This is a genomic window from Bacillus sp. BK450, assembly GCF_004364885.1.
Lineage (GTDB): Bacteria > Bacillota > Bacilli > Bacillales > Bacillaceae > Bacillus > Bacillus safensis.
Window position 1 is genome coordinate 57,672 of record NZ_SOBQ01000005.1, and the last position, 57,671, is coordinate 115,342.

The 57,671-nt window shown below is 43.0% G+C and carries 31 protein-coding genes (2 of these 31 cut by a window edge); 27 read left to right on the forward strand and 4 right to left on the reverse strand.

The window, feature by feature from the left end:
- Nucleotides 1-507 carry the 3' portion of a putative beta-lysine N-acetyltransferase gene (gene ablB, locus EV579_RS15955; protein WP_133744816.1) on the forward strand. Its footprint begins 339 nt before the window's first position, so 507 of the gene's 846 nt are visible here — the last part of the coding sequence; the start codon falls outside the window, past its left edge; the stop codon is at nt 505-507.
- Here ablB and EV579_RS15960 read toward each other — a convergent pair.
- Nucleotides 502-2,160, reverse strand: coding sequence for a PucR family transcriptional regulator (locus EV579_RS15960; RefSeq protein WP_133744817.1), 1,659 nt, complete (start codon nt 2,158-2,160; stop codon nt 502-504). The genes ablB and EV579_RS15960 overlap by 6 nt on opposite strands.
- Nucleotides 2,161-2,351: 191 nt before the next feature.
- Between EV579_RS15960 and EV579_RS15965 the strand changes: the two genes are divergently transcribed.
- Genes EV579_RS15965 through EV579_RS15980 form a run of 4 tightly spaced genes read left to right on the forward strand, consistent with a single transcriptional unit; the run spans nt 2,352 to nt 6,336 of the window.
- Nucleotides 2,352-3,716 (forward strand): aspartate aminotransferase family protein, encoded by a 1,365-nt coding sequence (locus EV579_RS15965; RefSeq protein WP_044335239.1) that lies wholly within the window; start codon nt 2,352-2,354, stop codon nt 3,714-3,716.
- Nucleotides 3,717-3,728: 12 nt separating this feature from the next.
- Nucleotides 3,729-4,415: a CoA transferase subunit A gene (locus EV579_RS15970; RefSeq protein ID WP_034282829.1), complete on the forward strand. Its 687-nt coding sequence runs from the start codon at nt 3,729-3,731 to the stop codon at nt 4,413-4,415.
- A complete protein-coding gene (locus EV579_RS15975) occupies nt 4,391-5,056 on the forward strand; it encodes a 3-oxoacid CoA-transferase subunit B (RefSeq protein ID WP_133744818.1) in 666 nt (221 codons plus the stop codon). Before EV579_RS15970 ends, EV579_RS15975 begins: the two co-directional genes overlap by 25 nt.
- A gap of 14 nt (nt 5,057-5,070) precedes the next feature.
- The gene (locus EV579_RS15980; protein ID WP_133744819.1) at nt 5,071-6,336 is read left to right on the forward strand and encodes a peptidase; all 1,266 of its coding nucleotides are present in this window, start codon (nt 5,071-5,073) and stop codon (nt 6,334-6,336) included.
- A 32-nt stretch (nt 6,337-6,368) separates the two neighbouring features.
- Here EV579_RS15980 and EV579_RS15985 read toward each other — a convergent pair whose 3' ends face one another.
- Complete coding sequence (locus tag EV579_RS15985; RefSeq protein WP_133744820.1) at nt 6,369-6,590, reverse strand: YgaP family membrane protein; 222 nt, start codon at nt 6,588-6,590, stop codon at nt 6,369-6,371.
- A gap of 125 nt (nt 6,591-6,715) precedes the next feature.
- Here EV579_RS15985 and EV579_RS15990 point away from each other — a divergent pair, with 125 nt between their 5' ends.
- Entirely contained in the window at nt 6,716-8,458 is a 1,743-nt protein-coding gene (locus EV579_RS15990) for an adenine deaminase C-terminal domain-containing protein (RefSeq protein WP_025092632.1), read from the forward strand.
- 561 nt (nt 8,459-9,019) lie between these two features.
- Nucleotides 9,020-9,334: a YerC/YecD family TrpR-related protein gene (locus EV579_RS15995; protein WP_024424524.1), complete on the forward strand. Its 315-nt coding sequence runs from the start codon at nt 9,020-9,022 to the stop codon at nt 9,332-9,334.
- 240 nt (nt 9,335-9,574) lie between these two features.
- Here EV579_RS15995 and EV579_RS16000 read toward each other — a convergent pair whose 3' ends face one another.
- On the reverse strand, nt 9,575-11,155 hold the full coding sequence (locus EV579_RS16000) for an FMN-binding glutamate synthase family protein (RefSeq protein WP_133744821.1): 1,581 nt from the start codon (nt 11,153-11,155) through the stop codon (nt 9,575-9,577).
- 139 nt (nt 11,156-11,294) lie between these two features.
- On the opposite strand from EV579_RS16000, the gene EV579_RS16005 reads away from it, so the two are divergent.
- Nucleotides 11,295-11,525 (forward strand): hypothetical protein, encoded by a 231-nt coding sequence (locus EV579_RS16005; protein WP_003214314.1) that lies wholly within the window; start codon nt 11,295-11,297, stop codon nt 11,523-11,525.
- Between the two features lie 82 nt (nt 11,526-11,607).
- Here EV579_RS16005 and EV579_RS16010 read toward each other — a convergent pair whose 3' ends face one another.
- Nucleotides 11,608-11,913, reverse strand: a complete 306-nt coding sequence (locus EV579_RS16010) for a DUF2283 domain-containing protein (protein ID WP_243837436.1) — start codon at nt 11,911-11,913, stop codon at nt 11,608-11,610.
- Nucleotides 11,914-12,476: 563 nt separating this feature from the next.
- On the opposite strand from EV579_RS16010, the gene EV579_RS16020 reads away from it, so the two are divergent.
- The 19 genes from EV579_RS16020 to EV579_RS16110 all read left to right on the forward strand — a co-directional run.
- Complete coding sequence (locus EV579_RS16020) at nt 12,477-12,992, forward strand: hypothetical protein (protein ID WP_133744822.1); 516 nt, start codon at nt 12,477-12,479, stop codon at nt 12,990-12,992.
- Nucleotides 12,993-13,178: 186 nt separating this feature from the next.
- Nucleotides 13,179-13,871, forward strand: a complete 693-nt coding sequence (pcrB, locus tag EV579_RS16025) for a heptaprenylglyceryl phosphate synthase (RefSeq protein ID WP_056767551.1) — start codon at nt 13,179-13,181, stop codon at nt 13,869-13,871.
- 57 nt (nt 13,872-13,928) lie between these two features.
- On the forward strand, nt 13,929-16,151 hold the full coding sequence (gene pcrA / locus EV579_RS16030; RefSeq protein WP_024426683.1) for a DNA helicase PcrA: 2,223 nt from the start codon (nt 13,929-13,931) through the stop codon (nt 16,149-16,151).
- A gap of 40 nt (nt 16,152-16,191) precedes the next feature.
- Nucleotides 16,192-18,198 (forward strand): NAD-dependent DNA ligase LigA, encoded by a 2,007-nt coding sequence (gene ligA, locus EV579_RS16035; protein ID WP_025092635.1) that lies wholly within the window; start codon nt 16,192-16,194, stop codon nt 18,196-18,198.
- Between the two features lie 15 nt (nt 18,199-18,213).
- Nucleotides 18,214-19,410 carry a CamS family sex pheromone protein gene (locus tag EV579_RS16040; protein WP_024426681.1) on the forward strand — a complete coding sequence of 399 codons (1,197 nt, stop codon included), beginning with the start codon at nt 18,214-18,216 and terminating at the stop codon, nt 19,408-19,410.
- A gap of 133 nt (nt 19,411-19,543) precedes the next feature.
- Nucleotides 19,544-20,743 (forward strand): MFS transporter, encoded by a 1,200-nt coding sequence (locus EV579_RS16045; RefSeq protein WP_166644708.1) that lies wholly within the window; start codon nt 19,544-19,546, stop codon nt 20,741-20,743.
- 91 nt (nt 20,744-20,834) lie between these two features.
- Nucleotides 20,835-25,304, forward strand: coding sequence for a non-ribosomal peptide synthetase (locus tag EV579_RS16050; RefSeq protein ID WP_133744824.1), 4,470 nt, complete (start codon nt 20,835-20,837; stop codon nt 25,302-25,304).
- 86 nt (nt 25,305-25,390) lie between these two features.
- On the forward strand, nt 25,391-26,842 hold the full coding sequence (locus EV579_RS16055) for a serine hydrolase domain-containing protein (protein WP_243837437.1): 1,452 nt from the start codon (nt 25,391-25,393) through the stop codon (nt 26,840-26,842).
- On the forward strand, nt 26,805-27,785 hold the full coding sequence (locus tag EV579_RS16060; RefSeq protein ID WP_133744826.1) for a C39 family peptidase: 981 nt from the start codon (nt 26,805-26,807) through the stop codon (nt 27,783-27,785). The genes EV579_RS16055 and EV579_RS16060 overlap by 38 nt, the downstream gene beginning before the upstream one ends.
- Nucleotides 27,782-28,492 (forward strand): thioesterase II family protein, encoded by a 711-nt coding sequence (locus EV579_RS16065; protein WP_133744827.1) that lies wholly within the window; start codon nt 27,782-27,784, stop codon nt 28,490-28,492. Before EV579_RS16060 ends, EV579_RS16065 begins: the two co-directional genes overlap by 4 nt.
- Nucleotides 28,489-29,346, forward strand: a complete 858-nt coding sequence (locus tag EV579_RS16070) for a 3-hydroxyacyl-CoA dehydrogenase family protein (RefSeq protein ID WP_024424537.1) — start codon at nt 28,489-28,491, stop codon at nt 29,344-29,346. Before EV579_RS16065 ends, EV579_RS16070 begins: the two co-directional genes overlap by 4 nt.
- Before the next feature lie 14 nt (nt 29,347-29,360).
- Nucleotides 29,361-30,413: an HAD-IIIC family phosphatase gene (locus tag EV579_RS16075; protein ID WP_133744828.1), complete on the forward strand. Its 1,053-nt coding sequence runs from the start codon at nt 29,361-29,363 to the stop codon at nt 30,411-30,413.
- A 27-nt stretch (nt 30,414-30,440) separates the two neighbouring features.
- Nucleotides 30,441-30,710 (forward strand): acyl carrier protein, encoded by a 270-nt coding sequence (locus EV579_RS16080; protein ID WP_024424539.1) that lies wholly within the window; start codon nt 30,441-30,443, stop codon nt 30,708-30,710.
- Nucleotides 30,697-31,839, forward strand: coding sequence for an acyl-CoA dehydrogenase family protein (locus tag EV579_RS16085; protein WP_103132282.1), 1,143 nt, complete (start codon nt 30,697-30,699; stop codon nt 31,837-31,839). The genes EV579_RS16080 and EV579_RS16085 overlap by 14 nt, the downstream gene beginning before the upstream one ends.
- Before the next feature lie 17 nt (nt 31,840-31,856).
- Nucleotides 31,857-40,946: a non-ribosomal peptide synthetase/type I polyketide synthase gene (locus EV579_RS16090; RefSeq protein WP_133744829.1), complete on the forward strand. Its 9,090-nt coding sequence runs from the start codon at nt 31,857-31,859 to the stop codon at nt 40,944-40,946.
- A gap of 20 nt (nt 40,947-40,966) precedes the next feature.
- The gene (locus EV579_RS16095; protein WP_133744830.1) at nt 40,967-43,636 is read left to right on the forward strand and encodes a non-ribosomal peptide synthetase; all 2,670 of its coding nucleotides are present in this window, start codon (nt 40,967-40,969) and stop codon (nt 43,634-43,636) included.
- Nucleotides 43,629-48,140, forward strand: a complete 4,512-nt coding sequence (locus EV579_RS16100) for a type I polyketide synthase (RefSeq protein ID WP_133744831.1) — start codon at nt 43,629-43,631, stop codon at nt 48,138-48,140. The genes EV579_RS16095 and EV579_RS16100 overlap by 8 nt, the downstream gene beginning before the upstream one ends.
- Before the next feature lie 18 nt (nt 48,141-48,158).
- A complete protein-coding gene (locus EV579_RS16105; protein WP_166644709.1) occupies nt 48,159-55,391 on the forward strand; it encodes a type I polyketide synthase in 7,233 nt (2,410 codons plus the stop codon).
- Nucleotides 55,384-57,671, forward strand: the start of a protein-coding gene (locus EV579_RS16110; RefSeq protein ID WP_133744833.1) for a type I polyketide synthase. 4,123 nt of this gene lie beyond the right edge of the window; only the first 2,288 of its 6,411 coding nucleotides appear in the window; it begins with the start codon at nt 55,384-55,386; the stop codon falls past the right edge of the window. Before EV579_RS16105 ends, EV579_RS16110 begins: the two co-directional genes overlap by 8 nt.

Sequence of the window (57,671 nt, forward strand, 5' to 3'; positions counted from 1 at the left end):
GAAAAGCCTCTCAAAAAAGACCAAGGCACGTGGCAGGATGAGTATGTGATGAGGAAAGCGGATACGCAGGATATTCACAAGCTGGCAAAGCTCTATGATACCGTTTTTGAAACGTATCCTACGCCAATGAATGAGCCAGATTACATCCAAAAGGTGATGGAGGAAGGGACCGTCTTTTATGCCGTTGAACATGACGGTCACATTGTGAGTGCAGCATCCGCTGAAATCAATCTACCGTATGGTCATGCGGAATTAACAGATTGTGCGACCCTTCCATCATACAGAAAACTAGGATTCATGCATCATTTGATTCTAGCACTCGAAAAGGAACTTCAATCCATGCACATTTATGTCTTTTATTCTCTTGCACGTGCACTGTCCTATGGAATGAACCAAGTGTTTTATCAGCTCGGCTATACGTATACCGGGCGTTTCCAAAACAACTGCTATATTTTTGACAAAATTGAAGATATGAATCTATGGGTGAAAACGCCAAATGAATCATGAAATGGTTCTCATCTGATCAAGCAGACCAGATAGGCGGTACGCCATGATACTGAGCTGCAGCTTCATCCGATCATCTGTGGATTTGAGGCTGCAGCCTGTTCTCGTTTCAATTTGTTTCAGCCGGTAGCTTAATGTATGCCTGTGAATAAACAATTCTCCCGCAGATTTTTGAATATTTTCATTGTGTGCCAAATACACTTCGAGTGTATGGATCAGGTCAGCCCCCTGTTTTTTCGTATAAAGCAAGGGACTCAACAGCTCCACGTAAAAGTCATGCAAATTCATACCCGCTTCATTCATTTCAAGCAGCATCCCGTATAAGCCGAGCTTTTGATAATGAATGATGCATTCTTCTGTCTTTAAAAGCGGAAGAAGCCTTGCTGCATACTGCGCTTCCTTCGCGCTTTTTGAAAAGAGACCGATCTGGTCATAGGCTCTCCCAATGCCAATCACAATCGGATGGACGGGAAAAAAATAAGACCAAGTGCTCCGGCACTCTTCTGCTGCACGATACCACTCTGCTTCTTGAAACGCTTTTTTTTCTGCTGGTGTAAGAACAAAAATAGAATCGAGCCTTGTCTTTAGTAAATAAGGAATATGTCTGCGTTCAAATATCGACGTGAGCAATTGAGATAGACGCTGCATCATTTGGTGATCGAGCTGTGTGTGCTGATGCTGAAATTGAAAGTAGATGACCACCTGCTCATCGCTCATATCGTATTGCAGCTTTGTTGCCTGTTCGACCACATAGCTTTCTTCTGTGTATTGCTGCTGCAAAATATCATCTAACAAATGACCTTGCATTTGGTTTTCTGTATCTTGAATGGCTTTTTGCTTCAGCCATTCAATCGCATACACCGCCCCGGCATGCTCGATGGCAATCGCATCGAGATGATGCCATGCTTCCTTTTTCTTCAAAGACACAATAAACCCGAAAATATCACCCATCGCAATCACCGGACATGCAGCAAGGACAAACGCACCGCACGTGTCATAAACGAGCCTTCCTTTCTCCTCAGCCTGCTTGAGAAGAGGCATCGTTTCGATTGGTTCATGATCTGTCAAAAAGCCAACAGCAGGAGAGTACGTCACTTCATCTTTTATGAGATGAGCTGCGGTTTGATGTAAAAAAACATCTAGCACAACGATGTTCGCCGAAGTGAGGTGTGCCAGCTCATCTGTAATTTGTGTGACATTTTTATTGCTGACATTTAAATGGGTCAGTCTTTGATGAATGGCTGAAGAATATTTAAGCTGATGGAGCTGGCTGCTGACGATTTGCTCTAGGACGGCTTTTGTAATGTCTGAGAAGTTGACATGTGAAGGAATCTCGATGAGTGGAATGCCGCTGCTTTTGGCAGCTTCGATCAGTGATGCCGGAATTTCCGTTAAGTATACGCCTTTATAAATCGCAATGGCCGATAGACGTTGAGATTGAATCAGCTCCTCAAGCCGGGTGCGCCTTTCCTGATTGTCTGCAAGCCCAAAGCCGGTTGTGACGAGCAGTTCCCCTTCTGAAAGCCTTGAAGTATCTTCGATAATTTCCACGATGGTCACCCACTGAATGAGGCGGTCCAGTCCATTTTCCCCAGCAAGCAGCTTTGTTTCCTTCATGATATCGAGCGAGAGTGCATCTTTGACGAGAATCGCCATAGACTCATGACCTCCTTTTGAACATTCTTATACACGATGTATAAAAAATGCGTGTGAAATTCGGGCATGTGGCGAATGGAGGATGACTGCCCTCTTGATTAAGCTAATCTTATAACAAGTATACAAAATTTTCTTGCGATTCATGAAAAAAGAAAGATGCAGCTGCTGACGAGAGAGGGAGGAATGACAAAGTGGAGACCCGGGATTACTTAATCAAACCGATGTTGAATCAGCATTATCCTGTGGCTGTGAAAGGAGAGGGGATTTATTTATATGATCGGGACGGGAAAAAATATTTAGACGGCTCATCGGGTGCTGTCACGGCAAGTATTGGACATGGCATACGAGACATCATTGATGCCATGACAGAGCAAGCGGAAAAGGTGAGCTTTACGTACAGGTCACAATTCACAAATGAACCAGCAGAAGAACTTGCCTATGAATTGAGTACGCTCTGCCCAGGGAACCTGAACTGGTCTTTTTTTGTCGGAAGCGGATCAGAGGCAACAGAGACCGCCATGAAAATTGCCATTCAGCATTGGCAGGAGCAGGGGAAGGCTGAGAAGAATCACATCATCTCAAGATGGATGAGTTATCACGGCATCACACTCGGTGCGCTGTCGATGTCAGGACATATTGCAAGGAGAGAGCGCTTTGAACCACTGCTCGAAAAACACCCGGTGCTGTCTCCGCCATACAGCTATCGTTCGTGGCTGCCAAAGGAAGAAAGCAAGCAGGTCGAATGGTATGTACAGGAATTTAAAACTGTCATCCAGCGTATAGGAAAAGAGAGGATTGCGGCTTTTATTGCAGAGCCGATTGTTGGAGCAGCGGGCGCGGCGCTTGTTCCGCCAGATGGATATTTTGCGGCGATGAAGCGAGTTTGTGAGGAAAACGATATTTTAATGATTGCAGATGAAGTCATGACAGGCTTTGGACGAACTGGGAAAATGTTTGCCATGGAACATTGGGGCGTCGTACCAGATATTATGGTACTCGGAAAAGGCATGAGCGCCGGCTATTCACCGATTGCGGCAGCTGTCTCAGCGGATCATGTGATTGCACCGATTCTCAGTGGTTCGGGCTCTGTGATGGCAGGCCACACTTATAGCGGCAATCCGCTTTCAGCAGCCGTCTCACTGGCTGTCATTCGATATATGAAAAAACATCAGCTTTCAGAACGGGCTGATCTGTCTGGACGATATTTAATGAATGCTTTAAAGAATTTGCAAACAAATCATTCCATTATAGGAGATGTGAGAGGAAAGGGACTGCTCATTGGCATTGAATTTGTCGCAGACCGATTATCGAAAACACCATTTCCTGCTCATGCTCAAATGACACATTTAGTTGTGGAGACGGCCAAGCAAAATGGTTTGCTTGTTTACCCAGCAAGCGCTGGAGAGGATGGTGTGGGAGGTGCAGCGGTTATGATCGCACCGCCACTTTCCATTACGCAGCAGGAGATGGATGAACTGATTCATTTATTCGGGCAGACAATGACGCAGGTCGAGCAAGAAGTCATCAATCGAGGGTTTTTCCCATCTGCCATGTAGGGAGGAAAGATGATGAACAAAACAGCGAACTTTGATCAAGTCATCACGCATTTTAGAGACGGAATGACCATTATGTTTGGCGGCTTTGGCGGTGTGGGGTCCCCGCCATCATTGATCGATGCCATTCTAGAAGCCAATATTAAAGACCTGACATTGATCGGAAACGATGCAGGCTTCCCGCAAATCGGTGTTGGCAGGCTGATCACAGAAGGAAGAGTGAAGAAAATCATTGCTTCACATATTGGCTCTAATCCAATTGCCGGGCAGAAAATGCAGGCAGGGACACTAGACGTTCTTTTTTACCCGCAAGGCATCCTAGCGGAAAAGATCAGGGCAGGCGGAATGGGTTTAGCGGGCATTGTGACAGATGTCGGCATGGATAGTCTCAATCTTGATGAGAAACAATTGGTTCAGCTGGATGGAAAGAAGTATATCCTTGAGCCTGCACTGACTGCGGATATCGCGATTGTGAATGCCCTCAAAGCAGATGAAGCAGGCAACCTGATTTTTGATAAAAGTGCACGGAATACAAACCCGATTGTGGCGATGGCAGGAGACTGGACCATTGCGGAAGTAGAAGAGATTGTGCCTGTGGGCGGGCTTCATCCAGAGGAAATCGTCACGCCAGGCGTATTTGTGAACCAGATCGTGCAATCAAAAGGAGTGAACTGGACATGGGCATGGGAGACATCGATTTAAGACACCGCATAGCCAAACGCGCGGCACAGGAAATTGAAGATGGCATGATTGTGAATCTTGGGATCGGCATCCCGACCCTTGCAGCTGAGTACATCCCAGCACATTACGAGGTGTGGCTGCATGCAGAAAACGGCATTATGGGAGCAGGCGCTTCACCAGCACGAGGGGAAGAAGACCCGAATTTGTGCAATGCCGGGGGTTTTCCCATTACGTTAACAAAAGGCGGATCATATATGGACAGCACAACCGCTTTTGGCATCATTCGCAAAGGGATGCTGGATATGACCATTTTAGGTGCACTTGAAGTCAGCAGTCATGGGGATCTTGCCAATTGGATTGTGCCAGGGAAACGTGTGCCGGGAATGGGTGGAGCCATTGAACTTGCGCAAAAAGCGAAAAAGGTGGTGGTCGTGATGAGCCACCTTGATAAACATGGACAATCTAAGATAAAAGCGGCCTGCACGCTGCCTTTAACTGCTAAGTCTTGTGTGGATCTGATTATTACGGATATGGCAGTCATTGAGGTCAAATCACAGCTGCTCATTTTGCGTGAAGTCATGCCGCCGTATCAGCCGGAAGATGTCATGAGGGCGACAGAGGCGCCGCTCATTTTAGCGCCTGATGTCAAATCTGTTGTGTAGAAAGGATGACTGACTTGCAGCCAACCACACGTATCAGAAACTGGATGAAAGAGCATAAGGAGGAAGCCGTGACGCTTCTTCAGCAAATGGTGCAATGTGACAGCACACAAGGAAATGAGCAAGAAGTACAGCAAATCGTAGCAAATAAACTTTCTGCCATCGGCTTTGATGTTGACGTATGGGACATTGACGGAGATGACTTGCTGAACCATCCGTATTTTTATTCCCCGAGGCGTTCCTTTAAAGGAAGCCCTAATGTCGCCGGACGATTGAAAGGTAAAGGCGGAGGTAAATCTATTTTATTAAATGGACATGTGGATGTTGTGCCGGCAGGAGATCACAAACAATGGACATATCCGCCCTACAGCGGGCATATCATAAACGGGAGACTTTATGGACGCGGGGCAACAGATATGAAAGGTGGAAACGTTTCTTTACTCTTTGCACTTGAAGCACTGCATGCGCTTCAGATTCCGCTGAAGGGAGATGTCTTGTTTCATAGTGTTGTTGAAGAAGAGAGCGGCGGCGCAGGCACCCTTGCAGCCATACTGAGAGGATATACAGCAGATGCAGCCATCATTCCAGAGCCAAGTCATATGAAAATCTTTCCGATTCAGCAAGGATCTAAATGGTTCAGACTGCATATTAAAGGAAGGGCTGCTCATGGCGGAACAAGATATCACGGCGTTTCTGCTATTGAAAAGAGCACGATAGTCCTTTCACATATAGCGGAACTTGAAGAAGAAAGAAATCAGCGAATCACTGAGCCGCTGTTTCAGCATATCCCAATCCCGATCCCAATCAATATCGGGAAAATTCAAGGCGGTGATTGGCCATCCTCCGTAGCAGACCTTGTCACAATGGAAGGCAGGCTCGGGGTGATGCCGGGTGAAACGGTAGAACAGGCAGAGAAGGAATTAGAAAATTGGATGGCAGGACTCGGAGAAAAAGATGAATGGTTTCAAGAGCATCCTGTTGAGGTCGAATGGTTTGGTGCAAGATGGCTTCCGGGTTCAATCGATACGGATCATCCGCTTTTAGGTTTATTGAAGGAACAATATGAAGCGGTCATGAAGCAGCCGCCGAAAATCGAAGCCGCCCCTTGGGGAACGGATGGCGGATTACTGTCACAGGCGGCTGGTATTCCGATCATCGTGTTTGGACCTGGAACAACGGAGCTTGCCCATTTTCCGAATGAATCCATCGACATTGAGCATGTGATAGAAGCAGCAGAAATTATTGCAGGGACAATAGTAGAATGGTGTGAAGCAGCGGAATGAGATGAAAATGATCACAAAAAAAGAAGGCTGCCTTACTCAGCCTTCTCTTTATGTGTGTCCTGCTGCTCACACATGTATGTCACTGGACAAAAACGAAGAATGCCAGATCCCAGTTTCATACCGCCAAACATGATGCCCAAAAGCAGCATTTTAATCCATGGTTTTCTAGCATATAAGGATCCAGCCGCAGTACATATTGTCATTCCGCAGGCAATTCTAATGAGCGCTTCCATTAAGCCGAGATTAGGTTTCATTGAAGGTGAATCTCCTTTTTTAAATTATTTTAAGTGTGATTTCAAGAAATTGTAACGTTTCATTAATGCGTAACGTAGTTCGTTATGTTACGATAGGGCTAATACAAATGAAGGAGAGTATGTGAATGTCCGAACGTACTTTTAATTGGAGAAACAATGACATCCGCACACAAATCGATGTAGTCGACTCAAAAATAGTTCCAACACTCCTTTTAACGAATGGACTCGTGCTTAACCCGTTTTTGAAGCAATGGGTGAAGGCAAATATTTGGATACATGATGATCGAATTGTTTATGTCGGAGCAGAGCTTCCTCAAAATAAATCAGCTAAACGTGTGATTGATTGTGAAGGGAAATACATTGTGCCTGGGTATATAGAGCCTCACGCGCACCCGTTCCATATTTATAATCCCCAATCACTTGCAGAATATGTGTCTCAATTTGGCACAACAACGATGGTCAGCGATAACTTATTTCTTCTTTTGCAAAGCAATGAAAAGAAAGCGCTTTCCACTCTATGTGAATTAAAAAAGCAGCCATTTCAGTATTTCTGGTGGTCCAGATACGATCTTCAAACGGAAGTCAGATATGAAGATGAGATGCTGCCAGTCAACTACCGGAAGGAATGGATTGATCATCCTGACGTCCTCCAAGGCGGCGAATTAACAAGCTGGCCAAGATTGATGGACGGTGATGATCTCATTTTATATTGCATGCAAGAAACGAAGAAGCAGAGAAAACGAATTGAAGGGCATTTCCCAGGAGCTTCTGAGAAAACGCTAACAAAAATGAAGCTGTTTGGCGCGGACAGTGATCATGAAGCGATGAATGCGGACGATGTGTTAAAACGCTTGTCCCTTGGCTATCATGTTTCATTGCGGCATTCTTCCATCCGCCCAGATTTAGTGAACATTTTAAGAGAACTGCATGAGCGTGATTTTAGACACTATGACCACTTTTTCTATACAACAGATGGTGCTGCTCCTCACTTTTATGAGGAAGGCATGATTAACCGTTTGATTTCGATTGCCCTTGAAGAAGGCGTGCCGATCATTGATGCGTATAATATGGCGACATTTAACATTGCAAAATACCATCAAATCGATGATTTATTAGGCGTTGTTGGCCCAGGCCGGCTGGCTTCTATAAATATTTTAGATGATCCAATGAACCCAAATCCTGAAACGGTGATATCTAAAGGGGTTATTCTCAAATTAGATGGCGAGAACCAGCATCAATTCCAAGAAACAAAATGGGAAAATGGCGGGCTTCTTCCATTAGATTTAAGCTATGACCTCACGATGAGTGATTTGCAATTCTCTATGCCGCTAGGTGTCAAGATGAGAAATGCCGTTATTATGGAGCCTTATACAGTGGAAATTGATAACTCAATCAACCAGCTGTCATGTGACCATGATCAAAGCTTCTTTAGCCTGATTGACCGAAAAGGCGAGTGGCGTGTGAATACGATGCTAAAAGGGTTCGCAAATAAAGTGCAGGGCTTTGTCAGCTCATTTTCGCTCACCGGTGACATTTTAGTGATCGGGAAAAATAAAGAAGATATGATGCTGGCACATAAGCGGATGAAAGAAATTGGCGGAGGAATCGTACTCACAGAGAACGGGAAAATTTTGCACGAAATCCCGCTGCAATTATCAGGCTGTGCATCGGCTGAACCATTTGAGACTGTTCTTCAGCAGGAACAAACATTACGCGAGCTGCTCATTGAGCGCGGCTATCCATTTGACTGTCCAATTGATACACTTGTCTTTTTCCAAAGTACACATTTGCCGTATATTCGAGTGACACCAAGAGGAATATTTGATGTCATGAAAAAAACTGTACTCTTTCCGTCTATAATGCGTTAAAATATAACAGAGTGGAGCTGTATCATCTTTGCTGGATTTCTGACTGCTGTTATAGGGCAGAAGTGAGCCATGGTTCTCTTCACTGCCATGTAAGTGATCATGATCTTATGTGGAGCTGTTGACAAAGCAGAGGGCTTTGACATGACGAATGAAGTACTCTAATTGTAAAATGAATTTGCCGGTTACGCTGACCGGCCAACATATTTTGAATAACCCGAGCAAGGCGGGGCGCATATTTGTGGTCTCGCCGAGCTTTCTGCAAAGCCTGTATATGAGGGCAGAAGACCTAACCAAGCAGAAGTCATCTTTATACTGGAAGCAAACAAGTTTGTCAGATTGTCATACAAGGAAAATGACAGAACTTGTCGAATTTGTTTACGATAAAGAAGCTTCGGCTTACGAAAGAACCTGACGGCATTTTCAGCGTAGAACCAAACCTGTCATGATCTGTTCAAAGCTCATTGCTAAGGTTTTAAAAAAATTAGTCAGGAAAGATACCGCTTTCTTAGAAGAAGATCGTGCGAAGCGGTGTGGCAATAGTAAAGGAGAAGATGTATTAAGATGCAAATTGATAAATTAAGGGGCAAAAGCTTAGATCAGTTATTCAACTCCATCTTATCCCTTAAAGACCTGGAAGAATGTTATCGATTCTTTGATGATTTATGTACCATCAATGAAATCCAATCTTTATCACAGCGTCTTGAAGTAGCGCGTATGCTTCGCGAGGGAAACACGTATCATAAAATTGAGACGGAAACAGGTGCAAGCACTGCAACTATCTCACGTGTCAAACGCTGCTTGAACTACGGAAACGATGCCTATACGATGGCACTTGACCGCGTAGCAGAACAGCAGGAAAATAACGAAACAAAATAAAGCAGCTTTCACTGTAAACAATCCTTTTTACGAAAAATGGACTTGTTTGCAGTTTTTTTATGAAAAGGCGGGCAGGGGCTGATAAAGTGTCCCTGTTTTTTACTTTAGCTCGCCAATAAACCATCTTTCTCCCTCATAGGAGATGCCATCTTCGCTTGAGATGATTTCCTTAAACTCTACTAAATGCAAACTTTATACGAAAATGTCAATAAAAAAGGCGCGTTTTCGCACCTTTTCGAGCTAGACAGATGGCTGTGTGCCTGAGAACATCGGAACTTCGCTTGTTTCACCATTCTCTTGTCTAAAAATAATATGTTTTTCATTAAAATGAATAGGCGATTCTATTCCCGCAGCTGCGGATAAGTTAAACAAACCTTCTCTAAGAGACAGGATATAATTGCATACTCGGTATTTTTTTTCTTCAATCGATAAACCCTTTTGCAGCTTTGGATCAGTCGTGGCGACCCCGACCGGGCATTTATTCGTGTGGCAGACTTGGGCGCGAATGCATCCGACTGAAAACATGAGACCTCTGGCAATATTCACAAAGTCAGCTCCCATTGAAAGGGCAATCGCAATTTTATCAGGCGAGAGAAGCTTGCCAGAAGCAAAGAGCTTCACCTGATCTCTGACCCCGTAATCTTTCAATATTTGATGAACCATGGGGAGTGCCGTGAAAATCGGAAGCCCTGCGGAATCTGCCAATTCATGAAAGGACGCCCCTGTACCGCCTTCTCCGCCATCCACTGTAATGAAATCAGGGTGTTTCCCGCTTTTTTTCATATAGCTGGCAAGCTCTTCAATATTTTCTTTATGTCCGACAACAAGTTTGATTCCAACTGGCTTTCCGCCTATACTCCGAAGTTGTTCAATGAAATCAAACATGTCAGGAATGGAGTGGAACATCTCAAAGCGGTTTGGGCTGTCAATGGATTGGTGAGGCGGTAATTTACGGATATTCGCTATTTCTTCCGTTACCTTTTCGCCGTCAATATGACCGCCGCGTGTTTTTGCTCCTTGTGCCAGCTTGAGTTCAAAGGCTTTGACTTCCTCGTGTTCGCTTTTTTTCTTGAATTCTTCAAAGGAAAATGCGCCATCCTCTGTTCTAACGCCAAATAAACCGGGCCCAATCTGGCAAATGATATCTGCGCCGCCTTTGAGGTGATAAGGAGAAAGCCCGCCTTCACCTGTGTTCATCCACGTCCCGCCGGCCATTTTTAATCCTGAGGATAGAGCTGTAATCGCCCTGTCGCCTAAGGAGCCGTAGCTCATGGCAGATTGACCGATCAGTCCTTTCACATGGAAAGGCTTTTGACATGTGTGTTCGCCAATGACTTGCACATCCTCTTGATGGAGAAAGTAAGGATTTGCTTCGACTTCTTTGAAACGTTCACTTCTTCGCAGTAAATTGTCTTGATCAATCTGATACACTTTTGTTTTGATTTTTTCAGATTGATCGATTCGTAGTTCATCTCGCTGCTTTGGAAACAGGACGTTTCGAATGTAATAGCCTGGCTTGTCAAAATCACGTTTTGATCCAAAGCCCATCGTCCGGCTTTTGTACTTCCCAGACATGACCGCCTGCTCGTATTCTCTTCTTGAGAAGGGCAGCTCCTCTCGGTCATTCAGAAACAGATATTGGCGAAGCTCAGGTCCTATTTTTTCAAAGATAAACCGCAGCTTTCCAATGACCGGATAATTTCGCAGAACTGAATGTTCCTCTTGTTTTTCATCCCTCATCCAAATCCAGATCAATAGAATGATTGGGATGATCAAACAAATGACTAGCAATGCGCCGATGACAATTAAAGTTGTTGTCACGAAGATCCCCTCTTTTCTCTTTCATTGCTGTTGTTATTCCACTTTTTAATGAAAGAGAAACCACACCAGCATATTGTGACGTTTAGAAATGAAAAGGCGGGGTAACTTACAAATAAGATCATAAGGGGAGGGAACATACATGAATAAGCGTCCAAATGCGTATGTACTTGCAGGATTAGGGGTTGGAGGAGCTGTGTTATTAGCGGTAAAAAATAAACAGCATCTGAAAAAATGGGCAAGCATGTTCCGGTCAGATGAAAAGATTCCTGAAAAAGCCGGCCACCCAGATCCATTAGATATCCAAGACAACAAAATGGTCGACGAAGGGGCCATGACATCCGTCCATTATTTTAATGAAGTGAGACAATAGTTTGAAAAAACCGTTTTGAAAGATCAAAACGGTTTTTTTCTTGTGATGTTATAGCGAAGAGGATCGACAATAGTAAAACCGATCAGCTCATTGTGATCAGGTGTTGAGAATTGGAGTTCAACGCCTGACAGTTGATAGTTGAGAGAATTTCCTGATTCGTCAAACGTAAAGAAAGATCATCCTCATAAACCGGTACGTTCCGCAGGACCTTGGATTCTTCTGCAAATAACTCCAAGCCAGCCACTCGGCCCTCTTGATCGATATCTACATTGACACATTCATTGACATCTAATTCAATGGTTTCTTTGATTTTCATATGCTCCGCTTGCGGGGTGATATAGATGTATCCGATGTCTATATTTTGTTCATATGTGATCGTTCTTTTCAATGGGGTCACCTGCTTCATTTTAATTTTAACTGTAGCTAATTAACGAGATTTGAAATTATGAATGGGTATCGAAGATAAATTAAAGAATATCAATTATTATAATAAACTAAAATTAAGAACATAGCAGGATGTGCAACGAATGTATATTTGTATATACTTTAAAGGGATAAATTAACTATATTGGAGATGAATTATAAATGGCGGATTTGTATTTTTTTGAAAAAATGTCTGAACTGAGCCATATAGTACTTGTGTTGTGCGCATATGCTTTTTATTGGAGACTTAAGAAAACTAGAAATGAGAGGAAGCTCACTAATTTTGAACTTTTTCTAAAATATTTTATTTTATTTGGAGTATTAACTTGGGGAATCTCATTTGTGGTTTTAACAGTCTCATAATTCTGCGAAAAAAGTTGAATTAGCACTATTTATGTAAAAACAACTTATTTCTACCTTAAAACGAAAAATAAACTAACACTATATGTTATTATCAAAAATGACCATAAAATCAAATTTATGGTTTTTTTGTAGGTTATTTTAAGGAAAAGGGGAGTTTATACATTGATGAAAAAATTATTTGTATTCACATTGGCTTTATTACTTTCTATTGCAACAATAGTGCCAGTAGCATCAGCTGAAAATTCAGTAAATCCTGAGGCTGGATTGAAAGGGTTAACAAAAGAACAAATTGAAAAATCTGTAGCTGAAATAGAGTATATCTTTACTAAAATTCTAGTATTTGATGACAAAGCAGGTTATGTTGTTAACGAAAAGGAATTAGAAAAAGCTTCATACCCAGTTTATCAAAAAGAAGGCATGATCGCTTTTGCGAACTATATGAATCAACAAAAAGGTATTGCTACTACACAAAAAAACACTGTTCAACGTTGTCTTGAAGATGCTCTTGGTATAACCAAGGGGGCTTTAAATCAGGTTCAAAAGGCTATTGAAAAAGGTGAATGGTTAAGTGTTCTAGGGTTCCTAACTTTAACTGGAATTGCGGTATCACCTCCTGTATTATTTGGCTTTTTCTTGCTATGTGGTGCACCAACAGCACAAGTTGCTCCACTTGAAAAATAAAAAAACTGTGTTCATTTATTAAGAAAGCAGATGCTTAGCATCTGCTTTTTTGTTTCTAAATCTTTAAATTACGCCACCCATTTTCAAAAGAATGAAACTTTTAGCTAAAGGAGGTTACCCATTTTTTGCAGACACTGATTTTGTTATAATATTTAAATGGAATGAAACGAATGGAGGAACGTTTTCATGTATGATGTTACCGAGTGGAAGCATGTCTTTAAACTCGATCCAAATAAAGAAATTTCCGATGAACAGCTAGAAGCGATTTGCGAATCTGGGACGGATGCCATATTAATTGGCGGAAGTGATCATGTGACAGAGGACAACGTGCTTCAATTGATGTCAAAGGTCCGCCGGTTTCTAGTGCCATGTGTGCTCGAAATCTCCACACATGAGATGATTGTGCCTGGCTTTGATCTGTATTTCATCCCGACCGTTTTAAACAGCTCTCACCCTGACTGGATTGTTGGGCTCCATAAGGACGCGATGAAGGAATTCGGTGATTTGATGTCAATGGAAGAGATTGTGCCTGAAGGTTATGTCATCTTAAATGAAGATTGTAAAGCGGCCAAGCTCACAGAGGCAAATACAGCGCTGGATATCGATGACGTCAGGGCATATGCAAGAGTGGCAGAGCATTTGATGAAGCTGCCCATTTTTTATCTGGAATACAGCGGAACGCTTGGAGACATAGAGCTTGTCAAAGAAACAAAAGCAGTGCTTGATGAAACAGTTCTTTTTTATGGCGGCGGCATCGAGAACGCTAAGCAGGCAAAAGACTTCTCCCAGCATGCAGACGTCGTGGTTGTAGGAAATGTCATTTATGACAATTTCAAAGAAGCATTAAAAACAGTGGATGCAGTCAAAAAGTCATCATAGTCAAATAAGACGAAACGGGTTAAAATAGAACATAAGTTCGAATTGGCGGTGAATGGAATGAATGAAATATCGAATCATCTATTAGAAGGGCTGAATGACGCACAGAAAGAAGCAGTCAAAGCAACAGACGGTCCTTTATTGTTGATGGCAGGAGCAGGAAGCGGGAAGACACGGGTGCTCACACATCGAATTGCCTACTTAATGGCAGAAAAGCATGTGGCGCCGTGGAACATTTTAGCGATTACATTTACAAATAAAGCAGCACGTGAAATGCGTGAACGTGTCCAAGCTATTTTAGGGCCTGGCGCTGATGACATCTGGATCTCTACGTTCCACAGCATGTGTGTCCGCATTTTAAGACGTGATATTGACCGCATTGGTGTGAATCGCAACTTCTCTATTTTAGACACATCTGACCAGCTTTCAGTCATCAAAAACATTTTAAAAGAACGGAATATCGATCCTAAAAAGTTCGACCCGCGCAGTATTTTAGGATCAATCAGCAGTGCAAAAAACGAACTCATTGACGCAGAGGAATACGCCAAAACAGCTGGTGATTTCTATGATCAAGTGGTCAGCGATGTCTATACAGATTATCAAAAGCGTTTACTCAAAAACCAATCACTCGACTTTGATGATTTAATTATGATGACAATTCGTCTGTTTGAGCGCATTCCTGAAGTATTAGAGCACTATCAGCGGAAATTCCAATACATTCATGTGGATGAGTATCAGGATACGAACAGAGCACAGTACATGCTTGTGAAACTGCTCGCGCAGCGCTTTCAAAATATATGTGTTGTCGGTGACTCGGATCAGTCTATTTATCGCTGGCGCGGAGCGGATATTACAAACATTCTCTCCTTTGAAAAAGATTATCCATCCAGTGAAGTGATTCTGCTTGAGCAAAATTACAGATCGACGAAACGCATTTTGCATGCCGCAAATACGGTCATTCAAAACAATGCAAACCGGAAGCCGAAAAATCTTTGGACAGAAAATGATGAAGGAGCGAAGATTGCCTATTATCGTGCAGATAATGAATTTGGTGAGGGTCAATTTGTCGCAGGAAAGATTCGTCAGCTTCATCAGAGCGGAAAGCGCAAATTATCCGATTTTGCGATCCTTTACCGGACAAATGCCCAGTCTCGTGTCATAGAGGAAACGTTAATGAAAGCCAACATTCAATACAACATTGTCGGCGGCACAAAGTTCTATGACAGAAAAGAGATCAAGGACATTTTGGCATACTTACGCCTAGTGGCAAACCCAGATGACGATATTAGTTTTGCACGAATTGTCAACGTACCAAAGCGCGGAATCGGTGCGACATCTGTTGATAAAATTGCAGCATATGCGGAGATGAATGACCTGTCTATGTTTGAAGCACTTGGTCAGGTGGATTTCATTGGACTGAGTGCACGTGCAGCCAATGCGCTTGATGAGTTCAAACAGCTCATTGATCAAATGACGAACATGCAGGACTATTTATCTGTCACTGAATTAACAGAAGAAATTCTAGAGAAAACAGGCTATCGTGAAGCGCTGAAGCTCGAAAAAACGATTGAAGCACAAAGCCGCTTAGAAAATATTGACGAGTTTCTATCCGTCACTAAGAACTTTGAAGAACAAAATGAAGACAAGTCACTTGTGACCTTCCTGACAGATCTCGCCCTCGTCGCAGACATTGATAAGCTGGATGAGAATGAAGAAGAAGATCAGGATGCCGTCATCTTAATGACACTTCACGCCGCAAAAGGTCTAGAATTCCCTGTTGTTTTCTTAATGGGAATGGAGGAGGGTGTCTTCCCGCACAGCCGTTCATTAATGGAAGATGCAGAGATGGAAGAAGAGCGCCGCCTCGCTTATGTTGGCATCACACGGGCTGAAGAAGAGCTTTATTTATCAAGTGCAAAAATGAGAACACTTTTCGGCCGGACAAACATGAACCTTGAATCTAGATTCATTCGAGAAATACCAGCCGATTTATTGGACAACCTAAATGAGAAAAAAGAAACAAAAACACCGTTTGGCCAAACAAGAGAAAGACCGCAAAGACGGGGACCTGTCTCACGTCCGCAAACACAAACGATTCAAAACACAGGCGGCGGCAGTATTGGCTGGGCTGTGGGCGATAAAGCGGCCCATAAAAAATGGGGCGTTGGTACGGTTGTGAGTGTGAAAGGCAGCGGAGACAGCACAGAGCTTGATATTGCGTTCCCAAGCCCTACAGGCATTAAGCGTCTTCTCGCAGCATTTGCACCAATCGAGAAGCAATAAACTGATAGGACAAAACGGATGAATTGAAAGGAAGAAGCAGATGGATAAAGAAGCAGCGAAACGCCGGATCGAGGAACTGCACCAGATTTTGAATCAATACAACTACGAATATCATACACTTGATCGTCCAAGTGTTCCTGACGCTGAATATGATGCGCGGATGCGTGAGCTGATCTCTCTGGAGGAAGAACACCCTGACTTAAAAGCAGCGGATTCTCCTTCACAAAGAGTAGGCGGCGCTGTTTTAGACGCCTTCCAAAAAGTGCGTCACGGCACACCGATGCTCAGCCTTGGGAATGCGTTTAATGAACAGGACCTTCTTGATTTTGACCGCCGAGTTCGTCAAGCAGTCGGTGACGATATCGCATACAATGTCGAGCTGAAAATTGATGGACTCGCTGTTTCTCTCCGTTATGAAAATGGCGTGTTTGTCCGAGGAGCGACACGCGGAGATGGAACAACGGGGGAGGATATTACAGAAAATCTCAAAACGATTCGTTCCATCCCGCTTAAAATCAAACGCCCTCTGTCGATTGAAGTGAGAGGCGAGGCATTTATGCCAAAACCTTCTTTTGAAGCATTAAATGAAAAAAGAATTCAAAACGAAGAAGAGCCGTTTGCAAACCCGCGTAATGCGGCTGCAGGTTCACTTCGTCAGCTTGATACGAAAATTGCAGCGAAACGAAACCTTGATATATTCGTCTACAGTATAGCGGAGCTTGATGAAATTGGTGTTGAAACGCAAAGCGCAGGACTTGATCTTCTCGACGAACTTGGCTTTAAAACAAACAAAGAAAGACGGATGTGCCAAACGATCGAAGAAGTCATCGACCTTATTGAAACATTAAAAGTAAAGCGTGCCGATTTTTCATATGAAATCGATGGAATTGTCATTAAAGTCGATTCACTGGCTCAGCAGGAAGAACTCGGCTTTACAGCAAAAAGCCCGCGCTGGGCGGTTGCGTACAAGTTTCCGGCTGAAGAGGTCGTAACGAAGCTGCTTGATATTGAACTAAGCGTCGGGCGAACAGGCGTGATTACACCAACAGCGATTCTTGAGCCTGTCAAAGTAGCAGGGACGACAGTGCAGCGTGCATCTCTTCATAATGAAGATTTGATCAAAGAAAAGGATATTCGCTTGTTTGATCAAGTGATTGTGAAAAAAGCCGGCGATATTATTCCTGAAGTCGCAGGTGTCCTTGTCGATCAGCGTACAGGCGAAGAAAAGCCGTTTCACATGCCAACTGAATGTCCAGAGTGTCGTAGTGAGCTGGTGCGAATCGAAGGCGAAGTGGCCTTGCGATGCATCAATCCAGAATGTCCTGCCCAAATACGTGAGGGACTCATTCACTTCGTTTCCCGTAATGCAATGAATATTGATGGGCTTGGCGAGCGGGTCATTACACAGCTCTTCAAGGAACAGCTAGTCTCTCGTGTGTCCGACCTTTACCGTTTAACGAAAGAAGAGCTCATTCAGCTTGAACGAATGGGCGAAAAATCTGTCGACAATTTACTGCGTTCAATTGAGCAGTCGAAAGAAAACTCTCTTGAGCGTTTACTATTTGGACTCGGCATTCGATTTATTGGATCAAAAGCGGCAAAGACCTTGGCGATGCATTTCGAAAACATCGATCAATTAAAGCAAGCAACGAAAGAACAATTACTTGAAGTCGACGAAATTGGTGAAAAAATGGCTGATGCCGTCGTCACGTACTTTGAGAAAGAAGAAATACTCGATCTGCTGAACGAACTAAAAGAGCTTGGAGTCAATATGACCTATACAGGACCGAAGCCGGTAAAAGCAGAAGAAAGTGATTCCTACTTTGCAGGAAAAACCATTGTGCTGACAGGAAAGTTAGAAGAAATGGCGCGAAACGATGCAAAAGCAGCGATCGAAGCGTTAGGCGGCAAACTGGCAGGCAGTGTGAGTAAAAAAACAGACCTAGTCATTGCCGGAGAAGCAGCGGGGAGTAAGCTGACAAAGGCAGAAGAACTCAATATTGAAATTTGGGACGAAGCTAAAATGCTCGAGGAGCTAAAGAAATAAGAGGAGTGTTTTCTATTGAAAAAGTTGTTATTGCTGCTGACAATGCTCACACTGGTATTGTCAGCGTGTGCACCTTTTGGGGGAAAGGAAGAGGAAGAGGTCACACAAAAAACGGATGAAACGAAGGAAACAAAGGAAACAGCCATCATCCCGATGTACAATATCTCAGACTCCTATTACAAAATGGTGCTGCCGTTTAAACAAGGAGCTGCGAGAGGTTTAACAGCGGAGCGTCTCAACACACGCTTGGACATTGATGAATTTGAAACAGGACTCATGCGTCTTGCAACAGAGTCATTTAATACAAACGACTATCTTTTCCAAGAAGGACAGCATTTAGATGAGGACACCGTTCTCAGCTGGCTGGCACGCAAAAAAACAGGCAGTGATCTGAAAAAGGCAGAAAAAGATGATAAAGACTTTAAGAATCTAGGCTTGAATCCTGCTCTTCCAAACTCAGGTTCAACAAAGTCTAAAAATGAAAATAGTCCCATCTACTTAGCTTCGATGCTAGAGCATAATTACTTAATTAGAAAAGATAAAAACAGCTTACAGCTTGGCGGAGTTGTCATTGGTCTTGCACTGAACTCTGTTTATTATTACCGTGAAAAGATCGGTGACCCTCAGCAAGAGGTGACCATCGATTCATCGAAAAATTCAAAGAAACTTTTGGCAGAGGGTGAAAAAATCGCTGAACAAGTGATCAAGCGCATTCGTCAAATGGACGGTCTGCAAAAAGTGCCTGTCATGATTGCCCTTTATAAGCAAGCACCAAAATCATCTATCGTTCCAGGTAACTTTATCGCCAAAACGGATGTGAAAGCAGGCTCCGCTGATATCGGAAATTGGGATACGATCGATGAGGAGAATGTATTCTTCCCTTCAGATAATGCGAAAAGCAGCTACAAAGATGATTCAGAGCGATTTGACCGCTTCAAGACAAAGGTCGAAGACTACTTCCCGAATTACACTGGTGTTGTAGGAAAAGGCTTTTACAAAAACGGCAACCTGCAAAAAATGAAAATCGAAATTCCAATGCAGTTCTATGGAAAAACGGAAGTCGTAGCCTTCACACAATATTTAACCGGTGAAGTCATGGATTACTACAAGAGTACCAATATCGAAATCAACATTACATCTTCTGATCAACAAGAAGCCTTGATTACGAAAAATGCTGAAGACAAAGAACCGACTGTTCATATATATGACTAAATAAAAACCGCCTTTTGGCGGTTTTTTAAATTAGTAAAAATGTATCAAATTATGAAAATATTGTTATAAAAAGTAGAAGTGTAGAAAATAATGTATTATTATGGGTGATAATGAAGAGAAAATGGAGATAAATATGAAAAACAAATCATTTTACTTTTTATTAGGGGGACAATCCCTAGCTAATTTCGGGGATTCACTATATGTCCTCGTTCTGACCATCCTGACATACCAATTAACAAATTCTACACTAATTGCTTCAATGGTGGCTGTCTCCCAGTTTGTTGGACAAGCACTTGGAGCGGTACTCATTCCGTTCTTTATGTATCAATTTAAGCTGAAAAGACTCATTATCTATTTGCAAATGTGTCAAATTGCTTTCTTCGGTTGCTTGATTTTCATTTATATTTTACAACTATCAACATTTACTATTCCTCTCTTTTTTATCATTGTATTTTTCCTTTCTTTGATAGATGGGGGAACCATTCCTGTTCGAAATTCGATGATCCCGCGTTTAGTAGAAAAGAACTTTTTACTAAAAGCCAATAGCTATATCTTAACTTCTGACCAAATTGTCCTTTTACTAGGATGGCTTTTAGGAGGGCTGTTTATTGGCATTCTTGGACCGCAGTTTCTCCTCATTACGACACTTGTTTTATATAGTTTGTCGCTCATATCTATGCTTTTTATCATTGATACTGGGGCTGTAGCTAAACAAGAGCAACAGTCTGAATCATTTGGTACACGAATCTTTTCTGGCTGGAAGATCATGTATGAAAAGCCAACCATTCGAACATTAACGATTTTAGAAATGCTGTCCATGAGCGGCAGAAGTATCTGGACTGGTGCTATTATTCTTGTGTATGTCACTGAAGTCTTACACCAGCCTGAAACATGGTGGGGCTTTATTAACGCAAGCTATTTTGGCGGAACCATTCTAGGCGGTCTGCTCGTGCTGCGGTTCGCAAAGCATGTGGAACAGCGTTTGTTTGATCACATTTTTTACAGCTCGGTGATCGTAGCTCTGCTAACCCTGTGCTTAGGGTTGAATCATTCAGCATGGATGAGTTTATTGTTTGTCTTTTTATTAGGGCCGGCTTTTCAGCTTCGCAGTATTTCTATTCGTACCTATGTACAAGATACACTGAGTCAAATTGAATTGCCTAAAATACTATCAGCTCAACATACACTATCGACATTTATATATGGAATGTCCATCCTCGTTATGAGCACCATGACCGATCTCTTTGGGGCAAGAGTCGTCTTTTTTATCAACGTTGTCCTGTTTACTGTGTCGGCTTTCCTAGCGTCTAGATTAAAAAATGAACAAATTTAGACAGTTTATCTCAATTATTTACAAAAATACCATTATGTGATTTAATAAGTTCGTAGAAATGTTAACTATATGAAAAGTAGAGGTGGCGTAATTGACTAGTAGTTTAGTATATTGGCCATTAACACATCCGCAGCGGCGCGTGATGAACATGGAAACATTTTATCCAGAAACACCAATTAATCATATTGGCGGTATTATTTTCGTCAATGGGCCGTTGCAGCTCAATAAACTGAAGCAGGCCATTGCAACATGTATCATGACGACAGAATCTCTTCGTCTCAAGCTAGTAGAGAAAGATGATGAGATGCTTCAATACGTTGATCCAAACGCTGATCATCATATTCCTGCCTATGAGTTTTCCACAATTAAAGACATGCTGGAATGGGCTGAAAAAGCCTTCAAAACACCATTTCAATTACTAGAAACCTCTCTCGCCGAATTTGCTGTATTAAAAGTCGGTGAACAACAATCCGGTTATTTCATCAAATGCCATCATACAGTAGCAGATGGATGGTCGATGAAAGTAATCATCGATAAAATTAGCCAGCTTTACACTGCTCTTACACAAAGCTCCTCTATCGAACAAGAAGCAGACAATCATTCTGTTTTTATTGATAAAGAATCAAAATATATGAACTCCCCAAGATTTAAAAAAGATCAGCAATTTTGGAAAGAAACATTATCTGATGTGTCTGATAGTTATTTGGTACAGGGAACTGACCAAATCAAAGGCCATCGGCAAAGCCATTACCTTGATCGACAACTCTCAGAACGAATCTATGAATTTATAGATACCCATCATTGTTCAATCAACTCTTTATTTACTTTAGGACTCTTCGTTTACTTGCATAAAAGATACCAGCAAAAAGATTTTATTATTGGGACGCCAGTTCTCAATCGTTCCGGGCAAAAGGAAAAAGCCACGTCCGGTATGACCGTTAGCACAATGCCATATCGAATGAAGATGAACCCTCATTTATCTCTATTAGAAAGTTTGTCAGACGTTCAAAAAAGCTATAAGACTTACTTCCTGCATCAGCGTTATCCCTATGACGCACTTGTCAAAGATTTAGAGCTTGCAAAGGCAGGATATGATCAGCTTTTTCAAATCTATATCAACTCCTACAGCACAAATATGGTGCAGGAGATGGAAGGATACAAAGTGGAATACATGGAGCTTTACAATGGATTCCAGCCATATGGCTTGCAAGTAGCTGTGAAAGAATGGGATGAAAAAGGGCAAATCGAGCTGCAATATGACTACAAAATCTCAGATTACAGTAATGAAGACATCAACTTTCTGCATGAAAGGATGCTTCTTTTTGTCGAGAACATACTTACCCAGCCCAAGCAGCTCTTAAAAGACGTACTGCTTATGACAGAGGAAGAGGAACATCGAGAGCTATATCAATGGAACGACACAGGCGTGCTATTCCCACAAAAGCAAAAAATTCATGAATTAATCACAGACATGTCAAAGACTTCTCCTGATCGAATCGCGATTCAGGACGGCTCTCATATCATGACATACGGTGAACTTGAGAGAAAAACCAACCAAATGGCGCATTTCCTGCAAACACATGGCTTACAGAGACATGACTTTGTTGCAATATGTATGAATCATTCACCAGAACTGATTGTACTATTGCTGGGGATTTTAAAGGCTGGAGGTGCATATGTACCGATTGATCCTGAGTATCCGCAGGAACGCATTCAGTTTATTTTGGATGACAGTCAGGCAAAGCTGTTTTTTACAGATCATGCATCTGCATACCATTTTAATGGTGATACGTACAATATCTACAACGTGTGGGATCAGTTGGATCCGTATGATGTGGAACATTCATTCATTGGAGATGATGAAGACGTCGCATACATGATTTATACGTCTGGTTCTACAGGACAGCCAAAGGGAGTGATGATTGAGCATCAAAGCTTAGTGAACTATATCATGTCTGCCAAAACAAACTATACAGATTCAGAAGATGACCATTTTGCTCTGTATTCGTCCATTGCATTTGATCTAACCATTACCTCCATTTATACGCCATTGGTTATTGGCAGTACAGTAGTCATCTATCGTCAAGAGGATCAGCCAGGCTTTTTATTAGAACATATTTTGTTTGATCAAAAAGCAAAGGTGATCAAGCTGACACCAGCTCATATGGCACTGTTAACAGATGCTGCACTGTCTCAGTCAGTGGTTAAACGGATGATTGTAGGAGGAGAACAATTATCGACTTCTTTGGCTAAAAGAATTACTGAGGCAAGTGATGGAAGGATATCCATCTTTAATGAATATGGACCAACTGAAGCAACCGTTGGCTGTATGATCCATCAGTTCCATCAAGATGATGGCGGGACATCGGTGTCAATTGGAGTGCCGATGCCGAATACAGAGATTTATCTTTTAGATGAAAATCAGCAAGTGGTGCTGCCAGGGACGATAGGAGAAATATATATTTCAGGCGCGGGTGTTGGAAGAGGATACTGGCAAAGACCTGATTTGCAGAAATCACGTTTTCTGCCCAATCCATTTGTAAGTCATCGCCGCATGTACCGAACCGGTGACATTGCGAAACGTGCAAGTGATGGAAAGATTGAATACATTGGCCGGATTGACCATCAAATCAAGCTTCGGGGCTACCGGATAGAGCTGGGTGAAATCGAACTTGCGCTTATGGCAATCGATGAAGTGGATAAAGCAGCTGTCATTGATCTAACTGATGAATCTGGAGAAAAACAGCTGGCTGCTTATATTGAATTGAAAGATGAAGAGCTAACCTCCTTTTTACTAAGGAAGAAATTATCAGATCAGCTGCCAGCTTATATGGTACCTGCCTATTTTGTTGTATTAAAAGAACTCCCGCTTACCCAAAATGGAAAAATCAATCGGGCAGCACTGCCTGATCCATTGTTGTCTCAAGTGGAAACAACTGTTGAATGGTCGAAGGAAACAGCGGACATTGAAGGGATGATAGTAGACACAGCAAAAACCATCTTAGGGCATGAAAAGGTAGAACCGGCTGATCATTTTTATCAGCTTGGCGGCGATTCCATAAAGGCGATTCAATTTATTGCGAAGTTAAAAGACAAAGGACTCTATTTAAAAACCAAAGATCTATTTACTTATCCTATTTTTAGAGAAATGGCACAAGTCGTTCAGCAGGAACCAGTCTTACATATCTCACAAGAACAGGCTGTGGGCGATGTGAAATCGATCCCAATCATCGAATGGTTTTGGTCACAGAGGTTAAAAGATAAACATTTCTGGCATCAATCTATCATTGTTCATTCAAAGAAAAAGATGGATGAAAGAATCGTGCAGAGTGCTTTAAAAGAGCTGGTCATTCATCACGACGGATTAAGGTTAAAAGTACATGAGGCGACAAACACCCTCTATTATGATGAAAACATTCAGGATATCCCGCTGACGATACACGATTTTACGGCATTGTCAGAAGAGAAGGTGGAAGAAGCGCTGCAAGAAGTAGGATGTCAGATCAAGCAAAGGACTCATCTTTATCAAGGACCATTGATTCAGGCAGCGCTTTGTCAAACTGCTTCTCAATCACATCTCATTTTTGCCGCCCATCATCTTTTAGTTGATGGTATGTCTTGGCAAATTCTTGTGGAGGATTTGATTCAATTATTTCATGCAGAGAAGGGTTCAGCAGAAGTGCTTCCGCCAAAAACTCATTCATATCAAACATTTACAGAGCGGGTTAACGAGTATGCAGTATCAGAAGATGTAAAAGAGGCGTTCAACTATTGGAAAAATGCGGTGCAGGGTATTCAGCCTCTGTATCAAGTTTCTTCTAATGAGGGATATGTCAAAGACGAAGTCAAATTAACGAAGGCTTTATCAGTGGAGCTCACGGATCAATTGACCAATCAAGCGAATAAAGCGTACCAAACGCAGCCTCACGAACTGTTAATTTCAGCCTTAACGCAAGCCTGTTATCAGCAAACGAATCAAAAACGGATTTCTCTGGAATTAGAAGGTCATGGCAGAGATGCTGTGGAGGAAAATATTGATGTATCTAGAACGTGCGGCTGGTTCACCACCATGTATCCTGTGAATGTTCATGTTTCTGAATCTCTCTCAGATCACATACGGGCTGTCAAAGAAACGATACGTGAGGTGCCGAATAAAGGTGCAGAATATGGGCTGTTGTCACTCATCAATAGGCAGCTTCCTGATCATTCAGCGCCGCAATTACGGTTTAATTATTTAGGTGAAATCGATCAGGTGCTTAAACAATCATCTGATTATGAGATGTCTTACTTTACATCGGGGATTGATTCGTCATTGGATAATCCGTTAACAACCGTCATCGATATGGTCGCTACCATCAAGGGCGGTCAGCTGATTTTCCATCTTTCTTTCAGCGAAAAACAGCTGTGTGAAACAGATATGATGCAGCTATTGCAAGAGATAGAACAGCAAATTGAGCGTATGGTACAGCATTGCTTAGAACAAGAAGGGATCGAATTTACACCGTCTGATTTTGAAACAGTTGATATGTCTCTTGAAGAAATGGATTCATTATTTACATGAGGAAAAATCAGCATGTTATCTACATTTCATTTTTGTTAGCTGTCTTATGGATAAGCTGCTTTGCCGGGGGGGCACATGCAAAAGCAGTGATTTCATCTAAAGCCATTGATCAAGTGATAGAGGAACAGATGGAGCTTGGGCGCATTCCCGGCATGTCCGTTGTGGTTGTGAAAAAAGACGAAGTGGTGTACCAAAAAGGGTTTGGCTATGCGGATCGAAAGAAAATGAAGAAAGTGACAGCCAGTACTTTCTTTGAAATTGGTTCTACATCAAAGGCGTTTACCGCTCTTGCTATTGTGGAGTTAGAAAAGCAAGGGAAACTTCATTTGAAAGAACCGGTGAGCAGCTATATTCCAGGCTTTTTTCCAACATACCATGGAAAGCCTCAGCGTTTGACGGTGGAGCAATTAATGCATCACACAAGCGGCATCCCCTTTCAATCCATTGCGCTTATCCAGCCAGATCATGCAAAAGATGCGCTAAAGAAAACAGTCCATGAACTGAAATCAATTGAGCTCCATCACAAGCCTGGCAGCTCCTTTGAATATGCCACCATCAACTATGATGTTCTTGGTCTCATCATTGAAAATGTGACAGGAACGTCATATGAGGCATATATGAAAGGACTGTTTAAAAAGCATCATCTTAACCAAACAGAAGCTGGGCTAAAACGCATGAAATCTAGTGTTGTTTCAGAAGGATTTAAACTGCATTTCCTTATTCCACATGCTTATGAAGCACCAGAATATCGAGGCAACACCCCTGCAGGCTATATTGTGATGAATAATCAGGATGTGGGGACTTGGCTGCAATATCAATTGACCGATTCAACTTGGTCTCGTTTTGTAAAAAATCCTGATCAGTTAACTGTGAAAGTCCCAGAAGAAGGGGAGCATGTCTATTACAATGCCGGCTGGTATATAGAAAAAATGCATGGGCAGGTGGAATCATTATTTCATGCTGGATCTAATCCGAATTATTCGTCATTTTTTCTGATCCAGCCAAAAGAAGACGTTGCTATCGGAGTGTTAGCCAACATGAATAGCAGCTACACAGAGAAAACGGCACGTCTTATTGCCAAAACGATGACGGGTACAAATGAAGAAGCAGAGTCATCCATGGATCCATTTCAGCTCATTGATCAATTGAGTGTGGCAGCCACATGTCTTTTTATTTTGCTGCAAATAGTGTCAGTCGTTCGTTTTATCAAATGGAGGAAACGTGTAAGAAATGGCGTTCTGGTTCGCAGGCACATTTCACTTGGCGTATGGCTGAAAAGTATTGGCTGGGTACTGCTCCTAATTGGGATATTGCTTCTGCCAATGATTCTTTCGCAACTAGCCTTTAAGGGACTGCCTTGGAAAATGACTTTTGTATGGGGACCTTTCTCTCTTATTGAATTAGCGATTTCTTATTATTTGTTTTTCATTTGGTTTTGTACGATTGGTTTCATCAAAGGATTTATGGTGACATCTACTGCTGGAAAGAGAGGACAAGAAGATGACCGTCAAACAGATTTCAGGCATTCATCCTTATAATGATTTGTTTTATCGCAGCTGTTTCTTCAATTGCTTTTTTCCAATTGTGATGCTGCATGGTCAAGAAGTCGCTCCATATTTATTAAATGATCAATTTGCATATCGACTTACAGAAGACGGTTTGCTGCAGATTGACTGGATGTCGGCACACGATCCAGAAAAGATTATGAATTTACAGGGCATTCAAGTTGAAAAAATGACGCATTGTACCAATCTCATTGAAAACGTCAAACAAGATGTGAGGCGTGACCGCCCGGTGATTGTATGGGTAGACCCTTACGTTCAGCGAGGTAGAAAAGAGTATTTGACAACACATAGCCGTCATTCGATTTTAATCACGGGTTTTCATGAAAATCAGCAAACCTTTCAGGTATTAGAGAATCGTCATTTAGATAATTTGTCGTATGAGCATCAAGTCCTGTCATATGGAGATGTGCAGAAAGGGTATGATACCTTTCATGATCATTTTCAGCCGAATGATCAATTCCATTCCTATGCGGCCTTCCACTTTGATCCGGTCAAGGTCTCGACTGAATTATTTGATCAAAAAACGGCTTATTTCCTGAGAAATATGCATGGTCAGATTGACGCAATCGAAAAAGGAATTACAGCTCTTGATACATTTTATGAACAGTTTCCTCAATGGGATGATATCGAGAAGCTCGTAGCATCTTTCAATCAGATCATCAATACGAAGAAAGTAGAGATGTATCGACTGAGACTCATAAAAGGCGATCTACCTGAGCTGTTTCAATGGATGGAACGTATTTTAGCAGAATGGGAGAAAGCGAGGCACCAGGCAGCAAAACTCTTTTTTTCAGGGGAAATGTCTAGTCGGTACCAAGCCAACATGAAAGCTTCCTTACAACAAATCATCCAAGATGAAAAAAAATGGCTGGAAATGTTGAAAATCAAATGCAAAAGGGAGTGTGGCGTGTCGTGAAGTTATTTTGCTTACCGTACGCAGGTGGAGCAAGTACCGTATTCAGTAAGTGGAAATCATATATAGACCGGTCTATAGAAATTCATGCCCTTGAACTCCCTGGGCACGGGACAAGAATGACAGAGCCTGTGCTGACAAATTTACAGCAAGTCGCAGATGATCTTTATCTACAGGCGTCCTCTTCCTTAAAAGAAGGAGAACCCTATGCCATTTTCGGTCATAGCATGGGAGCTGTACTTGCATACGAATTACAAAAAAGAATGAAAACAAGATTAAACAAAGAGCCTGGCCACGTTTTTTATTCTGGACGCTTTCCACCACATATTCCAGAGAAGAAAGTCTATCATCAGCTGTCAGATGCCAAATTAAAAGAGGCGATTGTTGCGATGGGGGGCGTTCCTGAGGAACTTGCCGATAACCATGCAGTGCTTGATTTCTTTCTGCCGATTTTAAGAGCAGATTTTCAGCTTTTGGAGACTTATCAGTGTGATGAAGTCGTTCCAGCTGCATGCCCAATTTCTATTTTTTATGGTACTCGTGATCTGCCTTCTGTGCTGTTTGATTTAGACGATTGGGATCAATATACAAGCAAAGATTGTGCGTTTTTTGAATTCGATGGAGATCACTTTTTTATTCATTCATTAACAAATGAAGTCGTAGAAAAAATCAATGTCATTTTAAAGCGAATTGGAGTGTTGGAGAAATGAACACGAAGCACGTAGGCGTGATTGGAGCAGGTGTGATGGGGGCTGATATGGCATTAGACCTTTCAGCAAATGGCTATCAAGTCACATTGGTTGATGTCACAGAAGAAAAACTAAACGAAGCACTAGAAAAGATCAAGAAAACCTATCAATTGGTGCAATTTGTGAGAAAAAAGAAAATCTCATTGTCCTTAGAAGACGTATTGTCTCAAATTCAGCTATCGACTTCATTTGAAGGCTTACATGACGCACATATCGTCATTGAAAATGTGACGGAAGATTGGGAGATAAAAAAACCCATTTATGAAGAGCTGCGAGATATTTGTTCGAAAGAAACCATCTATTTTGTAAACACGAGCTGCATTTCCATTACAAAGGTAGGGTCCCTGATGCATCATCCTGAAAAAGTTATTGGTGCACATTTTATGAACCCTGTTCCTCTTAAAGCGTTAGTTGAGGTGATTAGAGGAAAAGCAACTTCTGATGAAACAGTTGAAACGGCAAAAGGTTTCTTGAAATCCTTTGATAAAACACCTGTTGTGGTGCATGATCTTCCAGGGTTTGTTTCCAACCGTGTGCTCATGCTGACAATCAATGAAGCGATTTGGGCGGTGCAAGATCAAGTCGCGACACCAGCTGATGTCGATAAAATTTTCCGCGGGGGCTTCGGCCATAAAATGGGGCCGCTTGCGACAGGAGACTTAATTGGGCTTGATACGATTTTGAATTCATTGCTTGTTTTATACGAGAGCTACAAAGATCCGAAGTTCCGCCCATGTCCTCTGCTTGTCAAAATGGTCGATGCTGGTGAGTATGGCAAAAAATCAGGTAAAGGCTTTTTCCAATATGACATGTGAGAGGAGAAAAACAAATGGCTAAACAAATCAAGTGTGTTGTCTGGGATTTAGATCATACATTATGGGATGGAATTTTACTTGAATCAGATGAAGTGACGTTAAAGCCATCGATGAAGGAAGTGCTAACAGAGCTAGATGAGCGCGGTATCCTTTTATCCATTGCAAGCCGGAATGATGAAGCTGCTGTGAGGGAAAAGCTCTCCGCCTTTGGGATCGAACATTTCTTTCTCTATCCAGAGATTCATTGGAATGCCAAATCTAGTTCATTAGAGAGAATCAGCGAGCGCTTAAATATTCATAAAGATACCATTCTCTTTATCGATGATCAGCCATTTGAACGAGAAGAAGTGAAGGCAGTTCATCCAGAGATTACTTGCTGGGATGCGGTGGATTATATGACATTGCTCACAGATGATCGACTGCGACCAGCTTTTATCACAGAGGATGCAAAACGGCGCAGAGAAATGTACATGGAAGCAGATCAAAGGCAGCAGGAAGAAGAGAAATATGAAGGGCCGCCTGAAAAATTTTTGGCCTCTTTAAATATGAAATTCGTTATATCAGAAGCAGGAGAACAAGATCTCCAGCGAGCCGAAGAACTTACCGTTCGAACCAATCAATTAAATGCAAGCGGGAAAACCTACGATTATGCAGAGCTTGATTATTTCCGTCAATCAGACAATCACTTGCTTCTCGTCTGTGAACTTGAAGATAAATTCGGTTCATATGGAAAAATAGGACTCTCTTTAATAGAAGAAACAGGTGATACATGGCATGTCAAACTACTGCTTATGTCTTGCCGTGTTATGTCACGTGGAGTCGGGACCATTTTACTGACAACGATTTTGCAAGAGGCGAAAAAGAGAGGAAAACGGCTTGTAGCTGATTTTAAACAAACCGATCGAAACCGCATGATGTATATCACTTATAAGTTTGCGAATTTCAAAGAGATCGAGAATGGGGCAGATGGCTATATTTTGTTCGAAAACGATTTAAGCATGATTCAGCCCTTCCCAGAATACGTAGATGTCAACATTGAGATAAAGCAGAAGGACCCTGCCAAATAAAAAAGCGAAAAGCGAGGAGATTGAATGATGAACCTACACGAACAAGTAAGAGCATATATCGAGCAAAACCTAGTGGTATTTGATGAGGAAATGGAGCTTGGAAATGATGATCATATTTTTGAACAAGGCTTTGTCAATTCACTATTTGCGATGAAACTAGTGAACTATATTGAACATGACTTTCACTTCCAATTAGACAATGAAGACCTCGACATTGCTAATTTTAGTACGGTCAACCGTATTGTCGCCTTAATTGAGAAAAAACAACAGGGGGCGGCTCTTCATGAAAACAGCTGAACAAACAATCGATGCCATTGAAGAAATACGACAATATTGCAATGAACATATCCGTCCATTTGCCAATGAATTCGATGAGACAGAACATTTGCCGGAGTCGCTGATTCGAGATATGGCGAAAAGAGGCTATTTGGCGGCAGGTATCCCATCCTCCTATCAAGGATTGGGGCTTGATCCGATTGCATATGGACAATTCACGGAACAAGTGGGGAAAGCTTGCTGTAACGTACGGACATTATTAACAGTGAATTCACTCGTAGGGGAAGCCATTCTTCGTTATGGAACAGAAGAACAAAAACAAGGCTGGCTCGTTGAATTAGCTAAAGGGGAAAAAATCGGTGCCTTTGCTTTGTCAGAGCCGAATATTGGCTCAGATGCCAATCATGTTGAAACTAGCTATCAAAAAAAAGGACAGTCCTATGTATTAAATGGGAAGAAAAAGTGGATTTCCTTCGGAGCGATTGCAGATTTCTTTATTGTGATTGCACGAGACGGCGAACAAGTCACGGCATTCCTTGTCGATCGAGATCAGACGGGTGTAGAGATTGAGAGAATTACTGGAATGATGGCAAATCGAGCATCTTATTTAGCAGAAATCACTCTTGATCATGTGCAGGTACACGAAGACTGTGTCTTAGGGCCAGTTGGGGGCGGTTTTAACCACGTAGTGTCTCTGGCTTTAGACCATGGACGATACAGTGTTGCCTGGGCAGGGCTTGCCATTGCACAAGAAGCCGTTGATTCTCTCGTTACGTATTCACGCAAAAGAACTCAGTTTAATGAAAAACTGTACAAGCATCAAATGATCAAAGGAATGATCGGAGATGCAGTCACTCAGCTCCATGCAGCGAGAGCTTTATGCCTAAAGGCTGGAGAAATGCGAGAAGCGAATCATCCTGATGCGATCACAGAAACATCCATTGCAAAATATTTTACCTCCAAAATTGCTGTCGACATTACAAATACAAATGTCCAAATCCATGGTGGGAGTGGATTTAGCCGGGAAAACTCAGCTTCAAGATTATATCGTGAAGCGAAGGTGCTTGAAATTATTGAAGGGACTTCGCAAATTCAGCAGCAGGTCATTGCTAACTATGGTTTACGCCATTATTTCGTGAAACATTCTTAGAGAAAGGAGATGATCCCATGGCATTACAGCCGAAGAAGCTGGATAAACAGAACATTGAAAATATGTTAGGTATCACTACGATCCAAGAAGGACTGCTTTTTCATCATTTAATGCAACCGGACGGAACGGCTTATTTTGAACAACTGCTGATCCAAATAGACGGGCCGGTTGATCGAGATCTCTTTGCACATTCATGGATGCATGTCACCAAACAGCATGAAATGCTTAGAACATTGTTTAGATGGCAGGAACTCGCAAGGCCAGTACAAATTGTGCTGAAGCAGCATCAGCCTGACATTCGATACCGTGATTTGACCCAAGCTGAGGAGCCTCTTCATTTGCTGAAAGAGGAAATAACAGCACAGGACCGAGAGGAACGATTTGATCTACAGGAAGTTCCATTTCGCCTGACATTATGTGAAGTAAATGAAGAAGTCAACTGGGTTCTCATTAGCTTTCATCACATTTTATTGGACGGGTGGAGTCTTGGGATTGTATTAAGTGATTGGATGAGTGCATATGAGCGCTTATCAAATGAAGACAAACCTCTTCTTGAAAAAAGACCGTCCTATCAATCATTTGTTAAATGGCAGCAGCAAAATCTTCAACAGACAGAAGCGCAAGCTGTCTACTGGAAAAATGTTCTCAATGGCTGGAGTTATGCAGAACTGCTTCCAAAGTCAGGCGGCGCATATGAAGATTCAGGTGCTTTTCATCAATATGAACATCAAGTGGATGCTTCCATTGCGGAGAGGCTGAGCAAATTCACGAATCAACATGATGTGACATTGGCATCTGTCATGTATACGCTGTGGGGAGTTTTGCTATCTAAGTACGCCAACCAAGATGATATTGTCTTTGGAACAACAGTATCAGGAAGAAATGCGGATGTTCCTCAAATTGAAAAGATGACAGGTTTGTTTATTAACACATTACCGCTGCGTGTCTCATTCGAACAGGAACGGCCGATTGTTGAACAGATGCAGGAAGTGAGCCGGGAAATCGCAGTGAGAAATGAATATGAACATACTCCGCTATCCGACTTAAAGAAATATGCAGGAATGACGGCAGAACAATCATTATTTGATTCAATCGTCGTCATTGAAAACTATCCACTAGATCGAATGCTCACGAAAAGCGATCAGCCTGTGCGTATTCGCAGATTTGAGATGAAAGAACAGACGGAATTCGATCTCACGCTTAGTGTACAGGCGTTTGATGAACAGCTGCATTTTTCATTGGTGTATAACCCCGTCAGCTTTTCTGCTGAACAAATTGAAAAGTGGTGTCAGCATTTTCTTCATCTCCTGTCTGATGCTTGTGCTCACCCACAAAAATCTGCTGCTCAGTTACAGCTGCTATCAGAAGAAGAGATAGAAAAGCAGTTAACGGTTTTTCAGCAATATGGCGGGGCAACGTCTATCAATGAACCAACGGTGATTGACCTATTTGAAGAGCAAGTGGAGCGAACGCCAACGGCAGCCGCAGTTGAGTTTGGCGGTACGACGGTTACATATGAACAACTCAACAAGAGAGTGAATCAGCTCGCACGCTATTTACAAAATAAAGGGGTCAAACAGGAGCAGCGTGTCGGCATTTTAGCAGAGCATTCCATTGAAATGGTGATAGCATGCTTAGCTATTTTAAAAGCTGGCGGGGCTTACGTGCCAATTGATCCTGAATACCCGCAGGAACGAATAGAGTATCTACTAGAAGACAGCGGAGTAGAATGGCTCCTAACTCATCCGATTAAAGGACTCACCTATGCCTATAACGGAGAAAAAATTGATATCACACAGCCGGATCTATATACCGGATCATCAGATAACTTGGCAGAAGCCATCACCTCAGACCAAACAGCCTACTGCATTTATACATCAGGAACGACAGGAAGACCTAAAGGTGTACTCATTCATCATCTTGGTTTAGCCAACTATATTGATTGGGCGAAACAAGTATATGTTCGAGGAGAAACAAGGCATTTTGCTTTGTACACATCATTGTCATTTGACCTGACAGTTACTTCTATTTTCACACCGCTCATTTCAGGAAATACCATCATGATTTATCACCATGAAAATCGGCAGCTGCTTGTCGAAGATATCATAAAAGATAATCGCGTACATGTGATGAAACTGACACCATCTCATTTACAGTTTATTAAGCACCTGTCTTTCCCAGAAAGCCAAATGAAATGTTTTATTTTAGGCGGAGAACAGCTGGAAACATCTTTAGCGAAATCCATTCAGCAGTCATTCCCGCAGCCTATAGAAATTGTGAATGAATATGGACCAACTGAAACAGTGGTTGGCTGCATGATTCATCGATATGACCAGGACCTTGATCAAGACGTGTATGTACCGATCGGAAAACCTGCACAGCATACAGATATTCTTCTTTTTGACAGACATATGAATCTTATGCCGGAAGGAACCATCGGTGAATTATATATTGGGGGGAAAGGTGTTGCAAAAGGGTATTTGAATCGCCCAGAACTGACCGAAGAGCGGTTTGTCGATCATCCTTTCCAGCCAGGTGAAAAAATTTATAAAACAGGTGATGCAGCCCGCATTCTGCCTAATGGGCTCATTCAGTTTTTAGGCCGAAATGATGATCAAGTGAAGCTGAGAGGCTATCGTATTGAAACAGGTGAGATTGAATTTTGGCTGAATGAACAGCCAGGGGTCAAAGCAGCAGCTGTTGCTGTAAAGCCAGATGTTTCTGGTACACCATGTTTAGCCGCATATGTTGTCACGACAGCCATACTCGATCAAGCTGCAATGAAACAAGCACTAGCCGATCAGCTGCCAGATTATATGATTCCAACTCACTTTGTTCAATTGGATGATATGCCGCTGACTGCCAACGGCAAATTAGATAAACGGGCTTTACCTGCTTTGAAACAGGGGCAACAAATGAAAAAGCAGGCGGGCTCTGACAATCTTTCTGATACTGAGAAAGTCATTCAAGACATCTGGAAAAAAGTCCTCGGCTTAGATGAGGTAAGTGTTCATGACAAATTCTTTGACATTGGCGGGCATTCTCTAAACCTGAATCATGTCAATCAACAGCTCGCTAAGCAATTGAATCAAAGCATTCCAATGGTCGAAATGTTCCGCCGTCCAACGATTAGAGAGCTAGCTGCATATTTAAGCGGTGCAACAGAGCAGAAGGGATCTGGCACACAGCCTGCGAACCAAAAGAAAAGAAAAGCTAACGAGCCGATTGCGATTATTGGAATGGCAGGTAAATTCCCTGGTGCAGAAAATGTTGAGGCATTTTGGCGAAATTTGAAGAATGGAGAAGAATCGATTTCATTCTTTTCCGATGAAGAATTGCTAGAGGCTGGAATTGACCGCCAAACCTTTGAGCGTTCCGATTATGTAAGAGCAAAAGGTGTGATTGATGGACCTGATTTATTTGATGCATCCTTCTTCGGCTATTCACCAGGTCAGGCAGAAATGATGGATCCTCAAATACGGCTGCTGCATGAGTACGCCTATAAGGCGCTGGAAGATGCGGGGTATGTGCAGGAAGATTATCAAGGTAAGGTCGGTTTGTTTACTGGGTCCACATCCAACTTTCAATGGATTCAGCGTTTTGCATCTTCGCTTGATAGCAGCATGTCAGAGCTGTTTGAAGTGGGCTCGCTCAATGATACGTATACCGTGAGTACAAGAATTGCCCATAAATTGAATTTGAAAGGACCAGCGCTCACATTGCAAACCGCTTGTTCGACTTCTTTGGTCGCCTTGCATTTGGCCTGTCAATCCATTGCAAATGGTGATTCAGATGTAGCGCTTGCGGGAGGCGTGTCGATTTTACACCCAGTGAAATCAGGCTACATTTATCAGCAGAACATGGTGAAATCAAGCGATGGTCATTGTCGTGCCTTTGACGATCAAGCAGATGGAACTGTTGGCGGAGATGGTGTGGGTCTTGTTGCTTTAAAAGCACTTAGTGAAGCCATAAAAGATGGAGACCATATTTATGCGGTCATTAAGGGCTCTGCCATCAACAATGATGGTGATCAAAAGGTTGGCTTCAATGCTCCAAGTGTTGAAGGTCAGACAAGGGTCATCCAGGATGCCTTACATCAAGCAGATGTTTCACCAGATACGATTGAATATATAGAAACACACGGAACTGGAACGTCACTTGGAGATCCGATTGAAATAGAGGCGCTCACAAAAGCTTTCGACACAGAGAAAAAACAATTTTGCCGCATTGGGTCTGTGAAATCAAATATTGGTCATTTGGATGCAGCGGCAGGGGCAGCTGGCTTGATTAAAGCTGTGCTTTCTCTTCAGCATCACACATTTGTGCCTAGTCTTCACTTCAAAAAAGCCAATGAAAACATTGCATTTGAGCATAGTCCTTTCTTTGTAAACACTGAGCTGACCGACTGGAAGCAGCCAGTATCACATTTGCGGAGGGCTGGTGTGAGCTCATTTGGAATGGGCGGAACCAATGCGCATGTCATATTAGAAGAAGCGCCGCAAAGAGATCGTCAGCAAATGCCTCGTTCGGCTGAGCTGCTTGTCCTTTCAGCAAAGAGCAAAACGAGTTTGGAACGAATGAAAGACAACCTTGTGAATCAGTTGGAAAACACGCCTTCTCTCAATTTGGCAGACGCAGCTTATACCTTGCAAACAGGCAGGCAGTCCTTTGGATTCCGTCAAGCCTTTGTTGCGGCCAGCAGAGAAGATGCATTGCGTGTATTAACAGAAAAGCAAGGCAAGGGTATTGGGAAGCTCATGCATTCGCATGTGGAGAACCAAAAGATTATTTTTATGTTTTCTGGACAAGGCAATCAATACCTCAATATGGGATTAGATTTGTACCGGGAGGAGCCTTACTTTAAGAAGCAAATGGATGCTTGTTTTGAAGCATATGAAGAAGCAACAGGGCAAAGTCTTGCCCGCATTCTTTATCCATTAGCGGCTGAAACAGAAAAGGCACGCGAAAAATTGGCAAGCACTCAATATGCACAGCCAGCCATTTTTGCCATTGAATATGCCCTTTCCATGCTCTTCATTGAATGGGGGATTCGTCCTGATGCAATGATCGGCTATAGCTTTGGCGAATTAACGGCAGCCGCTATATCAGGCCTTTTCAGCTTAAAGGAAGCGATGTCGATGGTCGCCTGCCGGGCGAATGCGATGCAGTCGTCGCCAGCTGGCATCATGATGAGTGTTCCATTACCTGAAGCAGAGTTAAAACCGATGCTTCCAAAAGATATTTCTCTCGCTGTTGTCAATGATTCCTCATGTATCGTGTCAGGTCTTGAAGCAGCGATAAGTGAATTTGAACAAGAGCTGAAGAATAACAGATTGATGTGTATGCGATTAGGTGGAACCATTGCTGCTCACTCACATGTCATGAAGGAAGCAGCGGAGCAATTTGGTGAAAAATTAAAGGATATTAAAGCCAAGCAGCTACGTATTCCATTCATTTCGAATTTGACAGGAGACTGGATGACAAATACGAGTGCTCAGGATATGTCCTATTGGAAAAGGCATATGACCGATACGGTTCGTTTTGCTGAAGGCATCACAAATATTTTACAGCAGGACAATATTCAATTAATTGAGATTGGACCAGGTCAAGATTTAAGCGTGATGGTCAACCGGTCACTGAACGGCATGAATCAGCATGTATGTCATGTGCTCAGACATGCAAAACAAGATGTGACGGATACTGAATTTTTACTTGGGCAGATTGGACGTCTCTGGACACACGGAATAACCATCGACTGGAACAGGTTCCATCTAAACCGTCAGCCGCAGAAAATGCCGCTGCCAACGTATGCGTTTGATCAAACCTCCTATTGGTATGATGCATCAGACCGTGTAAAACGCGATAAACCTAAGCAGTCTGGACGAAAGGAGCAAATGGATGAATGGTTCTATACCCCTTATTGGGAGGCGGACCTTTCCCCTTATGTGTCATCAGATGATTCCTCTTTTGGAGCCTTGCTTTTGTTTGCGGATTCATCTGCCTTCGGAGAGAAGGTTGCAGCCGAACTTCTGACGAAACGGAACGAGTTCGTAGTGGTTCAGAAAGGAAATGAATTTACGAAGCATGATGAAAAAAGCTACACCATTCGGTCAAATAAGCCTTCTGATTATGAAAAGCTCATATCAAATCTGGCAGATGACCAAATCAACGTGTCAGAAGTTTGTCATCTATGGGGGCTTTCAGAACGACAGCCGTCTCAATCGGAAGAAGAATGGGTGAAACAAACGCAGCAAGATGCTTATTACTCCTTGCTTTATATCGGACAGGCTTTGAAAAAATCTGTTTTGGACCAAAAGGTATCCATTACAGTTCTTTCCTCATTGACGTATGCCGTTGGCGGTGAGTCTATCCTTTATCCTGAAAAAGCAATCCATCTTGGACCTGCCATGGTTATTTCACAAGAAACACCGAACTTGCGTTACCGCATTCTTGATGTCGATCGCCCGGTGGCAAATGGGGTGCAGGAAAAGAGGTTGCTGAAACAAATTAGCGATGAGTTAGATCGAACATCTGGACAGCTTCTCACGGTCTATCGAAGAAATAAGCGATATGTGAAAAAGTATGCCAAAGCTCTAGTTCCCGAAACAGGACATACTCAGTTGGCTAAAAAAGATGGTGTCTACATTTTAATTGGCGGTCTTGGGTTTATTGGATTGAATATTGCACAGTCTTTGACCGAGCAAACGAAGGGAACGTTGATCTTAACGAGCAGGTCTGGACTGCCTGATAGAAGCAAGTGGCAAGAGTGGCTTGCTACGCACGATGAACAGGATCCAACTAAGAAAAAAATACAAAAGGTAATGGCACTTGAAGAGGCTGGTGCAGAAGTTCTCATAAAGAAAGTAGATGTTCGCCACAGGGAAGATATCCAGCAATTGATCAACACGGTGGATGCGGCCTACGGACAGATTGACGGTGTGATCTATGCAGCTGGAGTGACGGGTGATCAATCCTTCAGAGTGATGGAGCAAACAGATGTCACATTCTCAGAATCCCACTTTGAAGCGAAGATGAATGGTGTACTTCATCTTGATGCCGCCTTAGGTGACCGATCACTTGATTTCTGTTTTGTACTGTCATCTTTGTCACCGATCTTAGGCGGACTCGGTTTCACAGCCTATACAGCTGTGAATCATTTCATCGATGCGTACGTGTATGAACGAAATCTTCGTTCAGAAATGCAGTGGTCTGTCATTAGCTTTGACGGCTGGGAATTTGAGCAAGGAAAGCAGCTTGATCTCCCAATCGGAGATGATGTCACCGAAACGTTAATTACAGAAAAAGAAGGAAGAAGGATCTTTGAACGATTGCTTTCACTGGATCAAGTGGAACAAATGGTTATTTCAACAACGTCTTTACATGATCGAATTCACCGATATGTAGACCGTTTATCCCGTGAGGAAGAGAGTGCCGGAGAGCATGCACAAGATGGAAACTTATATTCTCGGCCAGCGCTGTCAACGAATTATGTTGCACCTGAAACGGAGCTAGAGAAGGAACTAAGTCAGCATTGGCAAGCTTTCTTTAAAATTGAAGAAATTGGCATAGATGATCATTTCTTTGAAATGGGTGGAGATTCTCTAAAGGCGATTACTTTCATTGGCATCATTCATCGCGCATTCAGTGTAGAGCTGACGCTTCCACAATTCTTCCAAATACCAACGATCCGATTAATGGCAGAATACATCGACCAAGCAGACACTGCTGCTTATCATGCGATTGAAAAAGCCGAAATGAAGGAGCATTATCCTCTGTCGTCTGCGCAAAAACGGTTGTATCTCATGCAGCAAATGGATGTAAGCAGCACAGGATACAACGAATTTAAAGCAGGACGAATTAAAGGAAGGCTCGATATCAACAGGTTGGAATGGGCATTTCAGCAGCTTATAAAGAGACACGAAAGTTTGCGGACAGCGTTTGTACTAGAGAATGGTGTCCCTTATCAAAAGATTGAAGAAGAGGTACCATTTGCAGTCACGTTGTTTGACCTCACAGAGGGATCGACACAAGGATCTGAGGAAGATCAAAAACAAGTGATTGAACAATTTTTGACTGCCTTTACGTTAAGTGAGGCTCCATTGATGAGAGTTGGTGTGATGAAGCTGGCAGAAGAGGAATTTGTGCTCATGCTGGACATGCATCACATTATCTCGGATGGTCTTTCTCAAGATATTTTGGTCAACGACTTTATGCAGTTATACGACGGCAGGACGCTTGAGCCTCTCGCTTTGCAATATAAAGATTTTTCAGAATGGCAAAATGACATACTTGCGTCTGAAGCATTGAAAGAATCGAGTGATTACTGGAAAAACCGGTTAGAAGGTGCCCCGCTGCTTGATCTGCCAACAGATTTCGATCGGCCAGAGGTGAGACAATTCCGCGGCGGACATTATACGTTCCGTATAGAAGAAGCGGAGCTGAACGCGTTTAAGCAGGTGATTTTAAAGGAAGACGCAACATTGTTTATGGGTCTGTTAAGTCTGTATCAGATTTTGCTTCATAAATTAAGCGGACAATCAGATATCACGGTTGGGGTTCCGGTAGCAGGTAGAAAACAAGAGGAGCTGCAGCAAGTCATTGGTATCTTTGTCAATATGCTGCCACTTCGTTTATATCCTAAAGCAGAGCTGACTTATCAGCAATTCCTTCAGGATGTAAAGGCGCATGTGATCGATGATTTCGGTCATCAAGAATATCAATATGAACAAATGGTGCAAGACCTCCAGCTGAGCCGGAGTGTCAGCCGGAATCTATTGTTTGATGCTGTGTTCGCCTTGCAAAATATGAATCAGCCAGAACTGAAAGTTGGCGGTTTAACCTTTAGTGATTATCCGTACGAGACAGGAACGTCGCGATTTGATTTACTCTGGATTGCGTATGAACAGGAAGACGGTCTTTCTTCAACGATTGAATATAATACTGAGCTTTTCACAGAGGAAACCATAGAGCGGATTGCAGGTTTGCTGAAAGACATCATGCGGGCTGTTTCAGTAGATGCGGTGAGAATAGAGGAAATTGAACTGACTTCTTCATTCAAGCAATTAGACGACGTATCTCTTTTCGAATTAGATGACTTAAAAATATAAGTAAAGAGGTGAATGGAAGAGTGATTGAACATGATGATTTTCAACTGAAAGCAGCGGCGAAGGAAAGGGTGAGGGAAAGAGCCTACTGGACATCTATTTTATCAGATGTTCAGCTGGATGGCCGCATTCCTCATACGGTTTCACAAGCCAAGCCTGCTGCTATGAACCGATCGCTTCATTCGTCCTTCCCGATGGCTGTAAACCATTCGTTAAAGCAATTATGTGGAGATTCTGATTTGCGCTTGTTTATCGTGCTGACCACAGCCGCTTTTGGCTTGCTTCAGCGTTATAGCGGAAAAACTGAGTTGATGGTGACTGTTCCTACAATGGAACAGTCCGCCAATCAATCCACCATTAATCATATGTTGCCGCTTAAGGCAGAGATTGATCCTCATATGAGCTTTAGCGCAGGGTTAGACGCAGTGAAACAATCGTTTCAGGAGGCAGTGCGTCATCAAAACTATCCTGTTCATATTTTAATGGATGAGCTTTGGCATTCAGTAGGAGATGACAAGAAGCGTGTCAATCTGGCATGTGCGTTTGAGACATTGCATGGGCATACGGACCGAGAACAGCTGCACGCGGATGTGCTCATTGTTTGGAAGAAAGAACAAGATCACCTTCATGCTGAAGTTCACTGGGATGCTTCCATTTATGACGATCAAATGATGGAGCAGTTCTCTAGACATTTCATGACACTCACGGAGCAATTTCTTATAACGCCTGAACAAGCGATGAGCACACACTCATTTTTATCTGATATCGAGAAAAGTCAGCTGTTTGATTCGTTTCAAGGTGAGTCGCTCGCTTATCCAGTGGATCGTGATATTGTGTCATTATTTCAACAGCAAGTCCAATTGCATTCAGCACGAACGGCCGTTGTGTTTGGCACCACCTCCTATACATATGAAGAGGTTGATGATTTATCGGATCGCATTGCGCTTAGACTGTCTCAAAGTCAGATGACACGTGAGACCCCAGTTGGTCTCAGAATGAATCGGTCTGCTGAACTGGTCATTGCCATTCTTGGCATTTTAAAGGCTGGCTATGCTTACTTACCGATTGATGTCCATCTGCCGATTGAAAGAATTCGGTATATGCTCAAAAACAGCGGCGCTACAGCCATAGTATCGGACGAAGACGGACACGAAGGTTTGGATGTCGAGGTTCATGTTATTCAAGACATGCTTCAAGAATCCCCCATTACAGAGAATCTCACTTGGTCTATTTCGCCTTCGGACATGGCGTATGTCTTGTATACATCGGGTACGACTGGGCATCCAAAAGGGGTCGTTATTGAACATCGTCATGTCATTAATTTGGTATACGGAATGAAAACACGCTTTTTTGATCTACTCCCTGATGATTTGCAAGTAGGGATGCTCGCTTCTCATATTTTTGATGCATCTGTTCAAACCTTGTTCCCGGCATTGCTGCTAGGGCATACGCTGCATATTGCCAAAGATGAAGTCCGTATGGATGGGCATGCGTTATGGTCATTTTATCGAGACAACCACATTCAACTGTCAGATGTGACCCCCTCTCATTTAAAGCTGATGAACAAGGCAGCAGCGCAATCGAAACAAGACTTGCCTGCTTTGAACATGCTGCTGGTGGGCGGAGAAGTGTTCACAAAAGAGCTGATGGATCAATTTTTACAGCATGTATCAGGTGAAAAACTCATGATGATTAATGCATATGGGCCTACTGAATGTACGGTTCAGTCGTCATCCTTTTTGATTCCTCATGACTGGGATGAGCAAGTCATCCCTATTGGGCAGCCGATGCCAAATGAGCATATTTTCATATGTGACAAGCAAGGTGAGCCGGTGCCGATTGGTGTTTTTGGCGAATTGTATATAGCAGGTGCTGGTGTAGGCCGTGGGTACATCAATCATCCTGATCTCAACAAGGAGAAGTTTATCAAAAACACAGAGCTGAGCAGCGGGATGTTATACGGTACGGGAGACCTTGCAAGATGGCGGTTTGATGGTTTATTAGAATTTGCTAAAAGAAACGACGGCCAAGTGAAAATCAGAGGATATCGAATTGAGCTCGAGGAAATCCGCAGAGCCCTTCTTGATGATCCAAACATACAAGGACTGGTCCAAGATGTCATTGTCATTCCTAAGGAAACGAAGGAACAGGACCAATATATTTGCGCATATATCATGGCAAAACAAGTGATAGATCAGCGCGCACTTCGACAATCTTTAAGTGAAAGATTACCAGGTTATATGGTGCCGAGGCATGTCATTCAAGTAGAGCAATTTCCTCTGAATCTATCAGGGAAATTGGATATTCAAGCACTGCCGAATCCAGAAGATCAGTTAGAAGGCAAATCAGAGCCGGTAACCATTCAGGTTCACAATGAAACAGAGCAGAAGCTTGTTCGTATTTTCGCGTCTATATTACAAGTCCCTGCTTCGCAGATTCGTATAGATGAACCGTTTTTTGATTTAGGCGGGAACTCTTTTAATATCGTTGAGCTGTCCAATAGAGTGAAAGAGGAATTTCAGCAGGAGCTGACTGTGATGGAGCTGTTCCAATATACAACGGTTTCACAAATAGCTGCTCAATTAAAACACAAAGCATCAGGGCAAGAGCAACAAACAGAGGATGATGGAGAAAATGAAGCGGATGACTTAGAAAGTGCCGCACAACTGTTAGGCGGGATGATAGATGAGTAAGTTCACAGGATTAGAGGTTGCAGTGGTTGGGATGGCATGCCGTTTTCCGGGAGCGAAAAATATTCATCACTTCTGGGACAACCTTGCAAATGGGAGAGAGTCCATTACGTTCTTTTCTAAAGAAGAGCTGCTTGAGGCAGGAGTTGAACAAGAAGCATTAGATCATAATCAATATGTTCGTGCCAAAGGAGCAGTCGATCAGCATGATCACTTTGATGCAGATTTCTTTGGTTATTCACAGCGTGAAGCAGAAGTAATGGACCCGCAAATCCGCATGTTTCATGAGGTCGCATGGGAATCCCTAGAAGATGCAGGCTATAACCCTGAAACGTATCAGGAGCCGATCGGTTTATTTGGAGCTGCTTCTGCTAATTTATACTGGCAAGCTGCTTCCATGCTGATGAGATCCAATCACTCATCTGAACAATTTGCGGCTGTTCAATTAACGGATAAAGATTTCATGAACACAAAGGTATCCTACAAATTGAATTTGAAGGGACCGAGCGTAGCTATTGATACAGCTTGTTCTTCCTCTTTGACTGCAATTCATATGGCGGCGCGCGCCCTGATTACTGGAGAATGTAAAATGGCACTCGCAGGCGGCGTCACCATTACGACCCCTCACAAAAAAGGATACATGTATCAAGAGGGCATGATCATGTCGCCGGATGGGCACTGCCGGGCTTTTGATGAACAGGCAGAAGGAACTGTTGGCGGTGAGGGCTGTGGAGTTGTTGTGCTCAAATCATTAAAGCAGGCACTAAAAGATAAGGACCATATCTATGGCGTGATTAAAGGGTCAGCCTATAACAATGACGGCGGGCGGAAGGTTGGCTACACAGCGCCAAGCATAGAAGGACAAAGCGAAGTGATTAAAAAAGCGCTCAACATCAGTCGTGTAGAAGCTGAGAGTATTTCTTATATTGAAGCACATGGCACAGGGACGACTCTTGGAGATCCGGTTGAAATTGAGTCGCTGAAGCAAGCCTTTCAAACAGATAAAAAACAGTTTTGTGCGATTGGGTCTGTGAAAACCAATATTGGTCATCTTGACTCAGCCGCAGGGATTGCAGGTTTTATCAAAACAACACTTAGTCTGTACCATCAGATGCTGCCGCCAAGCCTTCATTATAAAAAACCTAATCCGAAAATTGATTTTGAATCAAGCCCATTTTATGTGAATACAACATCTGTACCATGGAAGAAATCAGAGACCCCACTGCGTGCCGGTGTCAGCTCATTTGGAGTTGGCGGAACGAATGTGCACCTGATCATGGAAGAGGCACCCGCCGCCGATAAGCCGTCAGCAGACAGAGGTCATGAACTAATGGTGATTTCGGCAAGATCGAAGCAAGCGGTCCAAAAATCTGCTGAACAAATCACATCTTATTTAACAGAACAAAAGAACGTCTCACTATCCGATGCAGCATTTACGCTACAAGAGGGACGAAAACATTTTCCTTATCGTCAAGCTTTTCTTGCAGGTCCTGACCGCACATTCCAGTCAGCCGGCCAGCCGCAAAAGGCCTTTCAACAGCCTGCGGTCGTTTGGATGTTCTCTGGACAAGGTGCTCAGTATGTGAATATGGGCAAGGATTTATATGAGAAAGACCCTGTATTTAAACAAACGCTTCAGAAATGTTTTGCCATCATTTTATCCTTATCAGGTGTTGAGATCGAGAACGTGTTATATCCAACAACCGAAGAAGAGTTTATAGAAGCTGAACAACTCATGCAGCAAACGTCATATACACAAATCATCTTGTTTAGTTTTGAGTATGCGCTTGCGTCGAAGCTGATGGGACTAGGCATACGTCCGCATTATTTCATTGGTCATAGTATTGGAGAAATCACGGCTGCCTGTGTGGCTGGTATGATCCATCTTGAAGATGCAATCCGTATCGTTTTAAAAAGAGGCAGTTTGATGCAAAAAATGCCCCCAGGTGAAATGGCCGGTGTGTCACTCCCTGCCGAAGAGATTAAACATGATCTTCCAGAAGGTGTCGAGCTTTCTGCTGTGAATAGCTCACAATTATCCGTTGTTTCCGGTCCGTCAGATCGGTTACAGGGATATATCAAACAAGCTGAAAAAAGAGGAGCTTCTGTTCAAATATTGAAAACCTCTCACGCCTTTCATACGAGTATGATGGCTGAAGCGTCCGAACAGTTGAAGAACGTTCTCTCAGAGATCACCTATCAGCAGGGAGAGGTACCGATCCTTTCGAATGTGACAGGGAGCTGGTTAACGAATGAACAAGCCGCATCACCTGATTACTGGGCATCTCATATCAGGCAGCCTGTTTTATTTAGTCAAGGATTAGAGACATTACTTGGACTCGGAGAGATGGTTTTCATTGAAGTGGGGCCAGGTCATACGTTAACTCAATTCGTGAGACGCCATGATCACTATGATGTGAACAAAGCAGCAGCTGTTTCATTGGTGAGACATCCAAAAGAACAAGCGGCTGATGATGAATATATGGAAAAGGCCATAGGGAAACTGTGGAGTTACGGAGTGGAGCTAAACTGGAGCGCTGTCAGAAAAGTAAAGGCCCCATATCGAGTTTCACTGCCAACGTATCCATTTGAGCATCAAATATTCCCTTCACCGCAGTTTAAAGCAGATCAGCTGATGACTGCTTTAACGCCAGAAAAGATGGAGAAACGATCAGCTGATTTTCAAGACTGGTTTTACATTCCGGTATGGGAGCGCTCTTCACCTGTACTAAAGGAGCAACATCATCAAGGAAAACGCATCTTGGTATTTGAAAAAAATGGTCATATTGGTTCCTATTTGAAGGAACGGCATGCAGAAGTGATCAGCGTATGTCAAAGTGATCATACGATGAAAGAAAATGACCATTTGCTGAAGGCTGACGTTTATATGCTGTCACACTTAGAGTGGGTTATGGCTGAATTGCAGCAAGCTGGATTTATACCTGAAGAGATCATCTGGATACATGATGAACTGACGAAAGATACCGATGATCAGCCAAACTACTTATCTGTGCTCGATCTCGTCAGACTAATCAGTCAGTATCATAACACAAGCATACGTCTTCACCTTGTGACAAGCCAAGCACATGATGTGATCGGCATGGAGAAGGTCAATCCACTTCAAGCAACATTTACAGGGCTAGCTTTGACCATTCCTCAAGAATATCAGCATATAGAGTGTCAGCATATTGATGTATGTGAGGATACAAAGGCGAATTGGCCGCTATTCCTTTCATACGAGATTGCAATGCACGATCAAGAAGCAGTCGTTGCGTATCGCGTGAACAGCAGATGGATTCGAAAAGCTTCGAGAACACCTTTAAGAAAAGAGGGATCGTCCAAGCAGCCTTTCAGGTCTAATGGCGTTTACCTCATTACTGGCGGTATGGGCGGTATTGGCTTCACACTAGCTCAACATTTAGCAGAAACGTATCAAGCAAAACTTGTGATCATGAGCCGTTCGCAAATACGTGAACGCGCTGCCTGGCATGAGCTGCGTGATGCGAATGGGAAAGAAGCTGAGATCGTGAAAAAGCTGATGACTCTTGAAGAGTTAGGAGCTGATGTACAAGCTGTACAAGGTGATGTGTCAGATAAAGATGCTGTGCAGAAAGCGGTTCAGCTGGCTCATACGGCATTTGGTCATTTGCATGGTGTCATTCATGCGGCAGGAGAGGCAGATGGGAAAATCATTCAAGCAAGAACAGCAGACGATGAAATTCGTATGTGTCAGGCAAAAATCAATGGGACCTATGTGCTGAATGAAGCCCTCAAGGATGAAACGCTCGACTTCTTTTTACTTTGTTCCTCTCTTGTTTCCTTTCTTGGAGCGGCTGGACAAGTGGCTTATGCAGCTTCAAATGCTTTTCTGGACAGCTTTGCTCATGCAAAAAGGCAGAAAGGGAAGCCGGTTATCTCCTTAAATTGGGATCGGTGGGAGAAAGTCGGCATGGCACACGACTCGGCATTAGCGGCCAAAGTCAATGACATGATGGCGCTCGAGGAACAGGATGGAATTTCACCAGAACAAGGAATAAGAGCCGTCCAGGAAGTGCTGCGTCTAGATTATCCGCAAATTCTTGTATCCGTTCAAGATATGGGCGAGAGAATGAAACAACGCTTAACCTCTCTGCAGCAAGAAGAAGAGCCGTCTCAAGAGATATCTCAGATCATAGATGATCGTCTAGAAGCATCCTTAAGTGATGTACTCAGCTCCTTTTTTCCTCATGAGCCGGATGTGAATGAGAATTTCTTTGAAATGGGTGCGACATCCCTTGATTTATTGCAGATGAGCGGTCAAATCAAATCAATTTATGGCATAGAGGTTCCGGTGGTCATGATGTACAGCCATCCGACCATCGCGGCATTGGCTGCAGAACTAAAGAAGATTCATGGAGTAAAGGAAGAAAAGCAAGAAAAGCAAGCTGTTACTGAATCAACCAATCTCCGAAAACAGGCGATGGCAGAAGGAAAAAATCGACGTAAACAGAGATTAAAACGAAAATAGATGGGAGAAATGCAGCGTATGTCTGATCAAGAGCAATGGATCGAATCTGGACTTGAAATTGCAGTCGTAGGATTAGCAGGTACGTTTCCCGGAGCACCGAATGTCCAATCGTTTTGGGAAAATATATCGCAAGGGAAAGAATCCGTTACGTTTTTCACTGATGAAGAATTAAAGGCAGCGGGTGTAGATGAGACACTGTTAAAACGGTCTGATTATGTGAAGGCGAAGCCATATTTAGAAAATGCATCTTCTTTTGATGCAGACTTTTTTGGCTACTCTCCGCGAGAGGCATCCATTATGGACCCGCAAATTCGATTGATGCACGAATGCACGTGGCATGCGCTAGAGGACGCTGGCTATGAGCCTGAGCAATACGAAGGGTTAATTGGCCTTTATGCCGGGGCATCTAGCAATTTATCGTGGATGGGGCAGCATATGTCGTCTCTTGAAAAGAATGAAGATGTGTTTCAAATCATGCATCTCAATGACCCGTCCTTCGCTTCCCGGGTTGCCTATAAATTAAATCTAAAAGGACCAAGTGTATCAGTGCAAACGGCTTGCTCCACGTCGCTTGTTGCTATCCATATGGCCTGCCAAGGATTAATCGGCGGCGAATGTGACCTTGCACTAGCGGGGGGCGTCACACTCCATCAGCCGCAGATCACAGGATATCAATACCAAGAAGGAATGATTTATTCCCCTGATGGACATTGCCGTCCGTTTGATGAAAAAGCAAAAGGGACCATTTTTGGGGAAGGTGCAGGCGTTGTTGCACTAAAACGGCTAAAAGATGCGATAGAAGACGGAGATTTTATTTATGCTGTTGTAAAAGGATCTGCAACGAACAATGATGGAAGCAACAAAGTCGGCTATACAGCCCCAAGTGTCAGTGGACAGGCAAGTGTCATTGAATCTGCTTTAGAAATGGCCGAAACAGAGCCAGAGACAATTTCATATATCGAAGCACATGGAACAGGTACGCCTGTTGGAGATCCGATTGAGATTGAGGCACTTACTCGTGCTTTTCAAACAGAGCAAAAAGGCTTTTGCCGACTTGGGTCAGTCAAAGCCAATATTGGGCATTTAGATGCCGCCAGCGGTGTCGCTGGTTTTATCAAAACAGTCATGATGCTGCATCATCGACAATTTGCTCCAATGCCGCACTTTGAGAAGCCGAATCACCGTATTCCATTTGATCAAACGCCATTTTATGTTGGAACAGATAAAGAGGAGTGGAAGACGTCTCATTTGCCAAGGAGAGCTGGAGTCAGTGCCTTTGGTATAGGGGGAGCAAATGCCCATGTCATCTTAGAAGAGGCAAAGCCGAGAGAAGCAAACAGCACGACCTCAACCAAAGAATTAATCGTGCTGTCAGCCAGATCAACGCATGATTTGAAGAACATGACAAAAAACTTGAAGGAATATGTCTCCTCACATCATGAACTCTCACTTGGTCAAGCAGCTTATACCTTACAAAGGGGAAGAAAAGCCTTCAAATATCGAAAAACGCTTGTCTGTTCCACACGTGATGAATTATTAGAACAGCTGCATGTGCTAAACGAAGAGACGCCAGGCAGAGAAAGTCTTCTTTTTAAGCGGATAAACATGAGGCTGACTGGTTTTCATGAAGAAGGATTACGTGATTACATCAAGCTGTATGAGAAAGATCTTTCATTTAAAACAGAAGTGGATCGTTTAATGAGCCTCGTCCAATCCGTGATACCTATTAAAAAAGACGATCTGTTCCATTTCAAACAAAACGGTCAACCAGAAGTAGCTATGCTGATCATGACATTGGCTTTTGCCAGCCAGCTAAGATCACTCGGAATTGAACCAGACGTATGGATTGGAGAGGGCAGCGGGGTGTGGACAGCTTTATGTGCAGCAAGTGGGCTTGAGCTAACAGAGGCGGCATCTATTGTATACCGCCTTCATGACAACCAGATGATCAATCAAAAGCTGGCTGCATTGCCTCAGAAGACACTCCAACAGCCTGTTTACATTGCGCAGACAGGGGAGGAACTAGCTGCTTTCGATCCATCGTCTGCAATGCGTTTCCTTGATATAGAACAGCCTGTAAAATCGCCTTTGTTCAAGCAAGAATCAACAGCCTTGATGATTGATCTTTCAAAGAAACAAGGAATTGTGGTTGAAAAGGGAGCAGAAAAAACAACCGAACCACTTGATGGAGACCTGATGCAAGTCGCAGGTGTTCTTTGGGAAATGGGGGTCGACTTAGCTTTTCCTTTAACAGAGGAGAAGAATAGGAAGCGCATTCCGCTTCCAGGCTATCCATTTCATAAAACAGATTTCTCTGTACAAACAAAAACGATGGCAGCTATTGAACCACAAAAGCCGAAGGCTGTGAAGCGTGACTTTCCTACACTCGCCTCTTTACAAAAAGATATTCACACCATTGTTCAAACTCATTTTGGATTTGATCAAATGGATGATGACTCGCCATTTTTTGAATTTGGTGCGACATCACTTGATATATCTCAGCTTGCAGCAAAAATCTCTGAGCGAATGGATCAACAAATTGACACTGTTCAATTGTATCGGTTTGCTACAGTTGCAAGTCTTTCTGAATACTTATTTAAAGAACAAACGGAATGTGAGCAAACACCAGCTTCTTTCCCAAAAAGAAATACATCACAGGAAAATCCAGATATTGCGATTGTCGGAATGGCAGGAAGATTCCCAGGGGCTTCATCGCTAGAAGACTTTTGGCAGCGTCTTGTGAATGGCGAGGAAATGATTCACTTTTTCACAGAAGAAGAACTCAAGAAAGCAGGGCTGGATGCGTCAGTCTATCAACATCCGAATTTCATTGGAGCAAAAGGACGTTTACAAGAAATTGAAGGTTTTGATGCAGATTTCTTCAACTATTCTGCTAGAGAGGCAGAGCTAATGGATCCACAATTCAGGCTCTTGCATGAATGTGCTTGGGAAGCGCTGGAGGATGCTGGCTGTGACCCTGATAGAATGGCAGGGAAAATTGGAGTTTATACAGGAACAAGCCCAAATCATGAATGGCTGACACGCTTTGCACATCAAATGGAAGCAACCGAGCAATTCAGCGCAATGCTGTTAAATGATCGTGAGTTCTTTAGTACGCAGCTTTCTTATAAATTGAATCTACACGGGCCTAGTGTGACGATGCAGACAGCTTGTTCGACCTCACTTGTCAACATTGGCATGGCCTGTCAAGCATTATTGAATCAAGAATGTGATGCAGCGCTGGCAGGAGGTGTGACGGTCAGTTCTCCAGAAAATATCGGCTATATTTATCAAGATGGAATGATTCAATCAAAAGATGGCCATTGCCGTCCGTTTGACCAAGAGGCGAGCGGAACCATTTTCGGAGATGGAGCGGGGATCGTTCTGTTAAAACGTTATGAAGATGCGATAAGAGATGGCAACCCGATTCATGCGGTGATCAAAGGGGTTGGCGTGAACAATGATGGCAGCCGAAAAGCTGGTTTTACCGCTCCGAGTGTGGAAGGGCAGGCAGAGGTATTAAAAGAAACGTATGAAAAATCAGGTATAGATCCCGCGTCTATCGGTTATTTAGAAGCGCATGGTACGGGGACAAAAATGGGAGATCCAATTGAAGTATCCGCCCTTAGCCAAGTGTTCAAAGGAACAGAGCCGCTGACAATCCCAATCGGTTCAGTTAAAAGTAATGTCGGACATTTAAATAGTGCGGCAGGGATTGCAGGTCTGTTTAAAGCCATTTTGGCTATTCAGCACAAAACGATCCCGCCAACCATTCATTATGAATCACCCAATCAGGAGATTCCTTTTAAAGATACACCGTTTTATGTGAATCAAAAGGCGCTGTATTGGAAGGAATCAGATAAGCCGAGAAGAGCGGGGATTAGTTCCTTCGGTATCGGCGGGACAAATGCCCATATGATCATAGAAGAAGGCATACAGGCAAAGCAAAAGTCAGCTTCTAAGCAAAAGCAGCTGCTCGTTTTATCTGCAAAAACGGATACCGCTTTAGCGAAAATGACAGATCAATTAAAGCAGTATGTGATACAGCATCCTCAAGTTCCGCTTGAAGATATTGCTTATACATTGCGTTATGGCAGAAAGCAATTTCCATATCGAAAAGCGATCGTGCTTGCGTCTGCTGATGAATGGCTGCAGCAGAAACAGCTTGAAACGAGTGTGTTCCGAAGCAAAAAATGGCGTAAAGCTACCTTTATGTTTTCAGGTCAAGGTGCTCAATATGCTGGCATGATGCGCGAATTATACGATGCAGAACCAGTCTTCAAATGGGAAGTGGATAGATGCTTCAAATATGTAATGGAGACGGAGCATGTTGATTTAAAAGGCATTGTTTTTCCAGAGGATGAAACGAATGAAGACATCACAAAAACGTCAAATGCTCAGCCGCTGCTCTTTATATTTGAGTACGCATTAGCAAAATTACTTCAGCATAGCGGTGTTGAGCCAGAGTCAATGATTGGGCACAGTATCGGAGAATATGTTGCCGCTTGCTTGTCAGGGGTCTTTTCTCTGGAGTCAGCATTAACACTCGTAATGGCAAGAGGCAGATTGATGCAAGGAATGGAAAAAGGCGCCATGCTTAGTGTGCAATTACCCGAGGCGGAGCTGAATTCAATCATCGATGAATCGCTTTCGATTGCTGCAGTCAATGCAAAAGACCTTTGTGTCGTTTCTGGTAAAGAAGAGCATATCACCGCTTTTGAAAAGAAATTACAGGACAAAGGAATTGTGACAAGACAGCTCCATACTTCTCATGCTTTTCATTCCTATATGATGGAGCCGATGCTTGAGGCGTTTCAACAATTCGTAGAGAAAATAGAACTGCATGAGCCGACGATCCCGTTCATATCAAATGTGACAGGCACTTGGGCGACAAATGAAGAGGTGATGACAGCATCTTATTGGACCAACCATCTGCGTGGAACCGTTCGTTTTCATGAAGGTTTATCACAGCTGTTAACCGATGAAGTACGAGCTCTCATTGAGGTCGGACCTGGAAACAGCTTGACGGCATTAGCGAAACGTCATGAAAACAAAGAGTCTCATCATGATGTCCTAAATATGGTGAGGCATGCAAGGGAACAAGCGGATGACCATGCGTATTTCTTAAAACGTATAGGAGAGCTATGGGCAGGCGGTTATGAGGTCAAAACGCAGCCGCGTCCAACTCAAGAGGAACGACAGCTTGTATCGCTTCCCACATATCCATTCGAACGAAAACGATATTGGATTGAAGCAGGAAAGCCCGCTTCTCCGCAGCTGTCCGTTCCTAAGGAAACGAAGAAAAAAGAGATGGAAGAATGGTTCTATCTGCCTTCATGGGAGCAGCAGCCGCTAAAACCAGTTTTCGAAAAAGAACCAGAAGAGCAAACGTGGCTCATTTTCAAGGAACAGGATGCCTTTCATGAACTGTTTGCACAATCATTCAAACAACAAGGAATCAAGGTCATTTTTGTCACAAAGGGTGAGGTCTATCAAGAGCTGGAGCAGGCGTTTACGATCAATCCGGCAGAAGGTAAGCACTACAGAAACATGCTAGATTCATTGTCTAATAAAGGTATCAATATCAATCGGATTCTGCATTTATGGGAATCTGCGAAAGAAGAGGACAGCTTGAATCGCCAAGCTGCCTTTCAGACGCACATTGAAAAGGGCTATTACAGCTTAATTTTCTTATCTCAAGCGATTGCTGCACAAAAAAATATTCGAGAATGCCGTTTGTTTACTGTCACTAGCGGAATTCAGCCAGTTACAGGGAATGAGATGATATGTGCAGAGAAAAGCGCAATGCTTGGGCCGGTTAAAGTCATTTCACAGGAATACCATCACATTAAATGCTGGAATATCGATGTGGAAGATGTGCCGGATGTTATGACTTGGAAGGAACAGGAGCTTGTCGATCTTATTGGGCAGGAAATTATGCAGCCTGGAAAAGACCAGCTTGTAGCGTATCGCAATCGTCAACGCTGGGTGCAGAGCTACAAACGTTTACCGCTGCAAAAAGAAGATGGACTTCCGAAACTGATCAGGTCAAATGGTGTGTATCTCATCACGGGTGGTTTAGGCGGCATTGGATTTGTTCTATCAAAGATGCTGGCGAAAGAAGGAAATGTTCATCTTTATTTAACAGGAAGAACGGCATTGCCGCCAAGAGATGAATGGGCGTCATATGTTCAACAAGAGAATGCCGATGAAGCGCAGCGTACGAGAATTAAGAAGGTACTCGAGCTTGAACGATTAGGTGCAACAGTAGAAGCGGTGCAGGCGAATGCAGGAGATCTTAAGCAGATGAAACATGTTTTTGAAATCATTCGCAAAAAGCATGGCGGCGTTGATGGTGTGTTCCATGCGGCAGGATTACCAGGAAGTACATCCTTCCGAGCCATTAAAGATATCCCATCTACACTGGCGCAGGGAGAGGATCAATTCCAATCAAAAGTGAAAGGGCTCGATGTGCTAGAGCAGCTGCTGGAGCAAGAACAAGCGGATTTTTGTCTCCTCTTTTCATCCATAAGTGCACTGCTCGGAGGCTTAGGATTCTCTGCTTACTCAGCAGCTAACTTATATATGGACGCATTTGCAGCTAGACTCAATCAAAATAGTCAAACCCCATGGATGTGTGTGAACTGGGATGCGTGGAATTTCTGGGGTGAGCTAGAATCCACAATTGGTGAATCGATTAATGAGCTTGCGATTTTACCAGAAGAGGGTGCTGAGCTGTTCCAATATGTTCTGTCTAACCGACAGAATCGTCACATGCTCGTGTCCACAGGAAATCTTGAAGAACGGATAGATCAATGGCTGTCATTAGAATCGAAGGCTGTAGCGAGTGCGGATTCATATGAAGTGTCTAAGCACGAAAGACCAGAGCTGGGCAATCCGTATGTGGCTCCTCGAAATGAAACTGAAAAAGTGATCTGTCAAGTGTGGCAGGATTTTATGGGCATGGAGCAAGTGGGCATTCACGACAACTTCTTTGATTTAGGTGCAAGCTCGCTGGATATTGTTCAAGTGACCAATCGGTTAAATCAAGCACTTCAAACAAATGAAGCAGTGGTGACCTTGTTTACGTACCCATCTGTCGCAGAGCTTGCAAAATATATTCAGCCTTCTGAGGAATCGAAGGAAGATACGATGGAAGAAGAACTAGCCGTCGTCACATCAGGTGATCGAAGAGCTCGTTTTAAACAGCAACGGAATAAAAGATTGAGAGGCGGAATCGAGAATGAATGATACAACGAATCACTATCATGGCGCAGAAATTGCTGTTATCGGTCTTGCAGGTCGTTTTCCAGGTGCCAAAAACGTAGATGAATACTGGGAGAATCTGAAAAAGGGAAAAGAAACAATCTCCTTTTTTACAGAGGAAGAATTACGAAGTGAAGGTACAGATGAAGCCTTATTGAAAAACCCTCGTTTTGTCAAAGCAAAAGGGATGCTTGACGATGTCGATTTATTTGATGCGGATTTCTTTGACTATACTCCAAAGGAAGCGGCTATGATGGATCCGCAGTTCAGACTGTTTCATGAATGTGTTTGGACGGCACTTGAAGATGCTGGGTATGATCCGTTTGAATATAAAGGGCAAATCGGTCTTTATACAGGTGCAGGAATCAATACAGAATGGGTCATGAGAGCACTTCAAGGGGCAGCTCAAGGTGAGGATTCAAAAACGCTGGAAGCTGCTGTTCTAAATATGCGTGACTATTTGGCGACGATGATTTCGTATAAATTAAATCTAAAAGGACCGAGTATGGTGGTGCAAACCGCCTGCTCGACCTCGATGGTGTCGATTCATTTAGCTGTTCAGGCTTTATTAAGCGGAGACTGTCATATGGCTGTTGCAGGCGGTGTGTCCATTCGCCTGCCGCAAAAATCGGGTTATCTATATCAAGAAGGAATGATCCATTCTTCCGACGGTCACTGCCGCGTTTTTGATAATAAAGCAGATGGAACCGTTTTTGGAGATGGTGCAGGAGCTGTTATTTTAAAAAATTTAGAGGATGCAATTGAAGACGGCGATCACATTTATGCTGTCATTAAAGGATCTTCTATTAATAATGATGGAAATAGAAAAGTAGGGTATACGGCACCGAGTACGAAAGGCCAAGTATCAGCTATTAAGACAGCACTTCGAATGGCCGAGGTTGAACCTGAATCCATTTCTTATATTGAAGCACATGGAACCGGAACAACACTAGGAGATCCGATTGAAATTGAAGCACTCAAGCAAGCGTTTGATACAGATAAAAAAGGCTTTTGCCGCATTGGTTCTGTCAAATCAAATGTTGGTCATTTGAATGATGCATCAGGTGTCGCTGGCTTTATTAAAACCGTATTAAGCTTAAAGCATCAAGTGATTCCGCCAACGATTCATTTTGAAACACCGAATGAAAAAATTGAATTTGCTGATTCTCCATTCGTTGTAAATACGGATTTGACACCATGGAGCGAGCAGGCATCTCCTCGCAGGGCAGGTGTAAGCTCATTTGGGATTGGTGGAACAAACGCTCATGTCATTTTAGAAGAAGCACCTGCTGCACGTGTCCCAGCAGATCGCACAGAAGATAGTGAACTTCTTTTATTATCTGCGAAAACACCGGCAGCCCTTGAAAAAATGACGGATCGCCTTGCTGACTATTTACTTCAGCATCAGCAGCATATTCGTTTAAGTGATGTCGCCTATACGCTGCAAACAGGGCGCCATCATTTCCCGCATAAACGTGTCATTCTTGGAAGTGATACAGCTGACATATTACAGGCGCTGAATCAAAGGTCAAAAGAGGTGGTCAAGACGGCAAGCTCTCAAACATCGAGCCGGCCAATCGTCTTTCTTTTCCCAGGCCAAGGATCTCAGTATGTAGACATGGGGCGTCAGCTTTATGACAAGTATCCAGTTTTTAAGGAAGCGCTGGATCAATGCTTGAATCAATTCAAACAGCATGTCTCAGTTGACCCGTTCAGCATTTTATTCTCAACAGAAGCAAGTGATGATCCTCAATTGATTAACCAAACCGAATATACACAGCCGCTTCTGTTTAGTATGGAATACGCTTTGGCTAAATTGCTGATGCATTTTGGCATCAAACCGCAGGCGATGATCGGTCACAGTATTGGAGAATACACTGCTGCTGCCGTATCTGGTTTACTGTCTGTTGAAGATGCCGTAGATCTCGTCTGTTATCGCGGACAGCTGATTAGCCAGCTTCCAAAAGGCTCTATGCTGAGCGTACCTTTGAGTGAACAGAAAGTGCTGTCATATTTGACGGATGACCTTTCACTTGCGGCAGTAAATGGACCTGAGTTATGTGTGGTGTCTGGTGAGACGACATCTATTGATGCACTCGCTGAGAAGCTGGAGGCAGCTGGACATGGGTGCAGAAAGCTTCACACCTCTCATGCCTTCCACTCTAAAATGATGGATGATATCCTGCCATCATTCAAAGAAAAGGTAGCTGAGTATCAATTGAATGCGCCATCTATCCCGTATATTTCTAACGTCACAGGTACGTG

Excerpts from the sequence above, each read along its gene's own strand:
- EV579_RS15960 (WP_133744817.1), bottom strand. The coding sequence starts at position 2,160 with ATGGCGATTCTCGTCAAAGATGCACTCTCGCTCGATATCATGAAGGAA.
- EV579_RS15970 (WP_034282829.1), top strand. The coding sequence starts at position 3,729 with ATGAACAAAACAGCGAACTTTGATCAAGTCATCACGCATTTTAGAGAC.
- EV579_RS15975 (WP_133744818.1), top strand. The coding sequence starts at position 4,391 with ATGGGCATGGGAGACATCGATTTAAGACACCGCATAGCCAAACGCGCG.
- EV579_RS15985 (WP_133744820.1), bottom strand. The coding sequence starts at position 6,590 with ATGAAACCTAATCTCGGCTTAATGGAAGCGCTCATTAGAATTGCCTGC.
- EV579_RS15990 (WP_025092632.1), top strand. The coding sequence starts at position 6,716 with ATGTCCGAACGTACTTTTAATTGGAGAAACAATGACATCCGCACACAA.
- EV579_RS15995 (WP_024424524.1), top strand. The coding sequence starts at position 9,020 with ATGCAAATTGATAAATTAAGGGGCAAAAGCTTAGATCAGTTATTCAAC.
- EV579_RS16005 (WP_003214314.1), top strand. The coding sequence starts at position 11,295 with ATGAATAAGCGTCCAAATGCGTATGTACTTGCAGGATTAGGGGTTGGA.
- EV579_RS16020 (WP_133744822.1), top strand. The coding sequence starts at position 12,477 with ATGAAAAAATTATTTGTATTCACATTGGCTTTATTACTTTCTATTGCA.
- pcrB (WP_056767551.1), top strand. The coding sequence starts at position 13,179 with ATGTATGATGTTACCGAGTGGAAGCATGTCTTTAAACTCGATCCAAAT.
- pcrA (WP_024426683.1), top strand. The coding sequence starts at position 13,929 with ATGAATGAAATATCGAATCATCTATTAGAAGGGCTGAATGACGCACAG.
- ligA (WP_025092635.1), top strand. The coding sequence starts at position 16,192 with ATGGATAAAGAAGCAGCGAAACGCCGGATCGAGGAACTGCACCAGATT.
- EV579_RS16045 (WP_166644708.1), top strand. The coding sequence starts at position 19,544 with ATGAAAAACAAATCATTTTACTTTTTATTAGGGGGACAATCCCTAGCT.
- EV579_RS16060 (WP_133744826.1), top strand. The coding sequence starts at position 26,805 with ATGACCGTCAAACAGATTTCAGGCATTCATCCTTATAATGATTTGTTT.
- EV579_RS16070 (WP_024424537.1), top strand. The coding sequence starts at position 28,489 with ATGAACACGAAGCACGTAGGCGTGATTGGAGCAGGTGTGATGGGGGCT.
- EV579_RS16075 (WP_133744828.1), top strand. The coding sequence starts at position 29,361 with ATGGCTAAACAAATCAAGTGTGTTGTCTGGGATTTAGATCATACATTA.
- EV579_RS16080 (WP_024424539.1), top strand. The coding sequence starts at position 30,441 with ATGAACCTACACGAACAAGTAAGAGCATATATCGAGCAAAACCTAGTG.
- EV579_RS16085 (WP_103132282.1), top strand. The coding sequence starts at position 30,697 with ATGAAAACAGCTGAACAAACAATCGATGCCATTGAAGAAATACGACAA.
- EV579_RS16090 (WP_133744829.1), top strand. The coding sequence starts at position 31,857 with ATGGCATTACAGCCGAAGAAGCTGGATAAACAGAACATTGAAAATATG.
- EV579_RS16100 (WP_133744831.1), top strand. The coding sequence starts at position 43,629 with ATGAGTAAGTTCACAGGATTAGAGGTTGCAGTGGTTGGGATGGCATGC.
- EV579_RS16105 (WP_166644709.1), top strand. The coding sequence starts at position 48,159 with ATGTCTGATCAAGAGCAATGGATCGAATCTGGACTTGAAATTGCAGTC.